Here is a 57671-nt window from a genome sequence, read left to right as displayed (position 1 = left end):
GGGGCCACGGTAACTGGAACCGCTGAAGGGGAACACGCCCGCCACCGGGCAGCCGGCGCCCTGGGGCGCCGTCTCCTGGCTGGCTGTCTCCTGGGTGACTGTCACGATAGATCCTCCGCTTGGGACGTTACGGGTCGGACCTCACCGTACGGAGAGCCGATCGAGGCCAAGTCGCCCTGAACTAGAGCAAGTTGAGGCGTCCCGTCACACAGGGCGAAGGGGGCGCCCATGGTGCCGGACGCCCCCTCGCCGTGCGGTACGGATCATCCCTCCGGGCCGAGCAGCACCGCGGAGTAGTTCTTGCGGGCGGCGGTGTCGTACTGCAGCGCCACATGGCTCGTCGCCGAGGTGATGTCCCGCCAGAAGCGCTGGAGCGTGTGTCCCTCGCCGAGCCCTCCGGTCCCGGCCGCGCCCACGAGGAGAGTCACGGCCTCGCGCAGGATCTCGGCGGCGAAGGTGGCGTTCCGCTCGTTGCGCGCCATGTGCTCGGGGGTGAAGAGGCGCCGGTCGAGGACCTGGGCGTTCTCCAGGACGAGGTGGCGTGCGGCGTCGATCCGGCCGGAGGCACGTACGACGGTCAGCTCGGCGGTCTGGTTGCGCCGGCGCCCCTGGATCGATCCCGTACAGGCGTCCAGCGCGCCGGTGGCGGCGCCGACGACGGGGGCGATGAAGGTCAGGCCGCCCACCGCCTGGAAGGGCACGTTGTGGGCGGACACGCGGGAGGCGCCGTTGCGGCCGGTGAGCATGTCGGCGCGGTCGAAGGTCAGATGCGCCGGTACGAACACGTCGTCGACCACGACCGTGTGGCTGCCCGTCGCCCGCATCCCGATGCTGTCCCACGTCTCGCGCACGGTGTACGTGCCCCGCGGCAGGGTGAAGAAGCGCAGCTGCGGCGGGCCTTCACCGCCCGCGACCGCCGCGCAGACCATGACCCAGTCGGCGAAGTCGACGGCGCTGACGTAGGCCCACTCGCCGGTGACCCGCCAGCCGCCGTCCGCCTGCCTGGCCCGACCGGCGGGCATCAGACCGGTCGCCACGACCGTGTCGGGACCCGCGCCCCACAGCTCCTGGTGCCCCTGCTCGGGCAGGTGTGAGGCGAAGCGGGCCGAGTACGCGGCGAGCGAGGCACACCAGGCCGAGGCGGCGCAGCCCTCGCCGACGGACATGACGGCCCGGGTCAGGTCGGCGAACGAGCCCTCCGTGCCGCCGAACCGGGCGGCCACGAAGTGCCGGGCGAACCCGGCCTCCCGTATCGCGTCGGTGACCTCGCGGGACAGGACGCGGCCCGTGTCCGCGTCCGCCGCGTGGCGCGCCGCGAGCGGGCGTATCCCGTCGGCGGCGGCGACGAGCCCCGCGACGGGGACGGCCGGGGCGGGGACGGGAGCGGCGAGGACGCCGAGGTCGACGCTCACGATCCGGACCCGTCCGTGAGGGCGCGGGCGAAGCGCTCCAGCGTCTCGCCGGGGCTCGGCCCGTCGAGCGCCTTGAAGATCCGCTCGGCGCCGGGACCGTGCCGGTCGAGCTTGACGTGAGCCAGCGAGACACGGGTGCGTCCCTCGTCGACAGCCTCGAAGTCGACCTCGATCTGGCTGGCGCCGTCGTCGGTGGGGATGGACTGCCAGTTGGGGTCGATCCGCCAGGTCATGACGAGGCGGCGGCCCGGCACCCACTCCAGCACGCGGCCCCAGGCGATCTCGGTGCCTTCCACGTCCCACTCGTAGTAGCGCCCTCCGACGCCCGCCTCGAACGCGAGGCCGGCCCGCTCCTTGCGCACCAGGATGTGGCTCGGCGGCCACCAGTCCGCCGGGCGCTCGGTGAAGACCTTGAAGCACGCGTCGGGCGTCGCCGCGACGGTCACCGACTTCCTGACGTCGGGCAGGGTCTGCGTCTGCTCGGGCACGGGGCCTCCTCGCTCCGGCCAGGTGTCCGCCCGGCCACGGCATCGAATGCGCCCAAGCTGACGGCCCTCGCTAGGCCCCGTGTCGAGTACGGCTCGAACAGCCGGCCTCCACCACGGCTCCACCCGGGGGCGAGAAACCCGCAAGGCCACGGGCCCACCGTCGAGCCGACGTGGACCGGATCGACACGAGCGATGGGGAGAGCACGATGACAGACGCGGGACGACGAGTGGCCTTCGTCACCGGGGCGACCAGCGGGATCGGTCTGGCCGTGACCGAGCTGCTGGCCCGGCAGGGCGTCGCGGTGTTCGGTGTGGCGCGGGACGCGGAGAACGTCGCCGCCATGGTCAAGGCGCAGCGCGAGCAGGGCCACGAGGTGGCCGGCACGGTGTGCGACGTGACGTCCTTGACACAGATCCAGCAGGCCGTGGCCGCCGCCGTGGCCGAGTACGGCCGCATCGACATCCTCGTCAACAACGCGGGCCGCGGCGGTGGCGGGGTGACCGCGGAGCTGCCCGACGCGCTCTGGGACGACGTGATCGAGACCAACCTGAACGGCACCTTCCGTGTCACCCGGGAAGTGCTCGGCACGGGCCTGATGCGCGAGGGGTCCTGGGGACGGATCATCAACATCGCCTCCACCGGCGGCAAGCAGGGCGTCGAGCTCGCCGCGCCCTACTCCGCCTCCAAGCACGGAGTGATCGGCTTCACCAAGGCCGTCGGCAAGGAACTCGCCGCGACCGGCATCACCGTGAACGCCGTCTGCCCCGGATACGTCGAGACCCCCATGGCCCAGCGCGTGCGACAGGGCTACGCGGGCCACTACGGCGTGAGCGAGCAGGAGATCCAGGAGAGGTTCAACGCCAAGATCCCGCTCGGCCGTTACTCCACCCCCGAGGAGGTCGCCGGGCTCGTCGGCTACCTCGCGTCGGACCCGGCCGGGTCCATCACCGCCCAGGCCATGAACGTCTGCGGTGGGCTCGGCAACTACTGACGGCCCCGGTGCCGCCGATCCCGGCGACGCCCGCGACGGCCCTGACGACAAGCAGAAACGGAGTACCTGACATGACTGCTGTGACCGCCGGCGCAACCCTCGCCGAACCCGACGTGGCCGCTTTCCGGGCCGCGATGGGCCGATTCCCGACGGGCGTCACCCTGCTCACCCAGGGAAGCGGCGACGAGACCATCGTGATGACCCTGAACAGCCTCACCTCGGTCTCGCTCGACCCGATGCTGATCCTCGTCTCCGTCAAGGCGTCCGGCCGGATGCGCCCGCGGATATCGCGGGCGGGCAGCTTCGCCGTGAGCGTGCTCACCGAGGCGCAGCTGGATCTGGCGCTGGAGTTCTGCCGGCCCGACCGGCCTGAGGGCCGGGCCGCGATGCTGCGCCTGTCCGCCGAGGAGGGCGTCACCGGCAACGCCGTGCTGCCCGCGGCGGAGACGTACGTCGAGTGCGTGCTGGACGCGGAGTACACGGCCGGCGACCACACGCTGCTGATCGGGCGGGTCGTCGCCCTGTCCGGTGGGTCGTCCGAGCCGGACCCGCTCCTGTTCCACCAGGGCGAGTTCGGCCGGCTGACGCCCGCCTCGTCCGCGCCGTCCGCCTCGTCCGCCGAGCAGCGGGAGGCGGCCGCGTGAGTGCGACAACCGCGTCCTTCGTGGCGGCGCCCGGCAACCTGCGCCAGGTCGCCGACGGGGTGTACGCCTTCGTCCAGCCGGAGGGCGGCTGGTGCCTGAACAACGCCGGCCTCGTCGCCGGCGGCGGCCAGGCGGTCCTGATCGACACGGCGGCGACCGAGTCCCGCACCCGCAGGCTGCGGGAGGAGGTGGAGCGTGTGGTTCCGGGCGGCCCGGACTACGTGGTCAACACCCACTTCCACGGCGACCACACGTTCGGCAACGGCCAGTTCACGCCGCGTGCCGTCGTCGTGGCGCACGCGGGCACCCGGTCCGACACGCAGGAGGCGGGCCTCGGCCTGCGCCACCTGTGGCCGGACGTCGAGTGGGGCGAGACCCCGCTGACCCTGCCCACGCTCACCTTCCGGGACGAGCTCACCCTGCACGCGGACGGCGGCCTGCGGACCGAGCTGCTCCACGTGGGCCCCGCCCACACCGCTAACGACGTGATCGCGTGGGTGCCGGAACGCGGTGTGCTGTTCACCGGGGACGTGGTGTGGTCGGGGGTGACCCCGTACCTCCTGATGGGCTCCGTCACCGGGTCGCTGCGAGCCCTGGAGCGCATGCGCGCGCTCGGTGCCTCCGCGGTCGTCCCCGGGCACGGTCCGGTCGGCGGCCCCGAGCTCCTCGACGCGACGGAGGCCTACGTCCGCCGGCTCCAGGACCTCGCGCGGGACGGCCTGCGGCGCGGCGTGGGCCCGCTCCAGGCGGCCCGGGACGCGGACCTCGGCGCGTTCGCCGGGCTCCTGGACTCCGAGCGCCTGGTCGGGAACCTGCACCGCGCGTACGCCGAACTCGAGGGCCTGGCACCTGGCGCCCGTATCGATGTCGCGGCGTCCTTCAAGGAGATGGTCGCCTTCCACGGCGCCCTGCCCTCGTGTCACGCCTGACCACCCAGCCCTGACCACCCAGCCCTGAACTCACAGCCCGGATCCGACCGGACCTCACGGACCGGAACCGCACAGCCGTCGCCTCACAGACCGGAGGACGAGTCCCCGCACCGATGAGACCGCCGTACTGAAAGGAGTCGTCGATGGAGACGATTCTGCTGGACCGCGAGACGCACGTGGCACCCCCGACGCACCTGGAGTTCCACGGGGTGCCGTGCCGGATACCTCTGCTGCTGGCCGGGGACCTCGACGACGACGGGAGTGAACCCCACATCTGCCGGAGCATCGACTGAGCCGCCGCCCACCGCGTGTCATCGGCCGGCACATGGCCGAGGGGCCCCTCGACCGGGGCCCCTCGGCCATGTGCCGGATCTCCGTGTCGAGGCCGGTTCCGTGTGCGGGCCGGTCAGGAGGCCGCGGGAGCGGCGGGGCTGTCGCGGTGGATGACGCGCGAGCGGGTCAGCAGCCCGCCGTCGCGGCGCACGAGCACGTCGTCGACGGTGAACGTCGGCTGGAAGGAGACCTTCCCCTCGCGGTCGGTCTGGGTGACCAGCGTGTAGTACGAGACCCGGATGGTGTCCTCGTCCTGGGGGTCGGCCTCTATGAGGAGGTGGCCGAACCAGTGGCGGACGGCGATGTCCTTGTAGCGCGGCAGGTTGGCGCGCATCCCGGCGATCATCTCCGCCCGGCCGCTCTGACGCTGACCGCCGGCGTGGACGACCTCCCCGTCGTCGGTGAAGGTGTCGGCGAAGCCCTCGATGTCCAGGGCGTCGACCCGGCGCATCTGCTGGGCGTAGAACGTCTGCACCTCGGCGTACAGGTCACCCGTGACCTGCTGACGGAGGGTCCCGACGGACTGAGACATGGCGAACTCCCTTCGCGGCGGCCCTTCCGGCCGCCCGTCGTCGGCATCAGCCTGCCGGGCGCGGCTGCAGCGCCACTGGAGAGGCGCTCGCGGTGACCGGCCGGCGCCCCTGGCCAGCACGGTGAGTGAAATGGCAGGATCGCCCGCATGCCCAAGGCACTCCCCCGTATCAGCAGGCGCCGGGCCCTGGAGGGCTCGGCCGCCGCCGTCGTGGTCCTCGGGCTGCTCCTGTGGTGGCTGCTGCCGCTGGACGACGGGAGGCCGGGGGGCAGCGTGACCTTCAGTACGGGCCAGCGGACCGGCGTGTACGAGCGCTACGGCAACCTCCTCAAGACCGCGCTCGGCCACGACTTGCCGGACCTCGACGTGCGCCTCACGAACAGCGAGGGGTCCCAGGAGAACGTCGAGCGGGTCGCCACGGGGAAGGCCGATTTCACGATCGCGGCCGCCGACGCCGTGGAGAAGTACAAGCTTCAGGGCGGCGCCGGAGGGGACCGGCTGCGCGGCTGCGCCCGCCTGTACGACGACTACGTGCAGCTGGTCGTACCCCGCTCGTCGTCGATCAGGTCGGTCGAGGACCTGCGCGGCCTCCGGGTCGCCGTGGGCGGCAGGGGCTCGGGGGTACGGCTCATCGCGGAGCGCGTGGTCGAGGCCGCCGGCCTCGACCTGGAGAAGGACATGAAGCCGGTCTCCACGGGGATCGACGGCATGCCCCAGGCGCTCGAGGACGGCGACATCGACGCCTTCTTCTGGTCGGGCGGTCTGCCGACGACCCATGTGCGCAAGCTGTCGGAGGACTACCCCATCCGTCTCGTCGAGCTCGGCGACCTCGTCGACGCGCTGCACAAGCAGGGCGGCGCGTCCCGCTACTACCGGGCGGCCGTGATGCCCGCGGACGCCTATCCGGACGCGCAGCAGGGTGTCTCGGTGCCCACGCTGGCCGTGGCGAACCTGCTGGTCACCACGGACCGTGCGGACCCCCGCCTCACGGAGGCGCTGACGCGCACGGTGATAGACAGCCGCGACCGCATCGGCACGGAGGTGCACGCGGCGCAGCTCGTGGACCTGCGGACGGCGCTCTACACGGATCCGCTGGCGCTGCACGAGGGCGCCCGCCGCTACTACCGCTCGGTGAAGCCGTAGGGCCCCGGCCCGCCCGCCTCAGCCTTCCCGGTGCGTCCGGGGCACCGCCACCGTCACGCGCAGCCCGTGCGGCTCGTGAGGGGCGTACGTGATGGAGCCGCCGCCCGCCGCGAGCAGCGCCCGCGAGATGGACAGGCCGAGGCCCGAGCCCTTCACGTTCTGGTGGCCGGCGCTGCGCCAGAACCGGTCGCCGATCCGCGCCAGTTCGTCCTCGCGCAGGCCCGGACCGCGGTCCGCGACCACGATCTGCGCGAACTCTCCGTCACGGGCGACGCGGACCTTCACCTCCTCGCCGGAGGGGGTGAACTTCAGGGCGTTGTCGATCACCGCGTCCAGGGCGCTCGACAGGGTCACGGGGTCCGCCCAGCCGGTGACCGCGGGGCAGTCCTCGGTCAGCGTCACGCCCTTCTCGTCGGCGACCGGCCGCCAGGCGCCCACGCGTTCGGTCACCAGCTCGCCGATGTCCGTGAGCCGCAGGTCCGCCTCGGTGTGTTCGGCGAGGGCCAGGTCGAGGAGGTCGTCGAGGACCGAGGCGAGCCGCTTGCCCTCCGTGCGCACCGAGGCGATCTCCTCGTTCCCCTCGGGCAGCTCGAAGGCCAGGAGTTCGATGCGCAGGAGCAGGGCGGCGAGCGGATTGCGCAGCTGGTGCGAGGCGTCGGCGACGAAGGCGCGCTGCTGCTCCAGGACGTCCTCGACGTTGTCGGCCATCTCGTTGAACGACCGGGCCAGGCGCCGGAGTTCCGGTGGTCCGCCGGCCGAGGCGACGCGGGACTTCAGGCGCCCGGTGGCGATGTCGTGGGTGGTCGCGTCGAGGACGCGCACGGGCCGCAGGACCCAGCCCGTCAGCCGCAGCGCGGCGCCGACGGCCAGGAGCATCGCGGCCGCCTCGCCCGCCGCGATGAGCAGCCATCCCTGGAGCGTCTGGGAGCGCATCTTGCCGGTGGGCGAGTCGGTGACGACGACCGCGACGACGTCGCCGTCGCTGATGACCGGTGACGCGACGACGAGCCGGCCGCGCTGCCAGGGCCACACCTGCTGGGGGTCGTGGCTGCCGCGCGAGAACAGGGCCTCGTCGAAGGCCTCGCGCACGGCTCCGTCGTGGGGCAGCTGCCAGCCCTCGGGGGCGCGCCCCATGGGGTCGCTGTTGCGGTAGAAGACGCCCGCGCGGATCCCGTACACCTCGTGGTAGCGGGTGAGTTCGTTCTGCAGGGTCTGCTGGCGCTCGTCCGTGACGCGTACGCGGGAACCTGTCGAGCGCTTGGTGACGAACTGGGCCAGCGCGGCAAAGCGTGCCGTGTCGTCGATGCGGTCGACGACGACCTTCTGCTGCTGGGCCGCCGCCACGCTCACGGCGAGCGGGAAGCCGAGCGCGAGCAGCACGCCCGCCATGAGGACGATGAGCAGCGGGAGGAGGCGAGCGCGCACCCGTGGCCTCTAGGCGGCCGGCGCGACGAGCCGGTACCCGACCCCGCGCACGGTCTCGATGAGGGCGGGCATGCGCAGCTTGGAGCGCAGGGACGCGACATGCACCTCCAGGGTGCGGCCCGTCCCCTCCCAGCTGGTGAGCCAGACCTCGCTGATGATCTGTTCCCGGCGGAACACCACCCCGGGGCGCTGCGCGAGAAGGGCCAGGAGGTCGAACTCCTTGCGGGTCAGCTGGACGACCGAACCGTCCACGCTGACCTGGCGGGTGGGCAGTTCGATGTGCACGGACCCGAGCCGCAGACCGTCCTCGGCCGACGCGGAGGGCTCGTCCGGCACGCTGCGCCGGCTGACCGCGTGGATGCGGGCGAGCAGCTCCCCGGTGTCGTACGGCTTCACCACGTAATCGTCGGCGCCGAGGTTGAGGCCGTGGATGCGGGAGCGTACGTCCGAGCGCGCGGTCACCATGATCACGGGTGTCGCCGTGCGCTTGCGGATCTTGCCGCACACCTCGTAGCCGTCCTGGTCGGGCAGGCCGAGATCGAGGAGTACGACTCCGAAGACGTCCGCCTCGGGGACGAGCGCCCGGAGCGCTTCCTCGCCGCTGCGGGCGTGCGTCACGTCGAAGCCGTGCCGGGCGAGGACCGCCGACAGGGCGGCGGCGACATGGTCGTCGTCCTCTACGAGAAGCAGTCTCATCACGGCCCCCTTCGGTTCATCGGTCGTTCGGCCCCGGTACGCGGGCAGGCTCTGTGCGCGCACGCGTGTGCGACCCACCAGGGCATCCACTCCGAAACATAAGGACGCCGTCAAGAGTGTTCCGGTTACCGACGCCTTCCGTTATCCAGCCGGTACGAGCAGGGGCACCCTCTTCACGCATCGTGGCCGGTCGAAGCCGGATCGTGATGCTCAAGTTCCCCTCAGATGTAATGACGCTGGTCGTACTGCATTACTACTGTCCTCCCAACCGAGGAGGATGGAGCAAGACCCGATGACCGATGTATCGGTGACCAAGGACGCCATTCCCGCGGCCGACGAGCTGGTCGTACTGAACCAAGTCAACAAGCACTTCGGCGCGCTGCACGTGCTCCAGGACATCGACCTGACCATCGCGCGTGGTGAGGTCGTCGTCGTCATCGGACCCTCGGGCTCCGGCAAGTCGACGCTGTGCCGCACGATCAACCGCCTGGAGACCGTCGACACGGGTGCCATCACGATCGACGGCAAGCCGCTGCCCCAGGAGGGCAAGGAGCTGGCCCGCCTCCGCGCGGACGTGGGCATGGTCTTCCAGTCCTTCAACCTCTTCGCGCACAAGACCGTGCTCGAGAACGTGATGCTGGGGCAGATCAAGGTCCGCAAGGCGGACAAGAAGGCGGCCGAGGCCAAGGCGCGCACCCTGCTCGACCGGGTGGGCGTCGGCACGCAGGCGGACAAGTACCCCGCTCAGCTCTCCGGCGGCCAGCAGCAACGCGTCGCGATCGCAAGGGCGCTGGCGATGGACCCCAAGATCATGCTCTTCGACGAGCCGACATCGGCCCTCGACCCGGAGATGATCAACGAGGTCCTCGAGGTCATGCAGCAGCTCGCCCGTGACGGCATGACGATGATCGTCGTCACCCACGAGATGGGCTTCGCGCGCTCGGCGGCCAACCGCGTGGTCTTCATGGCGGACGGACGGATCGTCGAAGAGGCCACCCCCGACCAGTTCTTCAGCAACCCGCGCAGCGACCGGGCCAAGGACTTCCTGTCGAAGATCCTGCACCACTGACGCCGACGCACGGGCGTCCGACTTTCCCACGGCCGAATTCTGCCGACACGAAGGATATTCACCATGAAGCTCCGCAAGTCCGCCGCCGCGGCGGCCACTGTCGCCGTGCTCGCCCTCGCCGCCACCGCGTGCGGCGGAGACTCCGGCAACGCCGGTGACAAGCCCGCCGGCGGCGCCGGCGGCAAGGGCCAGCCGAAGCTGCCCACGTACACGGTCGCCTCGGGCGTGAAGCTGGACTCCGCGACGCTGAAGCGGGCGCAGAAGGCCGGGAAGATCGTCATCGGCGCCAAGAACGACCAGCCGTACCTCGGCTTCCAGGACACCGACGGCAAGCGTTCCGGCTTCGACATCGAGATCGCCAAGATGGTCGCCGCCGACCTCGGCTTCAAGCCGTCGCAGATCGAGTTCAAGACGATCGACTCGAACGTCCGTGAGACGACCATCTCCAAGGGCGAGGTCGACCTCTACGTCGGCACGTACACGATCAACGACGAGCGCAAGAAGCAGGTCGGTTTCGCCGGCCCGTACTTCATGGCCGGCGCCGACCTCCTCGTCCGCGGCGACGAGAAGGGCATCACGGGCCCGGACTCCGTCAAGGGCAAGACGGTCTGCTCCATCAAGGGCTCGACCCCGCTCCAGGAGATCAAGAAGCCCAAGTACGGCGCCAAGACGGTCGAGCTGTCCAAGTACTCCGAGTGCGTGCAGCAGCTGCTCAACAACGAGGTCGACGCCGTCACCACCGACGACGCGATCCTCAAGGGCTACGCCGCCCAGCGTCCGGGCAAGCTGAAGGTCGTCGGCAAGCCGTTCACCGAGGAGCCGTACGGCGTCGGCATGAACAAGGACGACAAGGCGCTGCGCGAGGCGGTCTCGAACGCCCTCGAGGCGCACGAGAAGAACGGCGACTACAAGAAGGCGTACGACGCGACGCTCGGCCTGTCCAAGTCCGCGTACACCGCGCCGCCGGCCCTCGAGCGTTACTGACGCGCTGACGGTGCGGGCCCCGGCCCGCACCGTACGACCCCCCGGCAGTGACCGGCCCGCCACGGGCGCAACCGCACAGTGCGCCCGTGGCACGGCCCTCGCTGCCTGTCCGCCGCCGCCCACGAGGACATCCCCGTGAACGTATTGCTCGACCATCTCGCGGAATTCCGCGAGGGGTTCATAGGCACCGTCCTGCTGACCCTGGCCAGCGGGCTCCTCGCGATGGTCCTGGGTGTCATCATCGCCGGGTTCCGTGTCTCACCCGTGCCCCCGCTGCGCTTCTTCGGCACCGCCTGGGTCACGCTCTTCAGGAACACCCCGCTGACCCTGCTCTTCCTTGTGGCGTGGTTCGTCGTTCCGGTCATCTTCATGCCGGGCCTCAGCCCGTGGGCCAAGGCCCTCATGGCGCTGGGCTTCTACACCTCGGCGTTCGTGTGCGAGGCCGTCCGGTCCGGCATCAGCACGGTGCCGCTGGGACAGGCCGAGGCCGCCCGGTCCATCGGAATGACCTTCTTCCAGACGCTGCGTCTGATCATCCTTCCGCAGGCCACCCGCACCGTCCTGCCGCCGCTCAGCTCGATCTTCATCGCGCTGACGAAGAACTCGGCGATCGCGGGCGCGTTCAGTGTCACCGAGCTGTTCGGCGTGCAGAAGCTGCTCAGCGACCAGGGCTTCGCCATCGCCTGGATCTTCCTCTGGGTGGCTCTCGGCTACCTGGTCATCACCTTCACCATCAGCGGTCTCTTCCGGCTGCTCGAGCGGCGCATGGGGGTCGCACGATGAGTTCGAGCGTCCTGTACGACGCACCGGGCCCCAAGGCCCGGGTGCGCAACCGCGTTTACACAGTGGTCGGCTCTCTGGCCGTGCTCGGCCTGCTCGCGTTCACCCTCTACCGGATGAGCGCGAAGGGGCAGCTGGAGCCCGAGGTCTGGAACATCTTCAACAACGCCGGCGTGCGGACCAGCATCCGCGACGGCGTGCTCACCACGCTGAAGGTGTTCGCCGTCGCCGGCGTGCTCTCCCTGGTGCTCGGCCTGCTCCTGGCCGTCGCCCGCCTGTCCGACCACAAGACGGTCCGCTGGGCCGCCACGGGCTTCATCGAGCTGTTCCGCGCGATCCCGCTGCTGATCACGATCTACGCCCTGTGGTTCCTGTTCCTCACCTACAAGAACGACCTCGGCGTCGTCGGCGACAACACCGCCTTCTGGGCGCTCGTCATCGGCCTGACGGTCTACAACGGCTGTGTGCAGGCCGAGGTGATCCGGGCGGGCGTCAACGCCGTGCCGCGCGGACAGGTGGAAGCCGCGTACGCACTGGGGCTGCGCAAGTCGCAGGTCATGACGATGCTGCTGCTGCCGCAGGCCGTGCGCTCCATGCTGCCGACGATGATCAGCCAGCTCGTGGTGACCCTCAAGGACACCTCGCTCGGCTACATCATCACGTACAGCGAGCTCCTGTTCGCGGCCCGCACCATGGCCAGCAACATCATCGTCAACGGCGAGAACCCCATCACCGCGGTGGTCATCGTCGTCGGCGCGATCTACGTGGCACTGTGTCTGGCCCTGGCCGGGCTCGCCACCTGGATCGAGCGGCGCGGCCGTCGCGCGAAGACGGGCATCGCGGTGGCGGCCGCCGCCGAGCCCTCCGTCGTGGACGGGACCGACTGAACGGCTCTGCAGAAGAACTGACGAGATGTGAGCAAACGGAGGCAGTGGCTTGATCACCACTGCCTCCGTCACTTGACGCAAGCACCCGCAATGGGTTGCATACGTTCTGTGATCGCGCACCCCGCTCCAACTGCCCTTTCTTGTACGCCTCCCACAGCACTCCCCGGGGCAGGAGGAGCCGCGCCGTGGACCCGGTGATCGTCGTCGGAGCCGGCCCCGTCGGGCTCACGCTCTCCCTCGCTCTCGCCCGCCACGGCGTGCCCTCCGTCGTGCTCGACGAGGGCCCCGGCAAGGACGAACAGCGCCCCGCACGGACCGTGATCCTCCGCGAGGACACCGCCGCCCTCGTGGAGCGGCTCGCCCGGACGTCGTTCGACGCGACGGGCACGCGTTGGACCGGCTGGCGTTCCCTGCGGCGCAAACAGGTGATGCGGGAGCTCACCTTCGGCGAGCAGCTGCCCTCGCCCCTGCATCTGGCCCAGCACGAACTGACGGGCGCCCTGCGGGAGGCCGCCGCCGGCGAGCGGCTCATCAAGGTCGCCGTGAACAGCCGCCTCGACTCGATCGAGCAGGAGAGCGGCGCACTGACCGCGCACACCCGCGGCCCGAAGGGCACCTGGTGGCGCGGGAGCTTCCTGGTGGGCTGCGACGGCCCGCGCTCCACGGTCCGCAAGCTGCTCGACATCCGCTTCCCCGGCCGCACGTCCGTCGAGCGACACGCCGTCGCCGCGCTGCGCACGGAACTTCCCTGGCCCGGTGAGGCGTTGCTTCACCGGAGCCTTCCCTGGCGGACGTCGGGCCCGTCCGGCGGGGAGGTCGTCGGCCGCCCCCTCGCCGACGGCGTCTGGCGCCTCGACTGGCTGCTGCCGCCCCGCAGCGAGCTGGTCACGCCCGACATCCTGGTGACCCGCATCCGGGAGACGCTGGCGGGCTGGTGCGCCGGCTCGACACCGCCGTACGAGCTGCTGGACACGGGAGTGCACACGGTCCACCACCGCCTGGCCCGGCGGTGGCGGGTCGGCCGGGTCTTCCTCGCCGGGGACGCGGCGCACCTGCTCGGCGCGCTCGGCACCCAGGGCCTCGACGAGGGCCTGAGGGACGCCGACAACCTCGCCTGGAAGCTGGCCCTCGCCTGGCACGACGGCCCGCACGAGGCGCTCCTCGACAGCTATCAGGCCGAGCGCCGTGCCGTCGTCGCGGGCCGGCTGCGCGCCGCCGACCAGGCGCTGCCGATACTGCGGGGCGGCAAGGGGCTGCGCTCGTACGTCGCCGGTTCCGCGCGCGGCCATGACGCGCTGCTCACGGACGGTCATCTGGGGCACGGAGCGCTGGGCGGTCCAGGGGCGTACGCGGAGTCGCCTCTCGCGCCGGAACCCTCCGAAGCGGCGGCCGACGTGGGTACGGCTCCGGGTGCGCAGGTCCGGGACGTGCGGGTCACGGCCCCCGACGGGTCCTTCGTCCGGCTGCGGGACCGGCTCGGCCTCGGGCATCTGCTCGTCGTCCTGATCGCGCCCGGCACGGGTGTGTGGGAGCGGCGGCACTGGGTCTCGGCCGGGGTCATGCCACGGCTCGCGGCCGCTGTCACGGCCCTGCCGCACGAGGCTGAGCTGCTGGTCGCGGAGAGTTACCCCGGCGCCCCGGCGCACTCCGTTCTGCTGGTGCGCCCGGACGGCCACCTGGTCACGGCCCTGAGCGGGGTGCATCCCGCTGAGCTGTACGCGGCCGCGGAAGCCGCGCTCGGGGGGCCCGTGGAGGACGGCGCGAAGGCCGCAAGCGCCGCCGGAACGAGTTGACCGACCCCCTCCGCCATGGTGTACTCCGGAGCGTGACCGACACCGATGTGCGCCTGTGGCGGAGGGTCCATATGGACCTCGTCCGCTATGCGGGCTGCGTGTGTCGCCCGTCCTGCTGAATTCGCCTCTCCCTTCAGCGCGCCCCCTTCTGTCCGGGTTCACCGGTTCTCACGGGCCTTGTCGCGCGCTTTCCGCGAACCTTCAGGACGGTGTCCATGTCTGTCTCAGCCTCCCCTGCCTCCCCTTCCCTGGTGACCGCCGCGCCCACGCAGCGTGACCTCCTCGACTTCGTTCGCCGCAGCGCCGAGGACCACGAACTCATCGCCTCGCTCCCGCTGGACCCCGAGGGTCGTACCTGGGTGCGGCTCGAAGGGCCCGGCGGCAGTGAGGCCTGGCTCATCGGCTGGCCGCCGGGCACCGGCACCGGCTGGCACGACCACGCCGAATCCGTCGGCGCCTTCCTCACGGCGTCCGGCGAGCTCAGGGAGAACTCACTCACGGCCCGGTTGCCCGCCGACGGCTGGAAGACGCTCGAGCTGTCCGAAGGAGTCGACTGCGAACGGACGTTGTCCGCGGGCCGGGGCAGGGCCTTCGGGCAGCACCATGTGCACGAGGTTCTCAACGAGTCCACGAGCGAGCACGCGATCTCCGTACACGCCTACTACCCGCCGCTCCCGCAGATCCGCCGCTACAGCCGCACGGGCGCGGTGCTGCGACTCGAGACGGTGGAGCGGCCGGAGGACTGGCAGTGAGCAAAGGGGGCAGGGTGAGTGACGTGACTGCCGGGGTGAGTGACCTGAGCGCATCACGGGGTGAACGACCCGAGGGCATCGACGAGTTGCTCGACCGGGTGCGCCTCGGACTGGACCGGGTCGAGGCCGATGAGGCCTACACGGCCGCCGCGGCGGGCGACGCGCTCCTCGTCGACATCCGCTACGCGGCGCTGCGCGAGCGGGACGGGCTGATCCCCGGGGCACTCGTGGTGGAGCGCAACGAACTGGAGTGGCGGCTCGATCCGCAGGGCAGCCATCGCGCGGCCGAGGCCACGAGCCACGATCTGCGCGTCGTGGTCGTCTGCAACGAGGGCTACGCGTCGAGCCTCGCCGCCGTCTCCCTGCGGCAGTTGGGCCTGCACCAGGCCACGGATCTGGTCGGCGGTTTCCAGGCGTGGAAGGCGGCGGGGCTGCCGGTGGCCGAGTGATGGTCACGCGCGGCCGCAGGAGTACGTGAGGGTGGGCGCCCCGGCGCAGGGAGCACCCACCCTTGCGTACCGGCCCCTACTCCTTGGCTGTTGCCACGTCTACCGGTCGGGGCCTCAGGGCGGCGCGGCCGGGCAGCGCGGTCGCAGTGAGCGCGAGAAGTCCGGCGGCGGCGACCACCGCCACGTGGACGAGGGGCGTGACGGCGGGGGCGGCGCTACCGGTCATGCCGACACTGAACGCCGTCAGGACGGCCAGTGCGATGCCGCTGCCCAGGGTCGTGCCGATGAGCAGCACGGCGAGAGCCTCGATGCGCAGCATCCTCAGGACCTGACGGCGGGTGGCGCCGGCGAGGCGGAGCATCGCGAACTCCCGGACGCGTTCGGAGACGGACATCGCGAGGGTGTTGACGACGGCGATCGCGGTGAACGCGAGGATCAGGCCCATGGCGAGGAGGTTGACCTCGGCGTTGTCCTGCTGCCGTGCGGCCTGGAGGTCGTCGGCCGCCGCGGGAGCGAGGACGCGCAGACCGGGGAACTCCCGGACGCTGTTCGTGAGTTGTTCCTGTGTACGGCTGGTCCTGACGAGCACGGAGGAGGCGAGGGGATTGTCGACGTGCCGGGCCACCAGGTCATGGGCCAGGGTCAGATCGCCGAAGCCGAGACCCCTCGCGTAGACGGCCGCCACGACGAGGGTGGCCGGTGTGCCGTCCCCGAGTGTCAGCTTCAGCCTGCTGCCGGGCTTGACGTGGAGCTGATCGGCGGCGAGTGCGCTGACGGCGACGCCGTCCCGCCGGAAGTCCTTCAGTGATCCCGCGGTGACGTCCGGGTCCCACGTACGCGTGAGGCCCGCGCGGGTGACGCCCTGAGCCGGGTACTTGTCGAGCCCTACGCGCACGGTGGTGCGGACGACCTCGGTCGCGACGGTGCCCTTGGCGGCACGGAGCGCGCGTGCGGCCTCGGCGGGGACGCCGGGGCCCTGGGCCGCGACGATCCAGTCGGCCCGGATTCCTTCGCGCGCCTGCGCTCGTGCCGCGTTTCCCAGGGTCGGCTGAGTGAAGAGGACGGTGCAGGTCATGCCGACGAGAAGGGCGAGCGGGGTGACCACGGCGGCCATGCGGGCGGCGTTGCCGCGGAGGTTGGCGACGGCCAGCTTGCCGCCGGGCCCGGTGAGGCGCAACGGTCCGGCCAGCAGCGCCGCGGCACCCCTCACCAGGATCGGACCGAGCAGCGCGACGGAAGAGGCGAGGACGACAACGGCCAGGAAGGTCACGGGAGTTGATGCCGGTTCCGTGCGCAGCACACTGAGTACGGCGACGAGGGCGGCGCCGCCCGCGAGAAGCGCGATCCCGGCCGCGACGCGCCCCCAGGCGGGCCGGGCACGCTCGACCCTGGCCTCCGTGAGCGCTTCGGCCGGGCGGATACGGGCGATGCGGCGGGCGGAGATCCGGGCGGCGGCCCAGGCGCCGAGCAGCGTGGCCCCGACGGCCGCGAACAACGGGAAGACGCTGACGGTCCGCTCCAGGGTCGGCGGCACCGCTCCGAGTTCGACGAAGCGGTGATACAGCCACCCTCCGAGCGGAAGCCCGGCGAGGGAGCCGAGGACGCCCGCGGCGGCGCCGACGATGAGCGCCTCACGGCCCAGGAGCCCCCGGATCTGCCCGGGTGTGGCCGCGATGGCGCGCAGCAGGGCGAGTTCACGGTGGCGTTGCTGAACGGAGAGCGCGAAGGTGCCGACGACGACGAGGACCGCGACGAGGAGGGAGGTGCCGCCCATCGCGCCACCCATGCTGACGAGCTTGATGCGGGCACCCGCCGCGTCGAGGAACTCGACGGGGCCACGGGCGTCGCCGGTGGTGACCTGGGCGGTCGTGCCGTCGAGTGCCCTCGCGACGGCACGCGCCAGCTCTGCCGGCCTCTGGCCGGGCGCGGGGAAGACGCCGAGGGCGGTGACCTGGCCGGGGTGGTCGGCGAGGCGGCGGGCCTCCGAAGCGGTGAAGAACAGGGAGGTCTGGTGGGTCACTGACGCATGCCCGGCGGGCGCGGCGATCCCGGTGACGCGGTAGGTGCGCGGAGCTTGGGTGGACTGGACGGTGAGGCTGTCCCCGGGCGCCAGGTGGGCGCGGTCCGCCAGGTCCCGGTCCACTACGAGGTCTTGGGGCTCGGCGGGTGGGGTCCCGGCTGCCAGGGCGTAGGGGGTCAGCGTGGCGGAGTCCCAGGCGTGCCCGTACGCGGGCCGGTCGGGGGCGGCTCCCGGCGCCAAGGGCTGTGCCAGGAAGGTGAGTTCGGGGACGACCCGCTCGACGCCCGGGAGTCCGCGAAGCCGTCCCGCGGTGTCCCCGGGCAGCCAGGCCCGCTCGGCGATGGGTTTGGCCTTGCGCTTGACCTTGGTCTTGCCCTTCTTGTGCTTGACCGTGGTCTTGTGGACGTTCTGGTCGGCGGAGACGACTACGGGGGCGGCCGCGTACCGCTCGGCGCGGATGGTCCCGCGCAGGCCGGTCTCCAGAAGGGTGCCGCAGGCCGCGATGAGGGCGGCCGCGCACATGAGGGCGACAAAGGCACCGAGGAACCCCCCTTTGCGGTCCCGGACGGTGTGCAGTGCGTAGCGCAGCATCATGGCGTGTCCGTCTCGTCGATGGTGTGGCAGACCGGGATCTCACCGTCCGGGACCCGACTTCCGTCGGCGGGGGCGTGGCGCGCTCCGGCGTCGTCGGCGGGGGCATGGTGCGCCGGGGGCTGGTACGCCCGGGCGTCGGCGGAGGGAACCTGGTGCGCCGGGGGCTGGTTCGCCGGGGCGTCCGCGGAGGGAGCATGGCGTACCTGGGCGTCATCAGCGGGAGCATGGCGCACCGAGGGCCGGTACACCGAGGCGTCACCGACGCGGGTGCCGTCGGCACGGTTGCCATCGGTGCGTGTGTCATCGGTGCGGGCGCCATCAAGGCGGGTGTCGTCGGCGCGGACCGGCGCCGGGAAGGCGAGCAGGCGGGTCAGGACGGTGCGTGCGCCGTCCGGGGTCTCGCTGTCGGGGCGCTTGTAGCGGTTGAGGAGGGCGATGAACTCCTCGAAGAAAGTGCGGAGTTCGGGCAGCGTGAGCCGAATCGTGCCGCGCGAGTAGGGGAAGGCGTCGGCCCACTCCCCCAGGTCCGTCCCCTGCCGCTGGAGCTGCTCGAAGAGTTCGAGGTCGGCGGCGTACGAGAGGTGGTTCAACTCGTCCATGACGAGCCGGGTCTCGGGGCTCTGACGACCGCGGGGCGGGAAGCGGCGGTCGCCCGGGACGGCTCGCCACCAGCGCTCACGCCCGCCCGCGCCCTGGGTCGAGCTCTCCTCGGCGAATCCGTAGCGCGCCAGCTCACGCAGGTGGTAACTGGTGGCGCCGGTGTTGAGCCCGAGGTCGCGGGCCAGCGTCGCGGACGTCGCGGGGCCGTGGAGGGTGAGGTGCTGAAGGATCTGCTGGCGGCGGGGCTGAGCCAGCGCCTTCAGAGCGCTGAGATCGCTCAGCTCCTGACCGCCGGCGGGAGCGGCGGAGCCGGGTTCCGGTGTCATGCGTCCACACTCGCCTGTGCACACATCTCTGTGCACTGCGGCGACCAGGCGTCATGGCCCGGGGGTTAACCCCACCTGGGTGAGGGCGAGTTCGGCGTCGGACCCCCGTACCGACGCCGCCCTCTCCCTCACCCGGCGGAGCTCAGGAACCCCACACACTCGACGGAGCTCAGAAACCCCACACCCCGGCGGAGCCCAGAACCCCACGCACTCGGCGGAGCTCAAGAACCCCTTCGCCAGGCGGACGCGGCCACCATCGCCACGTCGGCTCGGACACCCTTCACCCGACGCGCCCGAACGTCCCCCCTCACACCCGGGGGAACTACGAGCGCCGAACCCCCCGACAAGGGCTCACAAGTCCCCCGACTCGGGGCCCAGAAGTCCCCCCGACCAGGCGGAGCTCAGAAGTCCCCCAGCCCGAGGTCCTCGGTCTCCTCGCCCTCTTCCTCCAGGGCTTGGCGGACCACCCGGAGCGCCATGCCCTCCGGGTATCCCTTGCGGGCGAGCATGCCCGCGAGGCGTCGCAGGCGCTTGTCGCGGTCGAGACCGCGTGTGGAGCGGAGCTTGCGGGCCACAAGCTCGCGGGCGGTCTCCTCCTCCTGCTCGGAGTCGAGCTGCCCGACGGCCTCGTCGATCACCGCCGAGTCCACCCCCTTGGTCCGCAGCTCCCGGGCGAGCGCCCGCCGGGCCAGCCCCCGGCCGTGATGGCGCGACTCCACCCAGGCGTCCGCGAAGGCGCCGTCGTTGATCAGGCCGACCTCCTCGAAGCGGGACAGCACTTCCTCCGCCACCTCGTCGGGGATGTCCCGCTTCGCCAGCGCGTCAGCGAGCTGCTTGCGCGTGCGCGGCTGCCCGGTGAGCAGGCGCAGGCAGATGCCGCGCGCCCGCTCCGCCGGGTCCGCGGGCGGCTCCCCCTTCTCGGCCCTCGACGAGGACGGGGAGCCGCCGTCCTGTTGCCCTCCGGCCGCTTCGCCGAATCCGCCGCGTCGCCGACGGCCACGGCTGCGCCCGCCGCCACGGGTACCGCCACCGCCCCGTGCCCCGTCGCCGTCATTCGGTCCGTCGCCGTCACGCGGCGCCCCGTACCCGTCCGGGTCACCCGGGCCCCCGTCGCCCAGATCCGTCGGGGAGGCGGGGTAGGCGTGATCGGCCCAGTCGGTTCGTCGCGTCACGGACTAGCTCTTGGCCGCCGCGGCCTTGGACTTGGTGGCCTTGCTCGCGGGCGCGGGCACCGTCTTGGCCGCGTCCTCGGCGGGGGTGGCACCCGCCGCGTCGGCCCCGGGCTCGGCCGTGGGCGCCTCCGGCTTCACACCGACGCCCAGCTTCTCCTTGATCTTCTTCTCGATCTCGTTGGCCAGGTCGGGGTTGTCCTTCAGGAAGTTGCGCGCGTTCTCCTTGCCCTGGCCGAGCTGGTCGCCCTCGTACGTGTACCAGGCGCCGGCCTTGCGCACGAAGCCGTTCTCCACGCCCATGTCGATCAGGCCGCCCTCGCGGCTGATGCCCTGGCCGTAGAGGATGTCGAACTCGGCCTGCTTGAACGGCGGCGCGACCTTGTTCTTGACGACCTTGACGCGCGTGCGGTTACCGACCGCGTCGGTGCCGTCCTTCAGCGTCTCGATGCGGCGGATGTCGAGTCGCACCGAGGCGTAGAACTTCAGCGCACGGCCACCGGTCGTCGTCTCCGGCGAGCCGAACATGACGCCGATCTTCTCGCGCAGCTGGTTGATGAAGATCGCGGTGGTCTTCGACTGGTTGAGCGCGCTGGTGATCTTCCGGAGCGCCTGGCTCATCAGGCGGGCCTGCAGACCCACGTGCGAGTCGCCCATCTCGCCCTCGATCTCCGCGCGCGGCACCAGGGCGGCGACGGAGTCGATGACGATCAGGTCGAGCGCGCCGGAGCGGACCAGCATGTCGACGATCTCGAGCGCCTGCTCACCGTTGTCCGGCTGGGACAGGATGAGGTTGTCGATGTCGACACCGAGCTTCTTCGCGTACTCCGGGTCGAGGGCGTGCTCGGCGTCCACGAACGCCACGGCGCCACCGGCCCGCTGCGCGTTGGCCACGGCGTGCAGCGTCAGGGTCGTCTTACCGGAGGACTCCGGCCCGTACACCTCCACCACGCGGCCGCGCGGCAGGCCACCGACGCCGAGGGCCACGTCGAGCGCGGTCGACCCGGTGGGGATGACCTCGATGGGCTCGTTCGGCCGCTCGCCCATGCGCATCACTGCGCCCTTGCCGAATTGCCGTTCAATCTGTGCGAGCGCGGCGTCGAGCGCCTTCTCGCGGTCAGTACCTGCCATGGGTTCCACCCGATTTGCTTGAGTCGATCGCTTCACGTCAAAGACGCTAACGCCTGCCACTGACAATCGGCCTCGACGCCCGTCCGCCTGTGGATAACTCGAGGCTCACAGCCCTGCCACTCTCACCGAAATCCCCGAAAACACTGGGGAGAGAGCCGCCGGACACTCCATAAGAATGGATGTTCGATTTTGGTGTCAAGCGCACCACGCACACCACGCGCCCTGCGATGCGGACCTCGTGGACTCCGGCGCTCCGAGTCAACTCCGGGGCTCCCGAGGCCTGGAGGTGCGTAGACACCTCTGCCCCCTGTGCCGCAGAACCGAGGTGCCGACCGTCCTCCTCATCCTCCCTCCGGCAAGGTGCGGGCGGGATACGAGCGACTCCGAGGGCCTCGCCCAGGCCCGCCTCTCCGACGCCGGCCTCGCCGTTCCCACGCCCGCCTGCCGGAGGGGGAGAGCCGGCGCAGCACGTACGTCAGCGAGTCCGACGACGCCGACCTGGACATCGCCGCCGCCTCCGCCACCGACGGCTGGGCGATCGGTCGCGACAGAGCCCATGCGAGCAGCGCCACCGAGAAGGCCGACGCGCGCTCGGCCTTCCTCCGCCACTACGACGGAAAGTCGTGGCAGCAATACGACGCCACCGCCGAGATGCCGAAGCTCGCCCCCCTCGGCCTGACCGTCCTTTAGGCGTCCGGCCTGCCATCCTCTAGCTGTTCAGCACCAAGCCTTCAGCCGGCCGCGCCGGGGACCGACCCGGCCTCCTCGCCCTGGGACGCGGGCACCGGCGGGAGGTCCCCCTCTCCGGCGATGACGGACAAGGTGAAGGACAAGGTGAAGGACTCGCACTGAGAGCCGGCCTCCACCCGGCAGCCTGCTTGAGCCCGATCCGGCGGCCTTCTGAAGCCCGGGGTCACCACCGGCAGACCTACGGACCCCCGTCTGCCGATCGGCGGCTACTCCCCCCGGCGTACGAGCGGTGCCTCCGGCCGGGGGACGACGGCACGGCCCCTGATCGCGAGGCTTGTGCCATGGAGAACGCGCAGAACCACCGACCGGGGATCCCGCAGGACCAGCTCCCGGCCCACCGGCGGGTCCGCGGTCTGGTGGGCCCCGGCGTCGTCGTCACGCTCGCGTCCCTGCCGCTGCCCGCGGTGTCGGCTGTCGGCCGGATCGCGTCCGGCGCCGACTGCCTCGCCGTGCCGCCCGGCATCGTCATCCCGGTGCCGGCCGCCGTCCTGCCGGCCTGGCAGCCGAACGGCTGGACCGCCGGGCTCGCCCTGACCGTCGGCGCGCTCATCGGCGTCGGCGCCGTCGTCACTCCCGGCACCGGCGACCACCCCTCCTCGGGCGACTCGCTCCTCATCGCGTCCGCTCCGGCCGAACTCCTCGCCCTCGCCCTCGCCCTCGCCGGCGTGTTCGTGGCCGGTGCCATGTCGGTGTTCCGGTTCGGCCGCCCCGAGGAGGCGCGCGTCTGATGTCCTCACCCACCACAGCCACTCCCCTGCCTGGCCCGGCACGCCCCGCCCTGACCGGCGCGGTACGCGACCTGTGGCGCGCCGCCCGTCCCTCCGAGCGCCTCTGCTACGCCACCGGCGCGGTCCTGACCCTGTCCGGCCTTGCCCACCTGCTGGTCTTCGCGGTCGACGGAGGGCCGTGGGACGGACCTGTCTCATGGCGCAAGCCGGTCACGTTCGGCGTCTCCTTCGGCCTGACGCTGATCGCGCTCACCTGGGTGACGTCGTATCTGCGGATCGGAGCCCGCACCAGGAACGTCCTGCTCGTCGTGTTCGCCGCCGACTGCGTCCTGGAGGTCGGCGGGATCACCCTCCAGGCATGGCGGCGGGTGCCGTCGCATCTCAACATGGAGTCCGGCTTCGACACCGCCGTGTCCATGTCCCTCGCCGTGGGCGGCGGAATCCTGGTCGTGCTGCTCTCCGTGTTCGCGGTCGCCTCGTTCCGGCGCCGGCCGTCGGGGCCCACGGGGATGTCACTCGCGCTGCGTTCCGGCTTCGCGATGCTGCTCGTCGCGCTGGCGTCCGGCGCCGCGATGATCGCGCGCGGGGTGATCCTCACCAGGACCGGCCACCAGGAAGCGGCCTACCACTCGACCGCGCCCCTCAAGCCTCTGCACGGCGTCAGCCTGCACGCCGTACTCGTCCTGCCCGCGCTGGCCTGGCTGATGTCCCGTACGGCATGGAACGAGAGCACCAGGAACGGCGCGATGCGCGGTGCGGTCGCCTGCTACGCGGCCGCCGTCGCCGCCGCCGGGATCTGGGCGGCGATCACCTACTGAGCACGCTCTGCCGGTAGCCGTCTAACCCCGCGTGCCCCTGTCCCCGTCTTCGGCCGCCTCCGGCCCCGGCTCCGCTTCGGCCCGCGGATCGTCCGGCCCGCGCAGGACGGCCCGCAGGCGCTGGAGGGGTGACGTCCCGGATCTGGTGCGGTGGCCGTGCACCCGCGGGTCGTCCGTGACGTCGTAGAGCCTCACGTACGCCCCGAGGAAGGCCTGCAGCGTCGCCACCGCGGGGATGGCGATCAGCGCGCCGACCGCGCCGAGGAGCGCCGTGCCCGCGATGACGGAGCCGAAGGCCACCGCAGGATGGATGTCCACGGTCTTCGCCGTCAGCTTGGGCTGGAGCACATAGTTCTCGAACTGCTGGTAGACGACCACGAAGATCAGCACCCACAGCGCGTACCAGGGGTCGACCGTGAAAGCGATCAGCATCGGCAGGGCGCCCGCCAGATACGTGCCGATGGTCGGGATGAACTGGGACACCAGGCCGACCCAGACGGCGAGCACGGGCGCGTAGGGCACACCCAGGGCCTCGAGCAGGATGTAGTGCGCGATCCCGGAGATCAGTGCCATCAGGCCGCGCGAGTAGAGATAGCCGCCGGTCTTGTCGACCGCGATCTCCCAGGCGCGCAGCACCTCCGCCTGCTTGGCGGGCGGCAGCACCGAGCACAGCGCGCGCCGGAGCCGGGGGCCGTCGGCGGCGAAGTAGAACGAGAACAGCAGTATCGTCAGCAGCCGGAACAGGCCTCCGAGGACCTGCCCCGACACGTCGAGGACGCCGCTCGCGCTGTTCTGGACGTACTTCTGGAGCCAGTCGGAGTGGAGCAGGCTGTCCTGGACGGCGACCCTGTTCAGGTCCGTGTGGAACGTCTGGTTGATCCAATTGATCACCGAGTCGAGGTAGGCGGGAAAGTCCTCGACCATGCTGACGATCTGGCCCGCGAGCATCGAGCCGAGCAGGACCACGAAACCCGCGCCGGCGATCGTGACACCCAGGAAGACGACCCCGGTGGCCAGCCCCCGGCGTATGCCGCGCCCGGCCATCCAGCTGACGGCGGGCTCCACGGCGAGCGCCAGGAAGAACGCGATCAATACGTTGATCAACAGCCCGATGAGCTGGTGGAACGCCCAACTGCCCAGCTGGAAACAGGCGATGAGGGCCAGGGCGAGCACCATGGCGCGCGGCAGCCAGCCCGGCATCCGCGCACGCGCACTCGCGGCCCCGCCCCCAGCGGGTGTCCGGCCGGGCGGAGAGGCGTCGGGTGTCGCCTGGAAGGTCTCGTCTATGGGTGCCACGGAGCCAGTCTCACCCACGCCACCGACAACCGGTCACCACCCCCGCTCGTTCGAGCAGGTCAGCGGTCCTCCGACGGAACATTCATCGTGCCGCACACCACGCGCCACACGTCCTTCGCCTCCCAGCCGGCGTCGAGCGCCTCGTGCACGGTGCGCCCACCGAGTTCCGTCATCACATGATCACGCGCGAACGTGTCGGCGTAGCCGGGACCGAAGTGATCCGCCATCCGCTGCCAGAAAACCGTCAACCGCATGACACCAGTATCCCGCCCCTGAGAGTGCAGCCCGGCACGGAAGGCTCACCGAGAACGCTTTCCGTCCTACGGTTCGGTGCATGGCCGAAAACGGAGCATCCCCACTCCCTCAGACCAGCTCGGCGCCCTCCCCGCTCTCCCGTGCCGAGCACTTCGTCTGGCTGACCGCGCGCGTGCTGGAACAGCGACGCTTCGCCTACCACTTCCTCGGCGCGGGCCGGGCAGGCGCCGACGCCGTCGAGACCGCCCTCTCCGCCTACCGCAACGAGGACGAGGGCTTCGGCCACGCACTCGAACCCGATCTCCGGGGCCCGGTGAGCCAGCCCCTGCACACCGGGCTGGCGCTGCGTGTCCTCGACTCGATCGGCCGCTGCAGCGGCCAGCGGGTGGAGCGCGTGTGCCGCTACCTGACGTCCGTGTCGACCCCCGAGGGCGCTCTCCCGGCGATCCATCCCAGCCAGCGCGGCTACCCGTGCGCGCCCTTCGTGCCGGTCGTGGACGACCCGCCGAGCGAGCTGCTCGCCACGGGCCCCGTGGTCGGCCTGCTGCACCGCAACCAGGTGTGGCACGCGTGGCTGTTCCGGGCGACCGACTTCTGTTGGGCCGCGGTCGAGTCCCTGAAGAAGTCCCATCCCTACGAGATCGAGGCGGCCGTCGCCTTTCTGGACGGCGCCCCCGACCGCCCGCGCGCGGAGGCGGCCGCCGACCGGCTCGGCCGGCTCGTGCGCGAGCAGCGGCTTGCGCTGCTCGATCCGGAGCGGCCGGACGAGTACCCCGTGGCGCCCGGCTACGCGCCGGGTGAGCACCATCTTCCGCACGACTACGCGAAGGCTCCGGAGTCGCTGGCGCGGGCGTGGTTCACGGATGAGGAGATGGCGCGCTCGCTGGACTTCCTCGCGGGCGAGCAGCAGGACGACGGCGGGTGGCCGATCCGCTGGCACCAGTGGGCCCCGGCGGTCGCCCTGGAGGCGCGCCCCATGGTGACGGTCGAGGCGCTGCGCACGCTGCGGGCGTACGGGCGGCCGATCGTCTGACGGCTTCGTGGGCGGCGCCTCAGGAGGCGTCGACCGCGTCCCTCAGTAGAAGCGCGGCGATGGCGAGTGCCGTCCCGCGCGGAGCCGACAGGTCGATGCCCGTCTGCTCGCCGATGCGGGCGAGCCGGTTGTCGACCGTGTTGGGGTGCAGGCCGAGCGCGGCGGCTGTCGCCCTGCGGTCCTGCTGGTGGGCGAGATGGGTGCGCAAGGTCTCCAGAAGTTCGGGCCGGCCGGCCACGGGGTCGAGGAGGGCCGCTATCCGGTGGCTCGTCTCGCTGGGGCGGGACAGGTGGTACTCCAGGAGCACGTCGTCCAAGCGATGCAGCCCGGGCGGGATGCCGCACGCGCGCGCGATGCGCAGGATCTCGGTGGCGGTGCGGGCCGCCGCGGTCACCTCCTCGGGGCCGGCCACCTCCACGGCGGCCACCCGGACCTCGAACCCGCCGGCCTTGGCGAGACGGCCGGCCAGATCGTCCGGGGCCGGGCAGTCCTTGGGCACGATGACCCGTCCGCCGTCGGCCTCCAGGAGCGCGAGCACCTCCACTCCGAAGGTGTGGTCCAGGGCGGTCTGCAGCCGACGCAGCCTGCGCCGCACGGCGACCGGCCCCTCGGCGGGATCCGCGTCGAGGCCGAGGGCCAGTACGAGAGCGGGCCCTTCGAGGCGGAGCTGGTCCAAAAGGACGTGCCCGGGCGGAACCATCCCGTCGAGCAGGCCTCGCACCAGGGAGCGCACCTGGGCCCGCTGCTCGGCCTCCAGGGCGGAGCGCTCGTCGAGATACGTCTCGGCCACGGCGCCCACGATGCCCGGGTGCGACTGCAGCAGGACGTCGACGAGCTCGACCAGTGCGCCTTCCTCCCCGGGGTCCGCGACGTCGCGCAAGGCCTGCCACAGGGCGTACAGGCCTTGCGCGTAGGTGCGCAGGAGGAGGTGCAGCGGCATGCCCTCCTCGGCCCGCTGAGCGGCACGCTCGCGGAACAGCCGGTTGCTGCCGGGCTGGACCAGGTCCGGCTCGCCGACACGTCGCAGGAAGAGCCGTACGCCGTGCCGGACGGTCGCGGCGACCTCCAAGTCCTTCACGTCATCCGGGAGTTCGGCGTATCCGGGCAGTTCCTCGAACGCCTCGCGAGCCATGCGGCGGGCGAGTTCGTTGACCCTCGGTTCGCAGCGCGCGGCCAGGGAGCGGGCTTCGGGCGACAGGGCCACTGTTCCTCCATTCCCCCATGGACATGGACGGGCACTGCGTTTGTGACGCGTCACATTACCCACGGGTGGGACGTGTGACGCGAGGCGGTGTTCGATCTCACATCAAGGGCCGAAACTCGTGGCCGACGGCGATCGACCGCACCGCACACGAGGAGCCGAGGACATGACCGGACACAAAGAGCAGGACCACGCCCAGCACTCCGCGCACGGCTCGTACGGCGACTACATCGACCGGGTCTGGCAGGGCACCGAGACACTGCTGCCTCATCTGACGGGCACGTACTCCGGGGGTGAACTGGTGCGCCTGCGTGACCGCGTGGGCTTCTTCCCGGCGTTCGCCAACGTGGCCGCCTTCGACACGGGCGACGGCGTGGTCCTCGTCGACTCGGGCGACTTCCGTACAGCGGCCCAACTGCACGACGCCGTTTCCCGGTTCGGTGCGGGACCGGTGCGCTCCGTGGTGTACACGCACGGTCACGTGGACCACGTCTTCGGAGTGTCCCCCTTCGATCAGGAGGCAGACAAGAGCGGCGGCCCGCGCCCCGAGGTGATCGCCCACGAGGCTGTCCCCGCGCGGTTCGACCGCTACATCAGGACGGCGGGTTACAACTCCTGGATCAATCGCCGACAGTTCGGAGTGCCCTCCCTGGAGTGGCCCACCACGTACCGCTATCCGGACGTCGTCTACAGGGACCGTCTGACTGTGCGGCGCGGGGAGGTGACGTTCGAGCTGGTGCACGCGCGCGGGGAGACCGACGACCACACCTACGTATGGATCCCCGAACTCAGGACGCTGTGCACGGGCGACCTGTTCATCTGGAACACGCCGAACGCGGGCAACCCCCAGAAGGTGCAGCGCTATCCGGAGGACTGGGCACGCGCTCTGCGCGCCATGCAGGAGCTCGGCGCCGAACTCCTCCTGCCTGGACACGGCGTTCCCGTAGTCGGGTCCCACCGCGTCCACCAGGCCCTCGACGACACCGCGCGCCTCCTGGAGTCACTGTGCGAGCAGACAAGGGAGCTGATGAACGGGGGCCACCGCCTCGACGCGGTCATCCACGGGGTGAAGGTCCCCGAGGAACTGCTGGCGAAGCCGTACCTCCACCCGGCCTACGACGAGCCGGAGTTCGTCGTACGCAACCTGTGGCGCCTGTGGGGAGGCTGGTACGACCAGAACCCCGCGCACCTCAAGCCGGCTCCCGAGGCGGACGTCGCGGCCGAGTTCGCGCGCGCCGCGGGCGGGGCGTCCGCGCTGGCGCTCCGCGCCTCCGAGCTGCTCGCCGCCGGGGAGCTGCGCCTCGCGTCGCATCTGGCGGAGACCGCGGCCCTCGCGGCGCCCGCCGACCAGGAGGTGGCACGCGTGCGTGCCGATGTGTTCGCACGGCGTGCCCTCCAGGAGACCTCGACCATGGCGCGGGGTGTCTTCCACTGGGCCGCCGCCGAATCGGCGGCCGTGGTCGCCGGCACCGACGTGCAGACGGAGTTGACGCGCTCCCCGGAGGGACGCAGGCGGGCCGAAGGGGCCATCAGCGTCGGCGTGGTCGACGACGAAGACGGCTGCTGCTGATGAGCCGGGCCTGGCGCACCACGTGGCTGCTGCTCGCCTTCATGCTCGTGAACTTCGCGGACAAGGCCGTGCTCGGGCTCGCGGGCCCGGAGATCCGGGCGGACTTCGGCATCACGCGGCAGGAGTTCGGCACGGCGCAGTCGGCGTTCTTCGCGCTGTTCTCGCTGGCCGCGCTCGGCATCTCGGCCCTCACCCGGCGCGTGCGGACGACGACCCTCCTGCTGGTGCTCGCGCTGCTGTGGTCGGTGGCGCAACTGCCGATGCTGTGGGGAGCGGCGGGGTTCGGCACGCTACTGGCCACGCGCGTGCTCCTCGGTGCGGCGGAGGGGCCCGCATCCCCCGTCGCCATGCACCACGTCCACGGCTGGTTCCCGCAGCGTGAGCGGGCCCTGCCCACCGCGGTCCTGCTCGTCGGCGCGGCGGCCGGAGTGGCCGTCGCCTCGCCGGTGCTCACCTGGGTGATCGCGCACTGGGGCTGGCGCTGGTCGTTCGGTGTCGTCGGTCTGGCGGGCCTTCTGTGGGCCGTCTGCTGGCGGCTGTGGGGCGCGGACGGGCCGCTGGCCCCGCCGCTCCCCGGGAAGCCGTCCGAGGCCGCAGAGCAGACGTCGACGACGGCCACAGTGCCCTTGCGCGCCATCCTGCTCTCCGGCACGTTCCTGACCGCCGCGCTCGGCTCGTTCGCCGCCTACTGGTCGATGAGCACCATGCTGACGTGGGCACCCGACTACCTGGAGAGCGTCGTCGGCTGGGACCTTCACCAGGCAGGCACGATGGTCGGCCTCGGCGCTCTCGCCGGCGGGGCGGTCCTCCTCGGCCACGGCCTGATCGCCCGGCGCTCCGCCCGCAAGGGCACACCTCGGCGCCTGCCCCCAGGGGCCGGTGCCGGTCTTCTCGTCACCGTCGCGGGCTGCGCCACCGCCGTGTACGGCACGACGGACTCGCCGGCGGTCAAGGTGCCCTTGATGCTCGGTCCCATGGCGCTCGCCATGGTGATGCTGACCGTGGCCTCCACGGCCTGTGCCCGCATCGCCCCCGCGGCCTCACGCGGCGTCGTCCTCGGCACCTTGACCTTCGTCTACGCGCTGGGCGGCGTCCTGTCGCCCCTCGTGCTCGGCGGCATGGTGGACCGCGCCCGGTCGGTGTCGGCCGGCTACGAAGAGGGCTGGCTCCTCACCTCCGGGCTGCTGGTGACAGCGGGCGTCCTGGCGGCGCTCTTCTGCCGCCCGGAGGCAACCGCCCGGCGACTCGGCCTACCGGAACCCGCGGCGGGGTCGGTGCCGCAGGTGCCGGTGGCGCACTGAGTGCGGTGGCGGGTACGCAAGGGGTCCACGCGCGCGTGGGGGTTCATCCCGTGACGGCACGCAGCCCGGCCGTGACCACGACGGCCGCCGCGACGACGACCAGGAACGGCGCACGCAGGATCAGCGCGACCGCTGCCGCGGCCAGCCCGGCCGCCTTCGCGTCGAGTACGAGCGTGGTGCCGTCGGCGAAGGTCTGCTGGGCCGTGAGCGCGGCCAGCAGGGCCACGGGGAGCAGCGCCGCCAGTCGTCGGACCACGGGCCGTTCCAGGACTCCGGCGGGTACGAGGAGGCCGATGAGCTTGACGGCGTAGCAGCCGACTGCGGTCACCGCGACCGCGATCCAGATGTTCATCGGCCCTCTCCCTGTCGGCCGTCGGCCTTCTTCGGTTCCGCTTGTGGGTTCTTTCCGGTCGCTCTCCGTGCCGCCCGACGGCCCTTCGCGTAGAGCACGGCCGGCGCGGCGAGCGCGGCCACCAGGACCGGCACACCGGCCGGCAGCACAGGCAGCAGCCCGAGGCCGAGAATGACGGCGATACCGGCCACGGCCCGTTCCGTGGATGTCCGCAGCATCGGCGCGAGCAGTGCCAGGAAGACCGCGGGGCCGGCCGCGTCGAGCCCCCAGGCGTCGGTGTCCCCGATGGCCTCCGCACCGAGCGCCCCGAGCAGGGTCGTGAGGTTCCACAGCACGTAGAGGGTCAGTCCCGTGACGGTGAAGCCGATACGGGCGCTGCGGCGCGTGGGCTGTGCGAGCGAGACGGCGGTGGTCTCGTCGATGACCCAGTGCGCGGCGAAGGGGCGCACCACGCGGGGGAGGGCGAGCAGTTGGGACAGGCGCAGCCCGTAGAACGAGTTGCGCACGCCGAGGAAGAAGGCGCCCGCGGCGGCGGTGAGCGGGTTGCCGCCCGCCGCGATCGCGCCGACGAGGGCGAACTGCGAGGCACCGGTGAACACGAGCAGGCTGAGCGCGCAGGTCTGGAGCACGCTGAGTCCGCTGCCTGCCGAGGTCACGCCGAAGGCGAACCCGGAGAGTCCGACGGCGACGCCGACGCCGAGCGCGTCCCGGACGACGGCGGAATCGGCTTTCTCAGGCCTCCCGTCGCCCGGTCGCCCTGCTTGCCCGTCCCGTGCTGATCCGGCGCGTATCGCCGCGGTCGTTGTCTGTTCTGCCACGCCTGTGACAGTACGAGGGAGCGCACGGCCGGGTCTTGTACGTTCTTGCGCTCCCGCTGATAGGCGCCGGGCGGTACGCCGACGATCCGCGTGAAGTGCCGGTTCAGATGCGGCTGGTCGGTGAAGCCGACCGTCACGGCGGCGTCGGCCGGCGCCGTGCCGCTGTCCAGGAGGCGGCGGGCGGCCCGCACACGCGCGTCGGTGAGCCAGGTGTGCGGCGGCATCCCGTACGCGTCCCTGAAGGCGCGCAGCAGGGCGAACGGGCTGGTGCCGAGTTCGGTGGCGAGGGCCTCCAGCGACGGCGGATCCGCCATACGCTCGGCGAGCACGGCACGCGCGCGTGCCGCGATCGTGGCGCCGGCGGACCGCATGGGGCGCGCGGTCATGGGCTGCCCGTGATCTCGCAGGAGCCGGGCGACCACGATGCGCAGCAGGCTGTCGGCGGCGAGCGCGTTGCCCTCCTCCGCCGCGCGGTGCACCTCGCGGATGAGGTGGGCCGCGTGCGGGTCACCGACGATCGGCTCGGCGAACGCGGCCGTCCCACGGACCGACGTGGTCTCGCCGGCGATCTCCGCTATGACATCGGCCGACGGGTAGAGCGTGTGGTACGCCCAGCCGTCGGGGTCCCCGGCCCGTGCGGTGTGCGCCACCTCGGGGTTGATCATGACGACGGTGCCGGGTCCCGCGTGCACCGTGCCGGTCGGCAGTCCCACGTCCTCGATGCCGCTGGTGACCGCGCCGAAGACGTACCCGTCGTGGCTGTGGCGGGGGAAGGTGTGGCGGACGTAGCGCGCCCGCAGCAGGTCGAGGCCCGGCAGCTGTTCGTAGCGCCAGTGCCTGGCCCATTCCTTCGTTCCCGACCCCGCCATGTGGTCCATTCTGCGCCACGAGCGGGCCGCGCCACCCGCCGCCGTGGTTCGGACGCGGAGCGTTTGCGCAGGTCCGGGCCATTGTCAGTGGGGAGGTGCACGATGGGTGCATGGTCAGGTCCGCACGCAGCCCGCTCGACGGTTTCTCCCCCGCGACCCGCAGTTGGTTCACGGGGGCGTTCTCCGCGCCCACGTCCGCGCAGGCCGGGGCGTGGCAGGCCATCGGCGAGGGCTCGGACGTGCTGGTCGTCGCGCCGACGGGTTCCGGCAAGACCCTGGCCGCGTTCCTGGCCGCCCTGGACCAGCTGGCGTCGACGCCGCCACCGGCCGACCCGAAGAAGCGCTGCCGCGTCCTGTACGTCTCGCCCCTCAAAGCCCTCGCGGTCGACGTGGAGCGCAATCTGCGCAGCCCGCTCACGGGTATCCGGCAGGAGTCGGTGCGCCTGGGACTGCCCGAGCCCGAGGTGAAGGTCGGCATCCGCTCCGGGGACACTCCGCCCGCGGAGCGCCGCGCCCTGTCGACCCGACCGCCGGACATTCTGATCACGACGCCCGAGTCGCTGTTCCTGATGCTCACGTCCGCCGCGCGGGACGCGCTCACGGGCATCGAGACGGTGATTCTCGACGAGGTGCACGCGGTTGCGGGCACCAAGCGCGGCGCCCATCTCGCGTTGTCCCTGGAGCGGCTCGACGAACTGCTGCCCCGGCCCGCCCGCCGGATCGGCCTGTCGGCGACGGTCCGTCCCGTCGACGAGGTGGCACGTTATCTGTCGCCACAGCGCAAGGTGGAGATCGTCCAGCCGCGCTCGGGCAAGGAGTTCGACCTCTCGGTGGTCGTGCCCGTGGAGGACCTGGGCGAACTCGGCGGCTCGCCCGTCGCCGACTCCGACCAGGCCGCGGAGCGGCCGTCCATCTGGCCCCATGTCGAGGAGCGCATCGCCGACCTGGTCCAGTCGCACCGCTCCACGATCGTCTTCGCCAACTCCCGCCGCCTGGCCGAGCGCCTGTGCAACCGGCTCAACGAGATCGCGTACGAGCGGGCGACGGGCGAGGCCCTCCCCGAGGACCACGCACCGGCCGAGCTGATGGGCGGCTCGGGCGCGGCGAACGGAGCGCCGGCGGTCATCGCCCGCGCCCACCACGGATCGGTCTCCAAGGAGCAGCGCGCCCTCGTCGAGGAGGACCTGAAGGCGGGCCGGCTGCCCGCCGTGGTCGCCACGTCCAGCCTCGAGCTGGGCATCGACATGGGCGCGGTGGACCTCGTCGTCCAGGTGGAGTCCCCGCCCTCCGTGGCGTCCGGCCTCCAGCGCGTGGGCCGCGCGGGACACCAGGTGGGCGCGGTCTCCACAGGCGTCGTCTTCCCGAAGTACCGGGGTGACCTCGTCCAGGCGGCCGTGGTCACCGAGCGGATGCGCACAGGCTCCATCGAGTCCCTCCGCATCCCCGCCAACCCCCTGGACGTGCTGGCCCAGCAGCTCGTCGCGATCACGGCGCTCGACACCTGGCAGGTGGACGACCTCCTCGCGCTCGTCCGCCGCGCGGCCCCCTTCGCGTCGCTGCCGGAGTCCGCGTTCACCGGCGTCCTCGACATGCTCGCCGGACGCTATCCCTCCGACGCGTTCGCCGAGCTGCGTCCACGCGTGGTGTGGGACCGCATCGCCGGCACGATCACCGGACGCCCCGGTGCCCAGCGCCTCGCCGTCACCTCCGGGGGCACGATCCCGGACCGCGGCCTCTTCGGGGTGTTCCTCGCGGGATCCGACCCCAAGAAGGGCGGGGGCCGGGTGGGCGAGCTCGACGAGGAGATGGTCTACGAGTCCCGGGTGGGCGACGTGTTCACGCTCGGTACGAGTTCCTGGCGCATCGAGGACATCACGCGTGACCGCGTACTGGTCTCCCCCGCGCCCGGAGTGCCGGGCCGACTCCCGTTCTGGAAGGGCGACCAGCTCGGCCGGCCGCTCGAACTGGGACGCGCGGTGGGCGCGTTCCTGCGCGAGGTCGGCTCCCTGTCCCCGGAGGACGCCCGGCTGCGGCTGCTCACGGCGGGCCTCGACGCGTGGGCCGCCGACAATGTGCTGGCCTATCTGTCCGAGCAGCGCGAGGCCTGCGGCCACATCCCGGACGACCGCACCATCGTGGTCGAGCGGTTCCGTGACGAGCTGGGCGACTGGCGGGTCGTCGTGCACTCCCCCTTCGGCGCGCAGGTGCACGCCCCCTGGGCACTCGCTCTCGGGGCCAGGCTCGGCGAGAAGTACGGCATGGACGCTCAGGTCATGCACGCCGACGACGGCATCGTGCTGCGCCTTCCCGACGCCGATCTCATGAGTCTCGACCTCCTGGACCAGGAGCCCTCCAGGACGGGTTCGGAGTACGACGCCGACCAGGCTCCTCTGGGCGCCGCCGACGTCGCCTTCGACAAGGGCGACGTCAGCCAGATCGTCACCGACCAGGTCGGCGGCTCGGCCCTGTTCGCCGCCCGCTTCCGTGAGTGCGCGGCCCGCGCCCTGCTGCTGCCCCGCCGCAACCCCGGCAAGCGCACCCCGCTGTGGCAGCAGCGCCAGCGCGCCTCCCAACTCCTCCAGGTGGCGAGCGAGTTCGGTTCGTTCCCGATCGTCCTCGAAGCCGTACGGGAGTGCCTCCAGGACGTCTTCGACGTGCCCGGCCTCGCCGAGCTGATGGGTGACATCGAGTCCCGCAAGGTCCGCCTCGTGGAGGTGACCACCCCGGAGGCCTCCCCGTTCGCCCGCTCCCTCCTGTTCGGCTATGTCGCCCAGTTCCTGTACGAGGGCGACTCCCCGCTCGCGGAGCGACGCGCCGCGGCTCTGTCGCTGGACTCGCGGCTGCTCGCCGAACTGCTCGGCCAGGCCGAGCTGCGCGAGCTCCTCGACGCGGACGTGCTCGCCGAGCTGGAGCAGGAGCTCCAGTGGCGCACCGACGACCGCCGCATCAAGGACGTCGAGGGCGTCGCGGACCTGCTGCGCGTCCTCGGACCGCTCACGGACACCGAGTTGGCGGAGCGGGGTGCCGAGCCGGAGTGGGCTCCGGAGCTGGCGTCCGCCCGCCGGGCGATCCGGGTCCGCATCGCGGGAGCTGACCACTGGGCGGCGATCGAGGACGCGGGCCGGCTGCGGGACGCGCTCGGCACAGCGCTGCCGGTCGGCGTACCCGAGGCCTTCACGGAGCCCGTCAAGGATCCCCTGGGCGACCTCCTCGCCCGGTACGCGCGCACGCACGGCCCGTTCACCTCGGCCGCTGCCGCCACCCGCTTCGGTCTCGGCGCGGCGGTCACGGACGGCGCCCTGCAACGCCTGGCGGCGAACGGGCGGGTGGTGCAAGGCGAGTTCCATCCGGCGGGCATCGGCCAGGAGTGGTGCGACGCGACGGTGCTCCGCCGTCTGCGCCGGCGCTCGCTCGCGGCTCTTCGGCACGAGCTGGAGCCGGTCCCGCCCGCGGCCCTCGCCCAGTTCCTGCCCCAGTGGCAGCACTTGGGCGGTCACGGGCTGCGCGGTGTGGACGGTCTGGTGCGTGCGGTCGAGCAGTTGCAGGGCGCGTCCGTACCGGCGTCCGCCCTGGAGAAGCTCGTCCTGCCGTCCCGGGTCTCGGGTTACGCGCCCGCGATGCTCGACGAGCTCATGGCGTCGGGCGAGGTCGTGTGGGCGGGCGCGGGTTCCCTGCCGGGCAAGGACGGCTGGGTCTCCCTGTACCTGGCCGACACGGCCCCCCTCCTGCTCCCCGCACCGCACCCCCTGGAGCTCACCGCTCTCCACCAGTCCGTCCTGGACACGCTCTCCGGTGGCTACGGTCTGTTCTTCCGTCAGATCGCCGATCAGGTCCGCGCGACGACGCACCCCGACGCCACCGATCCCCAGCTGGCGGACGCCCTCTGGGATCTGGCCTGGTCCGGCCGGCTCACGAACGACACGCTGGCCCCGATGCGCTCGCTCCTCGGGTCGGGCCGCACCGCGGGTTCCACGGCTCATCGCGCCCGCCGCGCGATCCCGCGCGGGCGCTACGGAGGCCTCACCGCCGCCGCGCGGACCGCCTCCCGATCGGGCCCTCCGACCGTCGCCGGCCGCTGGTCGCTGCTGCCCGCGGCCGACCCCGACCCGACGGTGCGCGCCCACGCCCTGGCCCGCACGCTCCTCGACCGGCACGGCGTGGTGACCCGGGGCGCCGTCGCCGCGGAAGGTGTGGAGGGCGGCTTCTCCGCGGTGTACCGCATCCTGTCCGCATTCGAGGAGAGCGGCCAGGCCCGGCGGGGGTACGTCGTCGAGGGCCTCGGCGCCGCGCAGTTCGCGATGGACGGCGCGGTGGACCGCCTGCGCGCGGCCGCGAACGCCCGCGATCGCGGCGACACCCCACCCGACCCCTACGCGGGCCCGCCCGGCTCACCGGCGAACCCCACGACCGACGCGTCGGCGTCCTGGGACCCCTCATGGCCCACGACCACCGGACCTCACGCCGTCCCGGACTTCCCCCCGGACTTTCCCCCGGGCGCCGTCCCGGACTTCCCCCCGGACTTCGCCGACTCCGACTCCTGGCCCGCACCCGGCCACCCCGACCCCGGCCTCGGCTCCGGCCCCGCTCGCGCCCCGCGCCGCCGCAGAGCCGCTTCCAGAGCCGTCGTCCTCGCCGCCGCCGACCCGGCGAACGCCTATGGGGCGGCCCTGCCCTGGCCCGACTCCCCCACCGGCGCCGGACACAAGCCGGGCCGCAAGGCGGGCTCCCTGGTCGTCCTCGTCGACGGCGAGCTGACCCTGTACATGGAGCGCGGCGGCAAGACCCTGCTCGCCTGGCCGGCATCCGAGGGAGACGCCGGCACGCTCACCGCCGCCGACGTGGCCGAGGACTCCCGGCTGCCCGCCGCGGCGGAGGCACTGGCCGACGCCGCCAAGGCCGGCTCGCTCGGCACGATCACCGTGGAACGGATCAACGGCTCAGCCGCGCTGACCTCCCCGTTCTCGCCCCTTCTAGAGGCAGCCGGCTTCCACGCAACCCCACGGGGCCTACGCCTGCGCGCGTAGCCCCCGCCCCGTCACCGAACACGCCCACCCCAACCTGCCTCTCCACATCGCTCCGAGCCCCCACCGAGCTCTCCCTCAGACCTCACCCCGAGCCCACACCGAGCCCTCCCTCAGACCTCACCCCGAGCCCCCACCCAGTGAGCCACCACCGCCCCCTTCCCCGCCCTGTCGGCACATGCCGACCGCCCCACGCCACCTCAGCAACCCGTGCCACCCTTGACCCATGCCCGAAGGAGACACCGTCCTGCAGACCGCGCGGCGTCTGCACACCGCCCTCGCGGGCCAGGTGCTCATCCGCTCCGACCTGCGCGTCCCCCGCTTCGCCACGGCCGACCTGACCGGCCGCACCGTCCTCGACGTCACCCCGCGCGGCAAGCACCTCCTCACCCGCATCGAGGGCGGCCTCACCCTTCACTCGCACCTGCGCATGGACGGCTCCTGGAAGGTGTACGCGCCGGGCGAGCGGTGGACCGGTGGCCCCGGCCACCAGATCCGCGCGATCCTCGGCAACGCCACCCGCACCGCGGTGGGCTACCGCCTCCCCGTCCTCGAACTCCTGCGCACGGCCGACGAGAACAAGGTGGTCGGCCACCTCGGCCCCGACCTGCTCGGCCCGGACTGGGACGCCGCCACGGCCCTCCGCAACCTCCTGCGCGACCCGGCCCGCGCCCTCGGCGAGGCCCTCCTCGACCAGCGCAATCTCGCGGGCATCGGCAACGTCTACAAGTCCGAGCTGTGCTTCCTCCTCCAGGTCACCCCATGGCTGCCTGTCGGCGACCTCCCGCACGACACCGCCGCCCGCCTCCCCGAGCTCGCCAAGAAGCTCCTCGAAGCCAATCGCGACCGCCCCGCGCGCGTCACCACCGGAAGCGGCCGCCCCGGCCAGCGGCTCTACGTCTACGGCCGGGCGCCCCGCCCCTGCCTGCGCTGCCGCACCCCGATCCGCGTGGCGGACCAGGGCGACGGCTCCCGCCAACGCCCCACCTACTGGTGCCCCTCCTGTCAACACGGCCCGGCCCCTCACTACGCCGGACAGCTCCCGCCCGCCAGATGACACAGCCTCACCAGATAGCCCTTACAAGCTAATTGACGATCCGTCAGATGTGCTCGTACGGTCCCCTCATGCCCGTCACCGCGTACGACCTCACCGGACGCACCGCATTCGTCACCGGCGCCGCGAGCGGCATCGGACGTGCCTCCGCCCTGCTCCTGGCCGACGCCGGAGCCACTGTGCACTGCGCCGACCGCGACGCGCAGGGCCTGCACGAGACGGCGACACTGATCAAGACCAGGGGAGGCACGGCCCGCACACACCCCCTCGACGTCGCGGACCGCACCCAGCTCGCCGAGGCGGTGGCGGCGGCCGTCGACGCGACGGGCCGCCTCGACGCCATGGCCGCGATCGCCGGGATCATGCACAGCAGCCCCGTCCTGGAGACCCGCGACGAGGACCTCGACCGCGTCCTCGGCATCAATTTCAAAGGCGTGCTGTACGCCTGCCAGGAGGCCGCCCGCGCCATGATCGCGACGGGCACACGCGGCAGCATCGTCACGATGGCGTCGGGGGCCGTGGACACCGGCGGCCCCGGACTGCTCTGCTACGGCGTCTCGAAGGCCGCCGTCGTCCAGCTGACGAAGACCCTGGCGACCGAGGTCGGTCCGCAGGGCATCCGCGTCAACGCGGTCGCGCCCGGCTGGATCCGTACACCCATGACCGGCCGGCACGACGCGTCGGAGCAGTCGCACACGGAGGCCCTGATGGTCCGGATGTCCCCACTGGGCCGCGTGGGCGAGGCGGACGACATCGCACACGCCGTCCTGCACCTGGCATCGGACGCGTCATCGTTCACGACGGGCCAGATCCTCCGCCCGAACGGCGGCGTCGCCATGCCCTGGTGAGCCACCCGCCCCCGGCCCTGGCGGACCGCATCTCCCCCGCAGAAGTCCCGCCCCGCCCCGCACCCCCGACAGACGCTCCACCGGCCCCCACCGCCCCCGCCGGCGCTCCAGGGGGCCGGATCGACCCCGCGGAAGTCCCACCCGACCGCACGGATCCCACCGCTCCCGCCGCCCGTGACTTGGGCACGGTGTGCACCGGCAGCAGGCTCAGCCCCCACCCACCGGCCGCCACAGCCCCCTCGAAGGCACCCGCGTCCGGCGAGAAGACCAGACGCAGCAGGCCCCACCACCACAGCGCCCCGAAGGCCACGGCCGGTATCCAGCGCACGGTCCGCCACACCCCTGCCGGTATTCCCCGCACAGTCCGCCACGCCACGGCCGCCACCTCCTGCCCCACGCCGGATCGGATCGGATCGAGCCCGAACGCCGGCGCCACCCGGCGGCAGGGCGCTCCGGGGGCGTTCCCGCACACCGAAGGCGCTCCCGCGCACGTCGAAATCCCCTTCACCATGGCACGACTGCCCTGATGCGGGCATGTCGAGCGCGGCCCGGCACGTCCCCTGGCCCGCCACTCCAGGCACCCCACCCGCGCGCCACCGGACATCCGAGAGCCTCACCATGAGAGAGCCTCGCCATGCAAAAGCCCCGGCCGATCTCCCGGCCGGGGCTTTCACACACTTATGAGTGACACCTGCACGAGGCGTCACGCCGCGCGGGATCACGCAGCGACGACGTCCACCGCTTCCGCAGGCGCCTTGATGGTCACCCGTTCCGGTGGGACACCGGCCACGGAGACAGAATTGAGCCGCGGGCGAACCGGTGCGGGCACCGGATCAGTAGCCGCTGCCGACTCGGCCAGCTCGGCGAGGGCGAGCTCGTCGCTCACCTCGCGCATGAGCTCGGACATCCGTACGTCAAGCGCGTCGCAAATAGCGGACAGCAGCTCGGAGGATGCCTCCTTCTGCCCCCGCTCCACCTCGGAGAGATAGCCGAGCGAGACTCGGGCGGACGAGGAGACTTCGCGCAGAGTACGGCCCTGGCGCTGGCGCTGCCGACGCAGCACGTCACCCAGCAGGCGACGGAGCAGAATCATCGGTGGCTCCCTCCTCGGACCGCGTAGCCGCATCCTTCACGCCCCACCGTACCGCCTTGCGCCGCGGCCGTGCGGGGAGCGATGTCGTGTTCACTCAGGGCTGTAAACATCAAAACCCCCCGTTCTGTTCCGTATCCTGTGCCCGCTCATTCTCTGCGCGTTCGCTCAAGACCTGCTCAAGGAGCAGCTCAAGCACACTCCGTACACTCTCCATACGGATTTCCGAACGGTCGCCGTTCAACCGCAACGCGGCCACTTTCCGGCTACGAGCGAAACTGCCGTCCTGAGCCCCTGACCGCTCAACCCCGGCGCCGGCTCCCGCGTCAGCCCCTCCGGAACCCGCCTCGAAGGCAAGGAAATCCTCCGGCCCGGCGACGGCCACGAAGACCGTCCCCACCGGCTGCCCGTCCTGTTCGTCGGGCCCGGCGACGCCCGTGGTCGCGATCCCCCAGTCCGCGCCGAGGATCCTGCGCACCCCTGTCGCCATCTGCAGGGCGACCTCGGGATCCACCGCCCCGCGCTCCGCCAGGAGAGTGCCGTCGACGCCCAGGACGTCCCGTTTCAGCTCGGTCGCGTACGAGGTGACGGATCCGCGGAAGACGCGCGAGGCACCCGGCACCGAGGTGATGTCCGCCGCCACGAGGCCGCCGGTGAGCGACTCGGCGACCGCGAGGGTCTCGCCGCGCTCCGCGAGCAGCCCGAGCACCACGGCGGCGGTGGCGAGGCCGTCCGCCCCGCCACCGCCGACCGCTCCGGACGTCACTGCTCCGCCGCCGCCTCACGTTCGTCGCGGGCGGCATCCTCGGCCGCCATGCCCTGCCGGCGCAGCACCACGGCCTGCTTCACGTAGTCGAGGCCGGTGAGCACGGTCAGCGCGACCGCCACCGCCATCACCCAGAACCGGAACGTGGCCAGCGGCCCGGTCAGCGCCAGGACGTACATCCCGACCGCCGTGCCCTGGGCGAGGGTCTTCATCTTTCCGCCACGACTGGCCGGGATCACCCCGTACCGGATGACCCAGAAGCGCAGCAGGGTGATCCCGAGCTCACGCCCGAGGATCACTCCCGTCACCCACCACGGCAGGTCGCCGAGGCTCGAGAGGCAGACGAGCGCCGCCCCCATGATCGCCTTGTCGGCGATGGGGTCGGCGATCTTCCCGAAGTCCGTGACCAGGTTGTACGTGCGCGCCAGATGTCCGTCGAAGACGTCCGTGATCATGGCGACGGCGAAGGCCGCCCAGGCCCAGGCGCGCCAGACGGGGTCGTAGCCGCCGTCGGCGAGCATGAGCGCCACGAAGCCCGGCACGAGGACGAGCCGGAGCATGGTCAGGATGTTCGCGATGTTCCACAGGCTGGCCTGGTTGACGGCCGCAGCGCCCAACTTGCCGCCGGGCGCCGGCCTACCGGAACCGCCCGTTGCGGATGCCGGGACTCCGGTCATCTGCCCGCCTCCTCAGAACACTCGAGCGGCTCCGCGACCAGGTCGACGCCCTGGGTGCCGATCACCTTTGCCTCGACGATACGACCCACGCTCAGGCCCTCGCTGCTGGTGAGCAGCACCTGTCCGTCCGTCTCGGGCGCCTGGTGCTCGCCGCGACCGACGGCACCGTCCTCGTCGTCGATGGACTCGACGAGCACGTGGACCGCCTCGCCGACGCGCTCGTCCGCGCGCTGCGAGACCAGCTCCTCGGCGAGCCGCGACACTCGCGCGAGGCGCTCGGCGACGACGTCCTCGTCGAGCTTGTGCTCGTACGTCGCCGCTTCCGTGCCCTCCTCGTCGGAGTAGCCGAAGACGCCGATCGCGTCGAGGCGGGCGCCGGTGAGGAAGCGCTCCAGCTCGGCCAGGTCGGCCTCGCTCTCACCGGGGAAGCCCACGATGAAGTTCGACCGGACACCGGCCTGCGGCGCCTTGTCACGGATCGTGGAGAGCAGGTCGAGGAAGCGGTCGGTGTCCCCGAAGCGCCGCATGGAACGCAGCACGGCGGGCGCCGAGTGCTGGAACGAGAGATCGAAGTACGGGACGACCTTGTCGGTTCCCGTGAGGACGTCGATGAGGCCGGGGCGCATCTCGGCGGGCTGCAGATAGCTGACGCGCACCCGCTCGATCCCGTCGACGGCGGCCAGCTCGGGCAGCAGCGTCTCCAGGAGTCGGATGTCGCCGAGGTCCTTGCCGTACGAGGTGTTGTTCTCGGAGACGAGCATGACCTCCTTGACTCCCTGCTCGGCGAGCCAGCGCGTCTCACCGAGGACGTCGCTGGGCCGGCGCGAGATGAAGGAGCCGCGGAAGGACGGGATGGCGCAGAAGGAGCAGCGGCGGTCGCAGCCGGACGCCAGCTTCACCGAGGCGACGGGGTTCGTCCCGAGGCGACGGCGCAGCGGGGCGCGGGGGCCGGACGCGGGCGCGAGACCCTCGGGCAGGTCCACGGGGGCGTGTCCGGGAAGCGCCACCTCGGCGCCCGCGTCCTGCCGCTCGGCGGGGCTGATCGGCAGCAGCTTGCGTCGGTCGCGCGGGGTGTGCGAGGCGTGGATGCCGCCGTTGAGGATGGTCTGGAGCCGGTCGGAGATGTCGGCGTAGTCGTCGAAGCCGAGCACGCCGTCGGCCTCGGGGAGGGCTTCCGCCAGATCCTTGCCGTACCGCTCGGCCATGCAGCCGACGGCCACGACGGCCTGGGTTCTGCCATGGCCCTTGAGGTCATTGGCTTCGAGAAGGGCGTCGACTGAGTCCTTCTTGGCGGCTTCGACGAAGCCACAGGTGTTGACGACAGCGACGTCTGCGGCCTCGGCGTCCTCGACGAGCTCCCAGCCGTCCGCCTCCAAGCGGCCTGCGAGCTCCTCCGAGTCCACCTCGTTACGGGCGCAGCCAAGAGTGACAAGGGCGACGGTACGGCGTTCGGGCATGGGCTCAAGACTACTTCGTCCCGCCGACAGCACCGCCCGCGAGGGTTACCCGGAGATCATCGCCGGGCAACCTCCCGCTCATCCGACCTCGGGATCGCCCTTGGTGTAGGTGAGGCGCTCGACCTGTCCGGCCTCGAACTCGTTGTCCACCTGCTTGCCGTTCACGTACAGCTGGATGGCGCCCGCGTCGCCGAGGACGAGGTCGACCTTCTGGCTGTCCTGGAAGGTCTTCGACTCGCCCTGTTCGAGCAGACCGTCGAACATGATCCGTCCGTTGTGGTCCTTCGCGGAGATCCAGCTGCGCCCGTCCGCCGCGTTGATCTTGACGGTGACCTTGTCGCGAGGCGCGGCCGCGATCGCGCTGTCGGTCGGGTCGGGCTTGGGGTCGGTGGGCTTGGTGGCCTTGGGGGTCTGCGTAGGCTTGGGCTTGCCGGAGGCCGGTGTCGCGCCCTCGGCGGCCTGCTGCTTGGCTCCGTCGTCGCTGCCGCCGAACGCGGTGAACCCGACGAAGCCGATCACCGCGACGATCGCGGCGACCATGGCCGCCGTCCAGTTCGGCCGGCGCGGCTCGGACCTGATCCGCTCGGCCTCGAACAGCGGAGCGGCCGGAGTCGGCGCGGGCCGCCCACCGTGCTCGTCGGCGAACTGGGCGAGCAGCGGCTCGGGATCGGCGCCCACGGCACGCGCCAGGGTCCGGATGTGACCGCGCGTGTAGACGTCGCCGCCGCACCGCGAGAAGTCGTCCTCCTCGATCGCCTGCACGATCGGGATGCGCACTCGGGTGGACGTACTGACTTCGTCGACGGTCATCCCGGCGTCTTCGCGCGCCTGACGGAGGACGCGTCCGATCGAGGGGCGGTCGTCCGAGGGCGTGTGCGCCTGCTCGACGGCCGGCGGGGTCGTCGCGCGAACGTCATCCGAAGGACGGTCGTCTTCAGGGGAGTTGCCGATGGACACGAGGGCGCCTTTCGAGCGTGTAACCACCTGCTGGAGGTTCAGTCTAGGGGGGGTACGAAAGGGTGGGGCAACCGGGCGGTCGGACCTTTACGCCATCGGAATGGCCGGACACGAGGGCCGGTCACCCCGATGCTGGGACACCTACCCGTCCCCTCCCTCAACTTGACGTACGCGGAGGGGAAACGGTTGCCTCACGCTCCCTTACGAGTGAGCGTCGATCGCGAGTATGAGTCGTCCGTTCGTCCTGCGGGGCGCGCGCTGTCCCATCGACGCGCGCCTCAGGGTTGAGCCTCCCCGCGGATCACTGCGAGCACTCCATCCAGTTCGTCAGGCTTCACAAGAACGTCACGCGCCTTGGAACCCTCGCTCGGCCCCACGATGTTCCGGGACTCCATGAGGTCCATGAGCCGTCCGGCCTTCGCGAAGCCGACGCGCAGCTTGCGCTGGAGCATCGACGTGGAGCCGAACTGTGTGGAAACGACCAGCTCAGCGGCCTGGCAGAGCAGGTCGAGGTCGTCGCCGATGTCCTCGTCGATCTCCTTCTTCTGCTTGGTCCCGACGGTGACGTCGTCCCTGAAGACGGGCGCCATCTGGTCCTTGCAGTGCTGGACGACGGCGTGGATCTCGTCCTCGGTGACGAAGGCGCCCTGCATACGGGTGGGTTTGTTCTGGCCCATCGGCAGGTACAGCCCGTCGCCCTTGCCGATCAGCTTCTCTGCGCCGGGCTGGTCGAGGATGACGCGGCTGTCGGCGAGCGAGGAGGTGGCGAAGGCGAGCCGGGAGGGGACGTTGGCCTTGATGAGGCCGGTGACGACGTCGACCGACGGGCGCTGGGTGGCGAGCACCAGGTGGATGCCGGCCGCGCGCGCGAGCTGCGTGATGCGCACGATCGAGTCCTCGACGTCCCGCGGCGCGACCATCATCAGGTCCGCGAGCTCGTCGACGATGACCAGCAGGTACGGGTACGTCTTCAGCTCGCGCTCACTGCCCTCGGGCGTCTTGAGCTTGCCGTCGCGGATCGCCTGGTTGAAGTCGTCGATGTGCCGGTACCCGAACGCCGCGAGGTCGTCGTAGCGCAGGTCCATCTCGCGCACGACCCACTGCAGCGCCTCGGCCGCCCGCTTGGGGTTGGTGATGATCGGCGTGATCAGGTGCGGGATGCCCTCGTACGCGGTGAGCTCGACGCGCTTGGGGTCCACGAGGACCATGCGCACGTCCTCCGGGGTCGCCCGGCACATGATCGAGGTGATCAGGCCGTTGATGCAGGAGGACTTTCCGGAGCCGGTGGCTCCGGCGACGAGGATGTGCGGCATCTTGGCCATGTTGGCCATGACGTAACCGCCCTCGACGTCCTTGCCGAGCGCGACGAGCATCGGGTGGTCGTCCTCGGCCGCGTCGGCGAGGCGCAGGACGTCGCCCACGTTGACCATTTCGCGGTCGGTGTTCGGGATCTCGATGCCCACGGCGGACTTGCCGGGGATGGGCGAGATGATCCGGACGTCGGGGGACGCGACGGCGTAGGCGATGTTCTTGGCCAGCGCCGTGATCTTCTCGACCTTCACGGCGGGGCCGAGCTCGATCTCGTAGCGGGTGACCGTCGGGCCGCGCGTGAAGCCGGTGACGCGGGCGTCGACCTTGAACTCGGAGAAGACGTTCGACAGCGCGTCGACGACGGCGTCGTTGGCCGCACTGCGTGACTTGCCGGGGCCGCCGCGCTCCAGGAGGTCGAGCGACGGCAGCGAGTACGTGATGTCGCCGGACAGCTGAAGCTGCTCGGCACGCGGCGGGAGGTCGCGCGGGGCGTCGGGGGCGGACTTCGTCAGGTCGGGCACGCCCGCCTTGGCCGCCGCGACCGCGGCCGCGGGCTCAGCTGCCGGCTCCTCGGTCTCCTTCGCCGGCGCCTTCGCCCGCGCGGTGGGCACCGGCGCCATGCGCTCCGGGGCGCTCTCCCGCTCCGTACCGACCCCCTGCGTCAGATCGGCGACCAGCGGCGACGGGGGCATACCGTGCAGCACGGCCCCGTCGAGCGCGGCAGCGGCCGCCGCGGCCACGTCGACCGCGTCCATGGGCCGGGTCACGACGGGCTGCACAGGGGTGCGCCGGGGCCTGCGCCGCTTGGAGAGTGCCTCCTGCTCCGCCTGGTCGGGGTCGTACGTCTCGGGGTCCGCCGGGCGCCGCCTGGAACGCGCGGGCAGGGACTCGCGCCACTGTTCGTCGTAGCGCTCATCGTCGTCCGCCACGCCGAGCGCGTCGTCCTCGGGGTCCGGATGGACGACGCCGAGCTTCACGCCGAGCAGCCGCAGTCGCTGCGGAATCGCGTTCACGGGCGTCGCGGTGACCACGAGCAGCCCGAAGACGGTGAGCAGGACGAGGAGCGGCACCGCGAGCACCTCGCCCATGGTGAAGCTCAACGGGGTGGAGGCGCCCCAGCCGATCAGCCCACCGGCGTCCCTTATGGCCTGCATGCCGTCGGTGCGGGCCGGCGAACCACAGGCGATGTGGACCTGGCCGAGTACGCCGATCACGAGGGCGGACAGGCCGATCACGATGCGCCCGTTGGCCTCGGGCTTCTCGGGGTGCCGGATGAGACGTACGGCGATGCCGCCGAGCAGCAGCGGTACGAGCAGGTCGAGCCGGCCGAACGCTCCCGTGACGAGCATTTCGACGAGATCGCCGACGGGTCCGCGCAGATTCGACCAGGTGCCGGCCGCGACGATCAGCGCCAGACCGAGGAGAAGGAGGGCGAGGCCGTCCTTGCGGTGCGCCGGGTCGAGCCCCTTGGCGCCACGGCCTATGCCGCGGAACATCGCGCCCACGCTGTGCGCGACGCCCAGCCAGAGCGCGCGTGCGAGCCGGTACACGCCCCCGGTGGGGCTGGGCACCGGCTTGGGCGCGGGCTTCTTCGCCGCGGCTTTCCTCGGGGGCGCCTTCTTGGCCGCGGGCTTCTTCGCGGCCGTCTTCTTGGCAGGAGCCTTCTTCGCCGGAGCCTTGGTCGGCGCGGCCGCCTTCTTCGCGGGCGTCTTCTTGGCTGCGGGACGTGAGGCCATGGGTGCGAGGTTACCGGTGGAGGCCACTGTGGACACGTGTGCCTACTGCTTCACCCGTCCGTGTCGCGGATCGGTGTGCCCGGAAGTGACGCTTCCTCAAATGGTGGGCTGCTGCTCAGTTCTGCGAGGGAAGTGACGGTGCGCCGCTTCCCGTGCCGGGCTCCAGAGCGTCAAGAGCACGGCGCAGCCCGGTGAGTTTGCGTTCGAGGTGCGCCGCCGTGGCGACCGCGGCCGCGTCCGCCGACTCGTCGTCGAGCTGCTTAGAGAGCGCCTCGGCCTGCTCCTCAACAGCCGCGAGCCGTGCGGAGAGTTCGGCCAGCAGCCCGGCCGGCTCCTTGGAGTCGCCGACGTCGGACTTCCCGCCGCCCTCGAGCTGGAGCCGCAGCAGGGCGGCCTGCTCCCGCAGTTGGCAGTTCTTCATGTACAGCTCGACGAAGACCGAGACCTTCGCGCGCAGGACCCACGGGTCGAACGGCTTCGAGATGTAGTCCACCGCACCGGCCGCGTACCCACGGAACGTGTGGTGCGGGCCGTGGTTGATGGCCGTGAGGAAGATGATCGGGATGTCGCGTGTCCGCTCCCGACGCTTGATGTGCGCCGCGGTTTCGAAACCGTCCATTCCCGGCATCTGGACATCCAGCAGAATGACCGCGAAATCGTCCGTGAGCAGCGCTTTAAGTGCTTCCTCCCCGGACGATGCCCGCACCAGTGTCTGATCGAGCGCGGAGAGGATGGCCTCCAGCGCCAGCAGATTCTCCGGCCGGTCATCGACCAGGAGGATCTTGGCCTTCTGCACCATGGCCCGCCCTCCTCGCCCCGGCATGGGGCCGCCCCTGTCCGCAGGACTTGGGGCGGCTCCGGAAGCCGCCCCAGTGGGCGACTCCCTTGCGTCGCCCGTCCTTGTGCCGGTCATGGTAGCCGCACCCCGCCCGTCGCCACACCCTGTCACCGCGATGTCACTGTGCACGTACCACAAACGCAGTGGGAGACCAGAAGGTTCCCCGGATACCGCGGTTCTACACGGCATCGGGCAGACTCGGTCAGCAACTGCTCAGCGACGCACACCTACCCTGTCACTCCCCGCGCATCCACTGCTCCATCACCGTCAGCAGATGATCCGGATCGACCGGCTTCGTGACGTAGTCGGAGGCCCCGGACTCGATGGCCTTCTCCCGGTCGCCCTTCATGGCCTTGGCCGTGAGCGCGATGATCGGCAGACCGGCGAACTGCGGCATCCTGCGGATCGCCGTCGTCGTCGCGTAGCCGTCCATCTCCGGCATCATGATGTCCATCAGGACGACCGTCACGTCGTCGTGCTGTTCGAGGACCTCGATCCCCTCCCGGCCGTTCTCGGCGTACAGCACGGACAGGCCGTGCTGCTCCAGGACGCTGGTGAGGGCGAAGACGTTACGGATGTCGTCGTCGACGATGAGCACCTTTTCGCCACCGAAGAGGAACGTGCGTCGTTCCTGCGGTGCCCCTTCCTGACCGGTGCCCGCCCACTGCTCCTGGGCACGCTCCTGCGCGGGCGCCGCCGGCGCCTGCTGCCCGGGCTGTCCCGGCAGCGCCGGCCGCTGTTCGGGCGCGGCCACCTGCCTGCGGCGCCGCCTGAAGAGCGCGGCGGGACCGTGCTGGGTGTCCTGGTACGACCTGACCTCCGGAGGCATCGACGCCTCGGGCGGCATGGCCTCCAGCGGCACGGCGTGCATCCCCGGCTCGATGGTGGGCGCGAGCTGCGGGTAGCCCTGCGGCGGCAGTTCGCTCGCGTGCAGCGGCATGTACAGCGTGAACGTGGAGCCACGCCCGGGCTCGCTCTGCGCGTGGATCTCACCGCCGAGGAGCCGCGCGATCTCACGGCTGATGGACAGGCCGAGGCCCGTACCGCCGTACTTGCGGCTCGTCGTCCCGTCGGCCTGCTTGAACGCCTCGAAGATCACCCGCATCTTGCCGGCCGCGATGCCGATGCCGGTGTCGGTCACGGAGAAGGCGATCAGGTCGCCGTCCGCCTCCCGCAGGGAGCCCGCCTCCAGGAGCTGCTCACGGATGGCGTCGGGCACGTCCGCGCCCGCCGGCCTGATGACCAGTTCGACAGCCCCGGAATCGGTGAACTTGACCGCGTTGGACAGCAGGTTGCGCAGCACCTGGAGCAGGCGCTGTTCGTCCGTGTGGAGCGTCGCGGGCAGTTCGGGCGAGACCCGTACGGAGAAATCGAGGCCCTTCTCCGCGGTCAGCGGGCGGAAAGTGGCCTCCACGTAGTCGACGAGCTGCACCAGAGCGATGCGGGTCGGCGACACGTCCATCTTGCCCGCCTCGACCTTCGACAGGTCGAGGATGTCGTTGATCAGCTGGAGCAGGTCGGAACCGGCGCCATGGATCGTCTCGGCGAACTCGACCTGCTTCGGGGTCAGGTTCGAGTCCGCGTTGTCGGCGAGCAACTTGGCGAGAATCAGCAGGGAGTTGAGCGGCGTACGCAGCTCGTGCGACATGTTCGCCAGGAACTCGGACTTGTACCGCATGGAGACCGCGAGCTGCTCGGCGCGCTCCTCCAGGACCTGCCTGGCCTCTTCGATCTCGGTGTTCTTGACCTCGATGTCGCGGTTCTGCTGGGCGAGCAGCTCGGCCTTCTCCTCCAGCTCCGCGTTGGACGCCTGGAGCGCCTTCTGCCGGTTCTCCAACTCCGCGGACCGCTCGCGCAGTTGCTCGGTGAGCTCCTGCGACTGCTTGAGCAGCACCTCCGTCTTCGTATTGACGGAGATGGTGTTCACGCTCGTCGCGATCATCTCGGCGATCTGGTTCAGGAAGTCCTTCTGGATCTGCGTGAACGGCTGGAACGTCGCCAGCTCGATCACACCGAGGACCGTCCCCTCGAAGAGCACCGGCAGCACGATGACGTGTGCGGGCGGCGCCTCCCCGAGCCCGGAAGCGATCTTCAGATACCCCTGCGGCACGTTCTCCACGAGGATCGCGCGCTTCTCCTGGGCCGCGGTCCCGATGAGCGTCTCACCGGGCCGGAACGAGGTCGGCATGGACCCCATCGAGTAGCCGTAGCTGCCGAGCATGCGCAGCTCGTACGCGTCCTCGGGCGCCGAACCGGCCTCGGCCTCGTCCGTCGGGAGCGCCAGGAAGAACGCGCCGTGCTGGGCGGAGACGACCGGCGTCAGCTCGCTCATGATCAGCGAGGCCACGTCCTCCAGGTCGCGGCGGCCCTGCATGAGGCCGGAGATACGGGCGAGGTTGCCCTTGAGCCAGTCCTGCTCCTCGTTGGCCACCGTGGTGTCGCGGAGGTTGGAGATCATCTTGTTGATGTTGTCCTGCAGGGCCTGGATCTCGCCCGCCGCGTCCACGTCGATCTTGAGATTCAGGTCGCCGCGGGTCACCGCCGTGGCGACGGCCGCGATGGCACGCACCTGACGGGTCAGGTTTCCTGCCATCTCGTTCACGGACTCGGTCAGGTCGCGCCAGGTGCCGTCGACGTCGCGCACGCGGGCCTGACCGCCCAGCTGGCCCTCCGTACCCACCTCTCGGGCGACCCGGGTCACCTGCTCGGCGAACGAAGACAGCTGGTCGACCATCGTGTTGATGGTCGTCTTGAGTTCGAGGATCTCGCCCCGGGCGTCGATGTCGATCTTCTTGGTCAGGTCGCCCTTGGCGATGGCGGTCGTGACCATCGCGATGTTGCGGACCTGTCCGGTCAGGTTCGACGCCATGCCGTTCACGGACTCGGTGAGGTCCTTCCACGTACCGGAGACTCCCGGTACGCGGGCCTGACCGCCGAGGATTCCGTCGGTGCCCACCTCGCGGGCCACGCGGGTCACCTGGTCGGCGAACGAACTCAGCGTCGTCACCATGGTGTTGACCGTGTCGGCGAGCTGGGCGACCTCACCGCGCGCCTCGACCGTGACCTTCTTGGTGAGGTCGCCGTTGGCGACGGCCGCCGCGACCTGCGAGATGTTGCGCACCTGGCTGGTCAGGTTGTTGGCCATCAGGTTGACGTTGTCGCTGAGGTCCTTCCAGATGCCCGTGACGCCCCGCACCCGCGCCTGCCCGCCCAGCTGGCCCTCCGTACCCACCTCACGGGCCACGCGGGTCACCTGCTCGGCGAACGACGAGAGCTGGTCCACCATCGTGTTGACGGTCGTGACGAGTTCGAGGATCTCGCCCTTCGCGTCGACGGTGATCTTCTTGGACAGGTCGCCGCGGGCGACGGCCGTGGTGACCTCGGCGATGTTGCGCACCTGAAGGGTCAGGTTGTTGGCCATGCCGTTCACGGACTGCGTGAGGTCCTTCCAGGTGCCGGAGACACCCTGGACCTCGGCCTGCCCGCCGAGGATGCCCTCCGTACCCACCTCGCGGGAGACCCGCGTGACCTGCTCGGCGAAGTTCGAGAGCTGGTCCACCATCGTGTTGAGGGTGTTCTTCAGCTCCAGGATCTCGCCGCGCGCGTCCACGTCGATCTTCTGCGACAGGTCACCGCGCGCCACCGCCGTGGCGACCTGCGCGATGTTGCGCACCTGGGCGGTGAGGTTGCCGGCCATGCCGTTCACGGAGTCGGTCAGGTCGCGCCACACACCGGCGACGCCGGGAACCTGCGCCTGACCGCCGAGCCGGCCTTCCGTGCCCACCTCGCGGGCCACCCGCGTCACCTGGTCGGCGAACGCGGAGAGCTGGTCGACCATCGTGTTGATGGTGTTCTTGAGCTCGAGGATCTCGCCGCGCGCGTCCACGTCGATCTTCTGCGACAGGTCGCCCCGCGCCACCGCCGTGGTCACCTGCGCGATCTGGCGCACCTGCGAAGTCAGGTTCCCCGCCATGAAGTTGACGGAGTCGGTGAGTTCCTTCCAGGTGCCGGACACGCCGTCGACCCGCGCCTGACCGCCGAGCCGTCCTTCGGTGCCCACGTCGCGCGCCATGCGCGTCACCTGGTCGGCGAACGACGACAGCTGGTCCACCATCGTGTTCACGGTGTTCTTCAGCTGGAGCATCTCGCCGGACACGTCGACGGTGACCTTCTGCGACAGGTCGCCGTTGGCCACCGCCGTCGTCACCTGCGCGATGTTGCGGACCTGGCCCGTCAGGTTGCGGAAGGCCGTGTTGACGGAGTCCGTCAGGTCCTTCCACGTGCCGGCCGCGCCCTGCACATGCGCCTGGCCGCCCAGCTCACCCTCGACACCGATCTCCCTTGCCACGCGGGTGACTTCGGAGCCGAACGCGGACAGCTGGTCCACCATCGTGTTGACGGTGTTCTTGAGCTCGAGCATCTCGCCGGCGACGTCGACGGTCACCTTCTGCGAGAGATCACCGTTCGCCACCGCCGTCGTGACGGTCGCGATGTCGCGCACCTGCGTGGTCAGGTTCCGGAAGACCGTGTTCACCGAATCGGTGAGGTCCTTCCACGTTCCCGCCGCGCCCGGCACGTTCGCCTGCCCGCCGAGCTGCCCTTCCGCACCGACCTCGTTGGCCACACGCGTGACCTCGTCGGCGAACGTGCGCAGCGTCTCCGTCATCTGGTTGATCGTCTCGGCGAGTTGGGCGACCTCGCCCCGTGCCGACACCGTCACCTTCTGCGACAGATCACCGTTGGCGACCGCCGTCGTGACCTGCGCGATCCCTCGCACCTGGGCGGTCAGGTTGCCGGCCATAAGATTTACGGAATCGGTGAGGTCCTTCCACACACCCGCCACACCCGGCACCTGCGCCTGGCCGCCGAGCTCGCCCTCCGTACCCACCTCGCGGGCCACGCGGGTCACCTCTGAGGAGAAGGACGACAGCTGGTCCACCATCGTGTTCACGGTGTTCTTCAGTTCGAGCATCTCGCCCGCGACGTGAACCGTGACCTTCCGGGACAGGTCGCCCTTTGCCACCGCGGTCGTCACGAGAGCAATGTCACGCACCTGAGCCGTCAGCCGGTACGCCATGGTGTTGACCGAATCCGTGAGATCCTTCCACGAACCGGACATACCGCGCACCCGGGCCTGACCGCCCAGCTTGCCCTCCGTGCCCACCTCACTGGCCACTCGCGTGACCTCGTCGGTGAACGTCGACAGCTGGTCCACCAGGTTGTTGACGGTGCGCCCGACCTTGAGGAACTCGCCTCGCAGCGGATGGCCGTTGCCGTCCGGCACCTGCGAACGCAGCTCCATACGCGGCGACAGATCGCCCTCCGCGACCGCCGTGAGCACCCGTCCGACCTCGGACACCGGGCGCACGAGGTCGTCGACCAGGGCGTTCGAGGCGTTGATCGCCGCGGCCCAGGAGCCCTCACAGGCGCCCGTCTCGAGCCGCTCGGTGAGCTTCCCCTCCCGACCGACCATCCGCCGCACCCGCGACAGCTCGCCGGTGAGGTGCAGATTCCGGTCCGCGACCTCGTTGAAGACCGCGGCGATCTCGGCCATGAGGCCGTCGCCCGACACCGTGAGGCGCTTGCGGAAGTTGCCGTCCCGCATCGCCACAAGACCGGCGAGCAGTCTGTTCAGGGCAGCGGTGTCCACCGCCGTGGTCCCATTGCGCGATTTACTCTGTTTCGCCAGGGACTGTCCGCCCTTTGCGCGCGTATTCGTGCCTCGCGACGCTGCGCCAGACTCCACTGTGTCCCTCCCGCAAGGGTCGGCCGTACTGCTCGGATTGCTCGGGTTCTCTTCGGAAGCCTGCCCAGTGTTTCACCATGGCAGAACCAGGCCATAACAGTTCGGCAGCTTCGCACACCGTCCGCACACCCTCCGGGCGGAAACACAAGCGACCGGCATCCGCATGGACGGCGAAGGTAAGTAACCTTGCATGCGGCTGTCCACCCACCCCGGTCCGCCCGGCCAGGGCGGTGGCACGAGAACAACGGGCATCGGAGGGGCGACCGCGCCATGAGTTCGGGAGACCTGGGCGTCGAGACTCGTACGACTGATACAGGGAGTTCTGTGATCACCGCGCGCGCGGCTGCCACCTTCGACCCCGTCGGGCGGTCCGTCGCGACCGCCCGCGCCTTCGTCCGCGACACCCTCCAGGGCTGGGGATTCCCCGACATCATCGACGACGCGGTCGTCCTCACCAGTGAACTCGTGACGAACGCCGTCGTGCACGCCGGCACCTCCGCCGAGGTCCTGTGCCTGCGCACCGACGACGGCGTACGCGTCGAGGTCGCCGACCGCTACCCCGAGCGCGAGATCCCGCTCCAGCAGTCCGCGATCAACATGGGCAACCCCGACCGCGAGGGCGGCCGCGGCCTCCAGCTCTGCGCGGCCCTCGCCACCCGCTGGGGCGTCGACTACACGCCGACCCACAAACTCGTCTGGTTCCAACTCGCCCTTCCCCAGCGCTCGGTGGGCACCCGCACCGCGGGCCCCGCCCTCCCCACCGACCTCCTCCCGCTGGCCGACAGCCGTGTGCGGGTCGCCGTCGTCCAGATCGACCGCACCGGAGCCGTCGCCGCCTGGAGCGAGGACGCGGAGCACCTCTTCGGATACGTCGCCGAACAGGTCGTCGGTAAACCCCTCACCGACTTCGCGGCCTGGCCGCACACCCCCGGCACGAGCACGGGAATCGTCGACGCGCTGCAGTTCTCGCGCTGGGAGGGCAGCTACGGCATCCGCGGCGCCGACGGCCGCGTGACGCCCGTCTACGCCTCCCACCTGCGCGTGCGCGACGCCGACGGCGACCCCTCCACGGTCTGCCTCCTCGTACGCGACCACGAGCGCGCCGTCCTCCAGACCCCGCTGCGCGGCCAGACCACCTCGGAGAGCGGCACGCTGTCCGAGGGCAACGCGTCCGACCCCTTCGAGGTCTTCATCGGCTCACCCGCCCCTGACGACCTAGACGGCCTGCTCCAGCGCACGGTGGAACGCGCCCGCGACATGCTCGACGGCGACTCCGCCTTCCTGCTCCTCGCGACCGATGACGAGACCGAGCTGGAGGTCCGCGCCTCCACGGGCCTTCCGTCCGCCCGCCAGCGCTTCGCCCGCGTCCCCGTGGAGGTGGGCCCCGGCCGCTACGGCTCGGCCCGCATGCCGGCCGTCCACGAGGACCTCATGGTCGTCCCCGGCGCCGTCCCCCTCCTCAACGGCACGGGCATGCGCTCGGTCGTCACGGTCCCGCTCAAGGTCGAGGGCCGCCTCACCGGCTCCCTCGGCGTCGCCGCCGAGGCACCCGGCCGTTACTCGAACGAGGAGGCCCTGCGCCTCCAGTTCGCCGCCGATCGCATCGCCCTGGCCGTCGAGTCGGCCCGCCTCGGCGAGCTCGAAAAGCTCCGCCGCGGCTCCCTCAGCTTCCTCGTCGAGGCGTCCGACCTCCTCGCCGGCACCCTCGACCGCGACCAGACCCTGGCGCTCATGGCCCAGATGACGGTCCCGACGCTCGCCACCTGGTGCGCCGTCTACACGATCGCCGACCAGTCCTCGGAGCCGTACCTCTCGTACGTCCTGCACGAGGACGAGGAGCGCATCGACGGCCTCAAGGCGCTCCTGTCCAAGATCGCCCCGCCCGACCCCGTACCCACCCCCGGAGCCCGCGTCTGGGCGGCACCCGCCGAGGCGGCCCACCAGGCGGCTCTGCGGACGTCCAAGCGCAGTCTCGGCCTCGGCGCGCCGGCGAGCGTCAGCTCGGGCATCGGCACGACCCTCGCCACGGCCTCCGCGGTCGGCGGCGAGACGGTCGTCCTCCCTCTGGTCGCCCGCAACCGCGTCATCGGCATGCTCACGCTCGGCAAGCCGTCCGACGAGCACTTCCGCCAGGAAATCCTGGAACTGGCCGAGGACTTGAGCCGCCGTGCCGCCCTCGCCCTGGACAACGCGCGCCTCTACTCGGAGCGCATGGCCATCAGCCAGTCCCTCCAGCGAAGCCTGCTCCCACCGGAGCTCCCGCACATCCCGGGCGTCGAGGTCGAGGTCATCTACCGCGCGGCCGGCGAGGGAAACGAGGTGGGCGGCGACTTCTACGACCTCTTCCCGATCCGCGACGGCGCCTACGGCTTCGCCATCGGCGACGTCTGCGGTACGGGGCCGGAGGCCGCGGCGGTCACCGGCCTGGCCCGGCACGCCCTGCGCCTCCTGGCCCGCGAGGGCTTCGGCGGCCCCGCGGTCCTGGAGCGCCTGAACGCCGCGATCCTCGACGAGGGCGCCCGAAGCCGCTTCCTCACGCTCCTCTACGGCGAGTTGTGGCCTCAGGAGGACGGCTCGTCGGTCCTGAAGATGGTCTGCGCCGGCCACCCGCTCCCCCTGCGCCTGCGCCAGGACGGCACGGTCGAGCCGTACGCGGAGCCGCAGCCGCTCCTCGGCGTCATGGAGGACCTGGAGCTCTACGAGCAGACGATGACACTGGAACCGGGCGATGTCCTCCTCTGTGTCACGGACGGCATCACCGAACGCCGCGAAGGCACCCGCATGCTGGGCGACGACGGCCTGGCGGACGTGCTGACGACCTGTACGGGCCTGACGGCCGGCGCGGTGGCGGCCCGCATCATGCGCGCGGTCGAGCGATTCGCGTCTGACGCCCCTTCGGACGACATGGCCATCCTGACCATGCGCGTCCCGGAACTCCAGAAGGACTGAGGGGCCCCAACGCAAAAGGCCTCCGCCCGAAAGGGCGGAGGCCTTTATGTCTGAGCCCCCAAGCGGAATCGAACCGCTGACCTTCTCCTTACCATGGAGACGCTCTACCGACTGAGCTATAGGGGCCTGTTGCTTTCCCGAGGTTTCCCCCGCAGCAACGGAATTAAGCATACCCGAACTTCAGCTCGGTTCGAACCGCCCCGCCCGCGCGTCAGAAAGCGGGCTGCAGCAGCCCACCGAGCGCATTGCACGCGGAGACGACCTTGTGGAGCTCGCGCCGCGACAGCGTGGCACTGACGGGCAGCGCCAGCGTCTCGTCGGCCGCCCGCTCCGTCTCCGGCAGAGCGACGTCACGCCGGAACCGCGGCAGCCGGTGCACGGGCGTCTTCACCGGCACGTGGCAGTCAATTCCCCTGGCCCGTATGGCATGTGCGAAGGCGTCCCGGTCGGGGCGGCCGTTGCCGGGCACTCGCACGACGTACTGCTGATAGGTGTGCCGATCGCTCCCGGCGGGCGTCCGTACGCCACTGAGCCGCGCGTTCAGATAGCCGGCGTGCGCCCGCCGCTGGACGAGCCCGTCGTGCGGCTGCTCCGATTCACCCTGCTCCAGGACGAGCAGCCCGCGTCGCGCACCGATCTCCCACAGCCGCGCCACATCGGCCGGCTGCCCGAAGCGGTGTACGGCGATGATCGCCGCGGTGTGCGCACTGACGCCGGCCTCGACCGAAGCGGGGGCGAGGCAGTACGTGTCCGGATCTATGTCCGCGAACACCGGCCTGGCACCGGCCAGTTCGACGGCCTCCGCGACCTCGACGTTCCCGTAGGCGGGCACGATGACCTCGTCACCGGTTCCGATACCGGCGGCCCTCAGCATTGCAACTGTCCCCATGGCACGGGATGTTGGCTGCGCAACGTGAACGACAAGTGACGCAAAACAAAAAAGAGCTGGTCCCTGAACCGAAGTTCAGGGACCAGCTCTATAAAAGGAGTTCGGCGGCGTCCTACTCTCCCACAGGGTCCCCCCTGCAGTACCATCGGCGCTGTGAGGCTTAGCTTCCGGGTTCGGAATGTAACCGGGCGTT

General features: G+C 71.2%; 47 protein-coding genes, 1 tRNA gene, 1 rRNA gene and 1 pseudogene (1 of these 50 running past the window's edge). 23 read left to right on the top strand and 27 right to left on the bottom strand.

Going from position 1 to position 57671, the window contains the following annotated elements; genetic code table 11:
• The 3 genes from ACFC96_RS40545 to ACFC96_RS40535 form a co-directional block, all read right to left on the bottom strand.
• Positions 1–105, bottom strand: partial view of a cytochrome P450 gene (locus tag ACFC96_RS40545; protein ID WP_376264717.1) — the 5' end (the start) only. Its footprint begins 1161 nt before the window's first position; 105 of the gene's 1266 nt are visible here — the first part of the coding sequence; the start codon lies at positions 103–105; its stop codon lies off the left edge, out of view.
• 158 nt (positions 106–263) lie between these two features.
• The gene (locus ACFC96_RS40540) at positions 264–1412 is read right to left on the bottom strand and encodes a hydrolase (protein WP_376264714.1); all 1149 of its coding nucleotides are present in this window, start codon (positions 1410–1412) and stop codon (positions 264–266) included.
• Positions 1409–1900, bottom strand: coding sequence for an SRPBCC family protein (locus ACFC96_RS40535; protein ID WP_376617338.1), 492 nt, complete (start codon positions 1898–1900; stop codon positions 1409–1411). Before ACFC96_RS40535 ends, ACFC96_RS40540 begins: the two co-directional genes overlap by 4 nt.
• A gap of 206 nt (positions 1901–2106) precedes the next feature.
• Between ACFC96_RS40535 and ACFC96_RS40530 the strand changes: the two genes are divergently transcribed.
• The 4 genes from ACFC96_RS40530 to ACFC96_RS40515 all read left to right on the top strand — a co-directional run bounded on the left by ACFC96_RS40530 (position 2107) and on the right by ACFC96_RS40515 (position 4758).
• Positions 2107–2892 (top strand): SDR family NAD(P)-dependent oxidoreductase, encoded by a 786-nt coding sequence (locus tag ACFC96_RS40530; RefSeq protein WP_376264708.1) that lies wholly within the window; start codon positions 2107–2109, stop codon positions 2890–2892.
• A 71-nt stretch (positions 2893–2963) separates the two neighbouring features.
• The gene (locus tag ACFC96_RS40525; protein WP_376617337.1) at positions 2964–3536 is read left to right on the top strand and encodes a flavin reductase family protein; all 573 of its coding nucleotides are present in this window, start codon (positions 2964–2966) and stop codon (positions 3534–3536) included.
• On the top strand, positions 3533–4465 hold the full coding sequence (locus ACFC96_RS40520) for an MBL fold metallo-hydrolase (protein WP_376617335.1): 933 nt from the start codon (positions 3533–3535) through the stop codon (positions 4463–4465). Before ACFC96_RS40525 ends, ACFC96_RS40520 begins: the two co-directional genes overlap by 4 nt.
• 143 nt (positions 4466–4608) lie before the next feature.
• Positions 4609–4758, top strand: coding sequence for a hypothetical protein (locus ACFC96_RS40515; protein ID WP_266559245.1), 150 nt, complete (start codon positions 4609–4611; stop codon positions 4756–4758).
• A 113-nt stretch (positions 4759–4871) separates the two neighbouring features.
• Here the strand turns inward: ACFC96_RS40515 and ACFC96_RS40510 are convergent, their stop codons facing one another.
• Positions 4872–5330: a nuclear transport factor 2 family protein gene (locus ACFC96_RS40510; protein ID WP_227297698.1), complete on the bottom strand. Its 459-nt coding sequence runs from the start codon at positions 5328–5330 to the stop codon at positions 4872–4874.
• Positions 5331–5477: 147 nt separating this feature from the next.
• Here ACFC96_RS40510 and ACFC96_RS40505 point away from each other — a divergent pair, with 147 nt between their 5' ends.
• Complete coding sequence (locus tag ACFC96_RS40505) at positions 5478–6473, top strand: TAXI family TRAP transporter solute-binding subunit (RefSeq protein WP_376264699.1); 996 nt, start codon at positions 5478–5480, stop codon at positions 6471–6473.
• 18 nt (positions 6474–6491) lie between these two features.
• Here ACFC96_RS40505 and ACFC96_RS40500 read toward each other — a convergent pair whose 3' ends face one another.
• Together ACFC96_RS40500 and ACFC96_RS40495 are read right to left on the bottom strand one after the other, a co-directional pair.
• Positions 6492–7898, bottom strand: a complete 1407-nt coding sequence (locus tag ACFC96_RS40500; RefSeq protein ID WP_376264696.1) for a sensor histidine kinase — start codon at positions 7896–7898, stop codon at positions 6492–6494.
• 9 nt (positions 7899–7907) lie between these two features.
• Positions 7908–8594 (bottom strand): response regulator transcription factor, encoded by a 687-nt coding sequence (locus ACFC96_RS40495; RefSeq protein ID WP_376264693.1) that lies wholly within the window; start codon positions 8592–8594, stop codon positions 7908–7910.
• A 292-nt stretch (positions 8595–8886) separates the two neighbouring features.
• Between ACFC96_RS40495 and ACFC96_RS40490 the strand changes: the two genes are divergently transcribed.
• From ACFC96_RS40490 to ACFC96_RS40455, 8 genes are all read left to right on the top strand, one after another.
• Positions 8887–9663: an amino acid ABC transporter ATP-binding protein gene (locus tag ACFC96_RS40490; protein ID WP_116509104.1), complete on the top strand. Its 777-nt coding sequence runs from the start codon at positions 8887–8889 to the stop codon at positions 9661–9663.
• A gap of 63 nt (positions 9664–9726) precedes the next feature.
• Complete coding sequence (locus ACFC96_RS40485; protein ID WP_376264690.1) at positions 9727–10647, top strand: glutamate ABC transporter substrate-binding protein; 921 nt, start codon at positions 9727–9729, stop codon at positions 10645–10647.
• 135 nt (positions 10648–10782) lie between these two features.
• Complete coding sequence (locus ACFC96_RS40480; RefSeq protein ID WP_116509108.1) at positions 10783–11430, top strand: amino acid ABC transporter permease; 648 nt, start codon at positions 10783–10785, stop codon at positions 11428–11430.
• Positions 11427–12314 carry an amino acid ABC transporter permease gene (locus ACFC96_RS40475; protein ID WP_376617333.1) on the top strand — a complete coding sequence of 296 codons (888 nt, stop codon included), beginning with the start codon at positions 11427–11429 and terminating at the stop codon, positions 12312–12314. Before ACFC96_RS40480 ends, ACFC96_RS40475 begins: the two co-directional genes overlap by 4 nt.
• Before the next feature lie 185 nt (positions 12315–12499).
• The gene (locus tag ACFC96_RS40470) at positions 12500–14107 is read left to right on the top strand and encodes an FAD-dependent monooxygenase (protein ID WP_376617331.1); all 1608 of its coding nucleotides are present in this window, start codon (positions 12500–12502) and stop codon (positions 14105–14107) included.
• A gap of 32 nt (positions 14108–14139) precedes the next feature.
• Positions 14140–14226, top strand: a complete 87-nt coding sequence (locus tag ACFC96_RS40465; protein WP_311605579.1) for a putative leader peptide — start codon at positions 14140–14142, stop codon at positions 14224–14226.
• Positions 14227–14322: 96 nt separating this feature from the next.
• On the top strand, positions 14323–14859 hold the full coding sequence (locus tag ACFC96_RS40460; protein WP_376617330.1) for a cysteine dioxygenase: 537 nt from the start codon (positions 14323–14325) through the stop codon (positions 14857–14859).
• Positions 14860–14873: 14 nt separating this feature from the next.
• Positions 14874–15308 carry a rhodanese-like domain-containing protein gene (locus tag ACFC96_RS40455; RefSeq protein ID WP_376617328.1) on the top strand — a complete coding sequence of 145 codons (435 nt, stop codon included), beginning with the start codon at positions 14874–14876 and terminating at the stop codon, positions 15306–15308.
• Between the two features lie 76 nt (positions 15309–15384).
• On the opposite strand, the gene ACFC96_RS40450 is transcribed toward ACFC96_RS40455, so the two are convergent.
• The 4 genes from ACFC96_RS40450 to recA form a co-directional block, all read right to left on the bottom strand.
• Positions 15385–17922: an FtsX-like permease family protein gene (locus ACFC96_RS40450; protein ID WP_376617326.1), complete on the bottom strand. Its 2538-nt coding sequence runs from the start codon at positions 17920–17922 to the stop codon at positions 15385–15387.
• Entirely contained in the window at positions 17919–18848 is a 930-nt protein-coding gene (locus tag ACFC96_RS40445) for a helix-turn-helix domain-containing protein (protein WP_376617324.1), read from the bottom strand. The genes ACFC96_RS40450 and ACFC96_RS40445 overlap by 4 nt, the downstream gene beginning before the upstream one ends.
• Positions 18849–19249: 401 nt before the next feature.
• Entirely contained in the window at positions 19250–20020 is a 771-nt protein-coding gene (gene recX, locus ACFC96_RS40440; protein ID WP_376617322.1) for a recombination regulator RecX, read from the bottom strand.
• A 3-nt stretch (positions 20021–20023) separates the two neighbouring features.
• Positions 20024–21148, bottom strand: a complete 1125-nt coding sequence (gene recA / locus ACFC96_RS40435; protein WP_376264667.1) for a recombinase RecA — start codon at positions 21146–21148, stop codon at positions 20024–20026.
• A 360-nt stretch (positions 21149–21508) separates the two neighbouring features.
• Between recA and ACFC96_RS40430 the strand changes: the two genes are divergently transcribed.
• The 3 genes from ACFC96_RS40430 (at position 21509) to ACFC96_RS40420 (ending at position 23444) form a co-directional block, all read left to right on the top strand.
• Positions 21509–21838, top strand: coding sequence for a hypothetical protein (locus ACFC96_RS40430; protein ID WP_376617320.1), 330 nt, complete (start codon positions 21509–21511; stop codon positions 21836–21838).
• 341 nt (positions 21839–22179) lie between these two features.
• Positions 22180–22626, top strand: coding sequence for a hypothetical protein (locus tag ACFC96_RS40425; RefSeq protein WP_376617319.1), 447 nt, complete (start codon positions 22180–22182; stop codon positions 22624–22626).
• Positions 22626–23444, top strand: a complete 819-nt coding sequence (locus ACFC96_RS40420) for a hypothetical protein (RefSeq protein WP_376264659.1) — start codon at positions 22626–22628, stop codon at positions 23442–23444. Before ACFC96_RS40425 ends, ACFC96_RS40420 begins: the two co-directional genes overlap by 1 nt.
• A 21-nt stretch (positions 23445–23465) precedes the next feature.
• Here ACFC96_RS40420 and ACFC96_RS40415 read toward each other — a convergent pair whose 3' ends face one another.
• Positions 23466–24740 (bottom strand): AI-2E family transporter, encoded by a 1275-nt coding sequence (locus tag ACFC96_RS40415; RefSeq protein WP_376617317.1) that lies wholly within the window; start codon positions 24738–24740, stop codon positions 23466–23468.
• Between the two features lie 59 nt (positions 24741–24799).
• The gene (locus ACFC96_RS40410) at positions 24800–24994 is read right to left on the bottom strand and encodes a DUF3046 domain-containing protein (RefSeq protein ID WP_340461159.1); all 195 of its coding nucleotides are present in this window, start codon (positions 24992–24994) and stop codon (positions 24800–24802) included.
• A gap of 80 nt (positions 24995–25074) precedes the next feature.
• On the opposite strand from ACFC96_RS40410, the gene ACFC96_RS40405 reads away from it, so the two are divergent.
• Positions 25075–26028 (top strand): hypothetical protein, encoded by a 954-nt coding sequence (locus ACFC96_RS40405; protein ID WP_376617315.1) that lies wholly within the window; start codon positions 25075–25077, stop codon positions 26026–26028.
• 19 nt (positions 26029–26047) lie between these two features.
• Here ACFC96_RS40405 and ACFC96_RS40400 read toward each other — a convergent pair whose 3' ends face one another.
• Positions 26048–27232 carry a PucR family transcriptional regulator gene (locus ACFC96_RS40400; RefSeq protein ID WP_376617313.1) on the bottom strand — a complete coding sequence of 395 codons (1185 nt, stop codon included), beginning with the start codon at positions 27230–27232 and terminating at the stop codon, positions 26048–26050.
• 163 nt (positions 27233–27395) lie between these two features.
• On the opposite strand from ACFC96_RS40400, the gene ACFC96_RS40395 reads away from it, so the two are divergent.
• Entirely contained in the window at positions 27396–28799 is a 1404-nt protein-coding gene (locus tag ACFC96_RS40395) for an alkyl sulfatase dimerization domain-containing protein (protein ID WP_376617311.1), read from the top strand.
• On the top strand, positions 28799–30100 hold the full coding sequence (locus ACFC96_RS40390) for an MFS transporter (protein ID WP_376617309.1): 1302 nt from the start codon (positions 28799–28801) through the stop codon (positions 30098–30100). The genes ACFC96_RS40395 and ACFC96_RS40390 overlap by 1 nt, the downstream gene beginning before the upstream one ends.
• 43 nt (positions 30101–30143) lie before the next feature.
• Here ACFC96_RS40390 and ACFC96_RS40385 read toward each other — a convergent pair whose 3' ends face one another.
• The 3 genes and pseudogenes from ACFC96_RS40385 to ACFC96_RS40375 all read right to left on the bottom strand — a co-directional run.
• Positions 30144–30452: an AzlD domain-containing protein gene (locus ACFC96_RS40385; protein ID WP_376264643.1), complete on the bottom strand. Its 309-nt coding sequence runs from the start codon at positions 30450–30452 to the stop codon at positions 30144–30146.
• A complete protein-coding gene (locus tag ACFC96_RS40380; RefSeq protein WP_376617384.1) occupies positions 30449–31243 on the bottom strand; it encodes an AzlC family ABC transporter permease in 795 nt (264 codons plus the stop codon). Before ACFC96_RS40380 ends, ACFC96_RS40385 begins: the two co-directional genes overlap by 4 nt.
• A 140-nt stretch (positions 31244–31383) precedes the next feature.
• Positions 31384–32139: pseudogene (locus ACFC96_RS40375) on the bottom strand (AraC family ligand binding domain-containing protein); the annotation flags it as partial.
• Positions 32140–32249: 110 nt separating this feature from the next.
• Between ACFC96_RS40375 and ACFC96_RS40370 the strand changes: the two are divergent.
• The 3 genes from ACFC96_RS40370 (at position 32250) to ACFC96_RS40360 (ending at position 39062) form a co-directional block, all read left to right on the top strand.
• The gene (locus tag ACFC96_RS40370) at positions 32250–37163 is read left to right on the top strand and encodes an ATP-dependent helicase (protein WP_376617307.1); all 4914 of its coding nucleotides are present in this window, start codon (positions 32250–32252) and stop codon (positions 37161–37163) included.
• Positions 37164–37386: 223 nt separating this feature from the next.
• Positions 37387–38217 (top strand): Fpg/Nei family DNA glycosylase, encoded by an 831-nt coding sequence (locus tag ACFC96_RS40365; RefSeq protein WP_376617305.1) that lies wholly within the window; start codon positions 37387–37389, stop codon positions 38215–38217.
• A gap of 68 nt (positions 38218–38285) precedes the next feature.
• Complete coding sequence (locus ACFC96_RS40360) at positions 38286–39062, top strand: SDR family NAD(P)-dependent oxidoreductase (RefSeq protein WP_376617303.1); 777 nt, start codon at positions 38286–38288, stop codon at positions 39060–39062.
• 718 nt (positions 39063–39780) lie between these two features.
• Here the strand turns inward: ACFC96_RS40360 and ACFC96_RS40355 are convergent.
• The 8 genes from ACFC96_RS40355 to ACFC96_RS40320 all read right to left on the bottom strand — a co-directional run bounded on the left by ACFC96_RS40355 (position 39781) and on the right by ACFC96_RS40320 (position 53640).
• Positions 39781–40155 carry a helix-turn-helix domain-containing protein gene (locus ACFC96_RS40355; RefSeq protein ID WP_100591071.1) on the bottom strand — a complete coding sequence of 125 codons (375 nt, stop codon included), beginning with the start codon at positions 40153–40155 and terminating at the stop codon, positions 39781–39783.
• A gap of 109 nt (positions 40156–40264) precedes the next feature.
• Entirely contained in the window at positions 40265–40864 is a 600-nt protein-coding gene (locus ACFC96_RS40350; protein ID WP_376617301.1) for a CinA family protein, read from the bottom strand.
• A 50-nt stretch (positions 40865–40914) separates the two neighbouring features.
• Positions 40915–41595: a CDP-diacylglycerol--glycerol-3-phosphate 3-phosphatidyltransferase gene (gene pgsA, locus ACFC96_RS40345; protein WP_376264629.1), complete on the bottom strand. Its 681-nt coding sequence runs from the start codon at positions 41593–41595 to the stop codon at positions 40915–40917.
• Positions 41592–43052 (bottom strand): 30S ribosomal protein S12 methylthiotransferase RimO, encoded by a 1461-nt coding sequence (rimO, locus tag ACFC96_RS40340; protein ID WP_376264626.1) that lies wholly within the window; start codon positions 43050–43052, stop codon positions 41592–41594. The genes pgsA and rimO overlap by 4 nt, the downstream gene beginning before the upstream one ends.
• A 78-nt stretch (positions 43053–43130) precedes the next feature.
• A complete protein-coding gene (locus tag ACFC96_RS40335; RefSeq protein WP_376617299.1) occupies positions 43131–44009 on the bottom strand; it encodes a helix-turn-helix domain-containing protein in 879 nt (292 codons plus the stop codon).
• 278 nt (positions 44010–44287) lie between these two features.
• Complete coding sequence (locus tag ACFC96_RS40330; protein ID WP_376617298.1) at positions 44288–47056, bottom strand: DNA translocase FtsK; 2769 nt, start codon at positions 47054–47056, stop codon at positions 44288–44290.
• Positions 47057–47171: 115 nt separating this feature from the next.
• Positions 47172–47855 carry a two-component system response regulator gene (locus ACFC96_RS40325; RefSeq protein ID WP_116509145.1) on the bottom strand — a complete coding sequence of 228 codons (684 nt, stop codon included), beginning with the start codon at positions 47853–47855 and terminating at the stop codon, positions 47172–47174.
• A 274-nt stretch (positions 47856–48129) separates the two neighbouring features.
• Positions 48130–53640 (bottom strand): HAMP domain-containing protein, encoded by a 5511-nt coding sequence (locus tag ACFC96_RS40320; protein WP_376264617.1) that lies wholly within the window; start codon positions 53638–53640, stop codon positions 48130–48132.
• Between the two features lie 324 nt (positions 53641–53964).
• Here ACFC96_RS40320 and ACFC96_RS40315 point away from each other — a divergent pair, with 324 nt between their 5' ends.
• Positions 53965–56589, top strand: coding sequence for a SpoIIE family protein phosphatase (locus tag ACFC96_RS40315; RefSeq protein WP_376264614.1), 2625 nt, complete (start codon positions 53965–53967; stop codon positions 56587–56589).
• Positions 56590–56642: 53 nt separating this feature from the next.
• On the opposite strand, the gene ACFC96_RS40310 is transcribed toward ACFC96_RS40315, so the two are convergent.
• The 3 genes from ACFC96_RS40310 to rrf form a co-directional block, all read right to left on the bottom strand.
• A tRNA-Thr gene (locus ACFC96_RS40310) sits at positions 56643–56715 on the bottom strand.
• Between the two features lie 85 nt (positions 56716–56800).
• Positions 56801–57463 carry a DegT/DnrJ/EryC1/StrS family aminotransferase gene (locus tag ACFC96_RS40305; RefSeq protein WP_376617383.1) on the bottom strand — a complete coding sequence of 221 codons (663 nt, stop codon included), beginning with the start codon at positions 57461–57463 and terminating at the stop codon, positions 56801–56803.
• 114 nt (positions 57464–57577) lie between these two features.
• A 5S ribosomal RNA gene (gene rrf, locus ACFC96_RS40300) occupies positions 57578–57671 on the bottom strand; the annotation flags it as partial.

Source organism: Streptomyces sp. NPDC055955 (genome assembly GCF_042270245.1).
Lineage (GTDB): Bacteria > Actinomycetota > Actinomycetes > Streptomycetales > Streptomycetaceae > Streptomyces.
The sequence above is the reverse complement of the archived record's forward strand: the minus strand, read 5'-3'. Positions and strand labels throughout refer to the sequence as shown.

Bases quoted from the DNA above. Each gene is read 5' to 3' on its own strand.
- ACFC96_RS40390 (WP_376617309.1), top strand. From the start codon at position 28,799: ATGAGCCGGGCCTGGCGCACCACGTGGCTGCTGCTCGCCTTCATGCTC.
- ACFC96_RS40355 (WP_100591071.1), bottom strand. From the start codon at position 40,155: ATGATTCTGCTCCGTCGCCTGCTGGGTGACGTGCTGCGTCGGCAGCGC.
- ACFC96_RS40475 (WP_376617333.1), top strand. From the start codon at position 11,427: ATGAGTTCGAGCGTCCTGTACGACGCACCGGGCCCCAAGGCCCGGGTG.
- ACFC96_RS40450 (WP_376617326.1), bottom strand. From the start codon at position 17,922: ATGATGCTGCGCTACGCACTGCACACCGTCCGGGACCGCAAAGGGGGG.
- recA (WP_376264667.1), bottom strand. From the start codon at position 21,148: ATGGCAGGTACTGACCGCGAGAAGGCGCTCGACGCCGCGCTCGCACAG.
- ACFC96_RS40485 (WP_376264690.1), top strand. From the start codon at position 9,727: ATGAAGCTCCGCAAGTCCGCCGCCGCGGCGGCCACTGTCGCCGTGCTC.
- ACFC96_RS40515 (WP_266559245.1), top strand. From the start codon at position 4,609: ATGGAGACGATTCTGCTGGACCGCGAGACGCACGTGGCACCCCCGACG.
- ACFC96_RS40505 (WP_376264699.1), top strand. From the start codon at position 5,478: ATGCCCAAGGCACTCCCCCGTATCAGCAGGCGCCGGGCCCTGGAGGGC.
- ACFC96_RS40360 (WP_376617303.1), top strand. From the start codon at position 38,286: ATGCCCGTCACCGCGTACGACCTCACCGGACGCACCGCATTCGTCACC.
- ACFC96_RS40510 (WP_227297698.1), bottom strand. From the start codon at position 5,330: ATGTCTCAGTCCGTCGGGACCCTCCGTCAGCAGGTCACGGGTGACCTG.
- ACFC96_RS40365 (WP_376617305.1), top strand. From the start codon at position 37,387: ATGCCCGAAGGAGACACCGTCCTGCAGACCGCGCGGCGTCTGCACACC.
- rimO (WP_376264626.1), bottom strand. From the start codon at position 43,052: ATGCCCGAACGCCGTACCGTCGCCCTTGTCACTCTTGGCTGCGCCCGT.
- ACFC96_RS40490 (WP_116509104.1), top strand. From the start codon at position 8,887: ATGACCGATGTATCGGTGACCAAGGACGCCATTCCCGCGGCCGACGAG.
- ACFC96_RS40305 (WP_376617383.1), bottom strand. From the start codon at position 57,463: ATGCTGAGGGCCGCCGGTATCGGAACCGGTGACGAGGTCATCGTGCCC.
- pgsA (WP_376264629.1), bottom strand. From the start codon at position 41,595: ATGACCGGAGTCCCGGCATCCGCAACGGGCGGTTCCGGTAGGCCGGCG.
- ACFC96_RS40325 (WP_116509145.1), bottom strand. From the start codon at position 47,855: ATGGTGCAGAAGGCCAAGATCCTCCTGGTCGATGACCGGCCGGAGAAT.
- ACFC96_RS40395 (WP_376617311.1), top strand. From the start codon at position 27,396: ATGACCGGACACAAAGAGCAGGACCACGCCCAGCACTCCGCGCACGGC.
- ACFC96_RS40460 (WP_376617330.1), top strand. From the start codon at position 14,323: ATGTCTGTCTCAGCCTCCCCTGCCTCCCCTTCCCTGGTGACCGCCGCG.
- ACFC96_RS40530 (WP_376264708.1), top strand. From the start codon at position 2,107: ATGACAGACGCGGGACGACGAGTGGCCTTCGTCACCGGGGCGACCAGC.
- ACFC96_RS40525 (WP_376617337.1), top strand. From the start codon at position 2,964: ATGACTGCTGTGACCGCCGGCGCAACCCTCGCCGAACCCGACGTGGCC.
- ACFC96_RS40410 (WP_340461159.1), bottom strand. From the start codon at position 24,994: ATGCGGTTGACGGTTTTCTGGCAGCGGATGGCGGATCACTTCGGTCCC.
- ACFC96_RS40370 (WP_376617307.1), top strand. From the start codon at position 32,250: ATGGTCAGGTCCGCACGCAGCCCGCTCGACGGTTTCTCCCCCGCGACC.
- ACFC96_RS40425 (WP_376617319.1), top strand. From the start codon at position 22,180: ATGGAGAACGCGCAGAACCACCGACCGGGGATCCCGCAGGACCAGCTC.
- ACFC96_RS40330 (WP_376617298.1), bottom strand. From the start codon at position 47,056: ATGGCCTCACGTCCCGCAGCCAAGAAGACGCCCGCGAAGAAGGCGGCC.
- ACFC96_RS40420 (WP_376264659.1), top strand. From the start codon at position 22,626: ATGTCCTCACCCACCACAGCCACTCCCCTGCCTGGCCCGGCACGCCCC.
- ACFC96_RS40495 (WP_376264693.1), bottom strand. From the start codon at position 8,594: ATGAGACTGCTTCTCGTAGAGGACGACGACCATGTCGCCGCCGCCCTG.
- ACFC96_RS40385 (WP_376264643.1), bottom strand. From the start codon at position 30,452: ATGAACATCTGGATCGCGGTCGCGGTGACCGCAGTCGGCTGCTACGCC.
- ACFC96_RS40445 (WP_376617324.1), bottom strand. From the start codon at position 18,848: ATGACACCGGAACCCGGCTCCGCCGCTCCCGCCGGCGGTCAGGAGCTG.
- ACFC96_RS40405 (WP_376617315.1), top strand. From the start codon at position 25,075: ATGGCCGAAAACGGAGCATCCCCACTCCCTCAGACCAGCTCGGCGCCC.